At 70.2% G+C, this 57,202-nt stretch carries 52 protein-coding genes (1 of these 52 cut by a window edge); 13 read left to right on the top strand and 39 right to left on the bottom strand.

The genetic code is table 11. The annotated features are described in order from the left end of the window. The 3 genes from ABZ027_RS33095 to ABZ027_RS33085 form a co-directional block, all read right to left on the bottom strand. Positions 1–876: the 5' portion of an NAD(P)/FAD-dependent oxidoreductase gene (locus tag ABZ027_RS33095; protein WP_356774812.1), read on the bottom strand. It extends 837 nt beyond the left edge of the window; 876 of the gene's 1,713 nt are visible here — the first part of the coding sequence; the start codon lies at positions 874–876; its stop codon lies off the left edge, out of view. 48 nt (positions 877–924) lie between these two features. Next, the gene (locus ABZ027_RS33090) at positions 925–1,713 is read right to left on the bottom strand and encodes a carbon-nitrogen hydrolase family protein (RefSeq protein ID WP_356774810.1); all 789 of its coding nucleotides are present in this window, start codon (positions 1,711–1,713) and stop codon (positions 925–927) included. A 180-nt stretch (positions 1,714–1,893) separates the two neighbouring features. Then, the gene (locus ABZ027_RS33085) at positions 1,894–3,105 is read right to left on the bottom strand and encodes an MFS transporter (protein ID WP_356774808.1); all 1,212 of its coding nucleotides are present in this window, start codon (positions 3,103–3,105) and stop codon (positions 1,894–1,896) included. 211 nt (positions 3,106–3,316) lie between these two features. Between ABZ027_RS33085 and ABZ027_RS33080 the strand changes: the two genes are divergently transcribed. Next, positions 3,317–3,766 (top strand): hypothetical protein, encoded by a 450-nt coding sequence (locus tag ABZ027_RS33080; protein ID WP_356774806.1) that lies wholly within the window; start codon positions 3,317–3,319, stop codon positions 3,764–3,766. A gap of 4 nt (positions 3,767–3,770) precedes the next feature. Here the strand turns inward: ABZ027_RS33080 and ABZ027_RS33075 are convergent, their stop codons facing one another. The 5 genes from ABZ027_RS33075 to rpe all read right to left on the bottom strand — a co-directional run bounded on the left by ABZ027_RS33075 (position 3,771) and on the right by rpe (position 9,456). Next, positions 3,771–4,223 carry an Lrp/AsnC family transcriptional regulator gene (locus tag ABZ027_RS33075; protein ID WP_356774804.1) on the bottom strand — a complete coding sequence of 151 codons (453 nt, stop codon included), beginning with the start codon at positions 4,221–4,223 and terminating at the stop codon, positions 3,771–3,773. A 10-nt stretch (positions 4,224–4,233) separates the two neighbouring features. Beyond that, a complete protein-coding gene (locus ABZ027_RS33070; protein ID WP_356774802.1) occupies positions 4,234–5,703 on the bottom strand; it encodes an amino acid permease in 1,470 nt (489 codons plus the stop codon). 236 nt (positions 5,704–5,939) lie between these two features. Then, positions 5,940–7,382 carry a GuaB1 family IMP dehydrogenase-related protein gene (locus tag ABZ027_RS33065; protein WP_356774841.1) on the bottom strand — a complete coding sequence of 481 codons (1,443 nt, stop codon included), beginning with the start codon at positions 7,380–7,382 and terminating at the stop codon, positions 5,940–5,942. A gap of 259 nt (positions 7,383–7,641) precedes the next feature. Beyond that, positions 7,642–8,685 carry a sugar-binding domain-containing protein gene (locus ABZ027_RS33060; protein WP_356774800.1) on the bottom strand — a complete coding sequence of 348 codons (1,044 nt, stop codon included), beginning with the start codon at positions 8,683–8,685 and terminating at the stop codon, positions 7,642–7,644. Between the two features lie 84 nt (positions 8,686–8,769). Further along, complete coding sequence (gene rpe / locus ABZ027_RS33055) at positions 8,770–9,456, bottom strand: ribulose-phosphate 3-epimerase (protein WP_356774798.1); 687 nt, start codon at positions 9,454–9,456, stop codon at positions 8,770–8,772. Positions 9,457–9,641: 185 nt separating this feature from the next. On the opposite strand from rpe, the gene ABZ027_RS33050 reads away from it, so the two are divergent. Continuing rightward, complete coding sequence (locus ABZ027_RS33050; protein WP_356774796.1) at positions 9,642–11,789, top strand: MMPL family transporter; 2,148 nt, start codon at positions 9,642–9,644, stop codon at positions 11,787–11,789. A gap of 106 nt (positions 11,790–11,895) precedes the next feature. Here the strand turns inward: ABZ027_RS33050 and ABZ027_RS33045 are convergent, their stop codons facing one another. The 6 genes from ABZ027_RS33045 to ABZ027_RS33020 all read right to left on the bottom strand — a co-directional run bounded on the left by ABZ027_RS33045 (position 11,896) and on the right by ABZ027_RS33020 (position 16,389). Then, the gene (locus ABZ027_RS33045; protein WP_356774794.1) at positions 11,896–12,156 is read right to left on the bottom strand and encodes an acyl carrier protein; all 261 of its coding nucleotides are present in this window, start codon (positions 12,154–12,156) and stop codon (positions 11,896–11,898) included. A gap of 12 nt (positions 12,157–12,168) precedes the next feature. Then, positions 12,169–13,401: a ketosynthase chain-length factor gene (locus tag ABZ027_RS33040; RefSeq protein WP_356774792.1), complete on the bottom strand. Its 1,233-nt coding sequence runs from the start codon at positions 13,399–13,401 to the stop codon at positions 12,169–12,171. Beyond that, positions 13,398–14,666, bottom strand: a complete 1,269-nt coding sequence (locus ABZ027_RS33035) for a beta-ketoacyl-[acyl-carrier-protein] synthase family protein (protein ID WP_356774790.1) — start codon at positions 14,664–14,666, stop codon at positions 13,398–13,400. The genes ABZ027_RS33040 and ABZ027_RS33035 overlap by 4 nt, the downstream gene beginning before the upstream one ends. Before the next feature lie 46 nt (positions 14,667–14,712). Then, on the bottom strand, positions 14,713–15,048 hold the full coding sequence (locus tag ABZ027_RS33030) for an antibiotic biosynthesis monooxygenase family protein (protein ID WP_356774788.1): 336 nt from the start codon (positions 15,046–15,048) through the stop codon (positions 14,713–14,715). A gap of 91 nt (positions 15,049–15,139) precedes the next feature. Then, on the bottom strand, positions 15,140–15,907 hold the full coding sequence (locus ABZ027_RS33025) for an SDR family oxidoreductase (RefSeq protein WP_356774786.1): 768 nt from the start codon (positions 15,905–15,907) through the stop codon (positions 15,140–15,142). Between the two features lie 41 nt (positions 15,908–15,948). Then, positions 15,949–16,389 carry a nuclear transport factor 2 family protein gene (locus ABZ027_RS33020; protein WP_356774784.1) on the bottom strand — a complete coding sequence of 147 codons (441 nt, stop codon included), beginning with the start codon at positions 16,387–16,389 and terminating at the stop codon, positions 15,949–15,951. A 182-nt stretch (positions 16,390–16,571) separates the two neighbouring features. Here ABZ027_RS33020 and ABZ027_RS33015 point away from each other — a divergent pair, with 182 nt between their 5' ends. The 3 genes from ABZ027_RS33015 (at position 16,572) to ABZ027_RS33005 (ending at position 18,969) form a co-directional block, all read left to right on the top strand. Next, positions 16,572–17,351, top strand: coding sequence for a cyclase family protein (locus ABZ027_RS33015; protein ID WP_356774782.1), 780 nt, complete (start codon positions 16,572–16,574; stop codon positions 17,349–17,351). Between the two features lie 75 nt (positions 17,352–17,426). Beyond that, a complete protein-coding gene (locus tag ABZ027_RS33010) occupies positions 17,427–17,891 on the top strand; it encodes a hypothetical protein (RefSeq protein WP_356774780.1) in 465 nt (154 codons plus the stop codon). 211 nt (positions 17,892–18,102) lie between these two features. Further along, entirely contained in the window at positions 18,103–18,969 is an 867-nt protein-coding gene (locus tag ABZ027_RS33005; RefSeq protein WP_356774778.1) for an AfsR/SARP family transcriptional regulator, read from the top strand. Positions 18,970–19,046: 77 nt separating this feature from the next. Here the strand turns inward: ABZ027_RS33005 and ABZ027_RS33000 are convergent, their stop codons facing one another. Then, a complete protein-coding gene (locus ABZ027_RS33000; protein WP_356774776.1) occupies positions 19,047–19,637 on the bottom strand; it encodes a response regulator transcription factor in 591 nt (196 codons plus the stop codon). A 406-nt stretch (positions 19,638–20,043) separates the two neighbouring features. Between ABZ027_RS33000 and ABZ027_RS32995 the strand changes: the two genes are divergently transcribed. Both ABZ027_RS32995 and ABZ027_RS32990 read left to right on the top strand, forming a co-directional pair. Then, the gene (locus tag ABZ027_RS32995) at positions 20,044–20,976 is read left to right on the top strand and encodes an SRPBCC family protein (protein WP_356774774.1); all 933 of its coding nucleotides are present in this window, start codon (positions 20,044–20,046) and stop codon (positions 20,974–20,976) included. After that, positions 20,969–21,646 carry a class I SAM-dependent methyltransferase gene (locus ABZ027_RS32990; protein WP_356774772.1) on the top strand — a complete coding sequence of 226 codons (678 nt, stop codon included), beginning with the start codon at positions 20,969–20,971 and terminating at the stop codon, positions 21,644–21,646. The genes ABZ027_RS32995 and ABZ027_RS32990 overlap by 8 nt, the downstream gene beginning before the upstream one ends. A 122-nt stretch (positions 21,647–21,768) precedes the next feature. On the opposite strand, the gene ABZ027_RS32985 is transcribed toward ABZ027_RS32990, so the two are convergent. Genes ABZ027_RS32985 through ABZ027_RS32975 form a run of 3 tightly spaced genes read right to left on the bottom strand, consistent with a single transcriptional unit; the run spans position 21,769 to position 25,659 of the window. Further along, positions 21,769–22,329, bottom strand: coding sequence for an SWIM zinc finger family protein (locus ABZ027_RS32985; protein WP_356774770.1), 561 nt, complete (start codon positions 22,327–22,329; stop codon positions 21,769–21,771). Then, complete coding sequence (locus ABZ027_RS32980) at positions 22,329–24,185, bottom strand: DEAD/DEAH box helicase (RefSeq protein ID WP_356774768.1); 1,857 nt, start codon at positions 24,183–24,185, stop codon at positions 22,329–22,331. The genes ABZ027_RS32985 and ABZ027_RS32980 overlap by 1 nt, the downstream gene beginning before the upstream one ends. Next, positions 24,178–25,659: an MFS transporter gene (locus ABZ027_RS32975; RefSeq protein WP_356774766.1), complete on the bottom strand. Its 1,482-nt coding sequence runs from the start codon at positions 25,657–25,659 to the stop codon at positions 24,178–24,180. Before ABZ027_RS32975 ends, ABZ027_RS32980 begins: the two co-directional genes overlap by 8 nt. Before the next feature lie 104 nt (positions 25,660–25,763). On the opposite strand from ABZ027_RS32975, the gene ABZ027_RS32970 reads away from it, so the two are divergent. The 3 genes from ABZ027_RS32970 to ABZ027_RS32960 all read left to right on the top strand — a co-directional run bounded on the left by ABZ027_RS32970 (position 25,764) and on the right by ABZ027_RS32960 (position 29,174). Beyond that, positions 25,764–26,264: a MarR family transcriptional regulator gene (locus tag ABZ027_RS32970; protein WP_356774764.1), complete on the top strand. Its 501-nt coding sequence runs from the start codon at positions 25,764–25,766 to the stop codon at positions 26,262–26,264. A gap of 96 nt (positions 26,265–26,360) precedes the next feature. Next, positions 26,361–27,548 (top strand): cytochrome P450, encoded by a 1,188-nt coding sequence (locus ABZ027_RS32965; RefSeq protein ID WP_356774762.1) that lies wholly within the window; start codon positions 26,361–26,363, stop codon positions 27,546–27,548. Positions 27,549–27,593: 45 nt separating this feature from the next. Then, positions 27,594–29,174: an FAD-binding protein gene (locus ABZ027_RS32960; RefSeq protein ID WP_356774760.1), complete on the top strand. Its 1,581-nt coding sequence runs from the start codon at positions 27,594–27,596 to the stop codon at positions 29,172–29,174. Between the two features lie 70 nt (positions 29,175–29,244). On the opposite strand, the gene ABZ027_RS32955 is transcribed toward ABZ027_RS32960, so the two are convergent. The 5 genes from ABZ027_RS32955 to ABZ027_RS32935 form a co-directional block, all read right to left on the bottom strand. Beyond that, positions 29,245–30,432, bottom strand: a complete 1,188-nt coding sequence (locus ABZ027_RS32955; protein ID WP_356774758.1) for an SRPBCC family protein — start codon at positions 30,430–30,432, stop codon at positions 29,245–29,247. A gap of 13 nt (positions 30,433–30,445) precedes the next feature. Further along, positions 30,446–31,621, bottom strand: a complete 1,176-nt coding sequence (locus ABZ027_RS32950; protein WP_356774756.1) for a class I SAM-dependent methyltransferase — start codon at positions 31,619–31,621, stop codon at positions 30,446–30,448. After that, positions 31,611–31,958, bottom strand: coding sequence for a muconolactone Delta-isomerase family protein (locus tag ABZ027_RS32945; RefSeq protein ID WP_356774754.1), 348 nt, complete (start codon positions 31,956–31,958; stop codon positions 31,611–31,613). The genes ABZ027_RS32950 and ABZ027_RS32945 overlap by 11 nt, the downstream gene beginning before the upstream one ends. A gap of 105 nt (positions 31,959–32,063) precedes the next feature. Next, on the bottom strand, positions 32,064–33,326 hold the full coding sequence (locus tag ABZ027_RS32940; protein WP_356774752.1) for an activator-dependent family glycosyltransferase: 1,263 nt from the start codon (positions 33,324–33,326) through the stop codon (positions 32,064–32,066). A 43-nt stretch (positions 33,327–33,369) separates the two neighbouring features. Next, entirely contained in the window at positions 33,370–34,521 is a 1,152-nt protein-coding gene (locus tag ABZ027_RS32935; protein ID WP_356774750.1) for a P450-derived glycosyltransferase activator, read from the bottom strand. Positions 34,522–34,708: 187 nt separating this feature from the next. On the opposite strand from ABZ027_RS32935, the gene ABZ027_RS32930 reads away from it, so the two are divergent. Beyond that, a complete protein-coding gene (locus ABZ027_RS32930) occupies positions 34,709–35,887 on the top strand; it encodes a hypothetical protein (protein WP_356774748.1) in 1,179 nt (392 codons plus the stop codon). Positions 35,888–36,106: 219 nt separating this feature from the next. Here the strand turns inward: ABZ027_RS32930 and ABZ027_RS32925 are convergent, their stop codons facing one another. Both ABZ027_RS32925 and fmt read right to left on the bottom strand, forming a co-directional pair. Continuing rightward, complete coding sequence (locus ABZ027_RS32925; protein WP_356774746.1) at positions 36,107–37,534, bottom strand: transcription antitermination factor NusB; 1,428 nt, start codon at positions 37,532–37,534, stop codon at positions 36,107–36,109. A gap of 63 nt (positions 37,535–37,597) precedes the next feature. After that, on the bottom strand, positions 37,598–38,530 hold the full coding sequence (fmt, locus tag ABZ027_RS32920; protein WP_356774744.1) for a methionyl-tRNA formyltransferase: 933 nt from the start codon (positions 38,528–38,530) through the stop codon (positions 37,598–37,600). A 336-nt stretch (positions 38,531–38,866) separates the two neighbouring features. Between fmt and ABZ027_RS32915 the strand changes: the two genes are divergently transcribed. Further along, positions 38,867–39,409: a hypothetical protein gene (locus ABZ027_RS32915; RefSeq protein WP_356774742.1), complete on the top strand. Its 543-nt coding sequence runs from the start codon at positions 38,867–38,869 to the stop codon at positions 39,407–39,409. Positions 39,410–39,671: 262 nt separating this feature from the next. Here the strand turns inward: ABZ027_RS32915 and ABZ027_RS32910 are convergent, their stop codons facing one another. The 14 genes from ABZ027_RS32910 to pyrR all read right to left on the bottom strand — a co-directional run bounded on the left by ABZ027_RS32910 (position 39,672) and on the right by pyrR (position 56,378). Then, positions 39,672–41,825, bottom strand: coding sequence for a primosomal protein N' (locus ABZ027_RS32910; RefSeq protein WP_356774740.1), 2,154 nt, complete (start codon positions 41,823–41,825; stop codon positions 39,672–39,674). 159 nt (positions 41,826–41,984) lie between these two features. After that, complete coding sequence (gene metK / locus ABZ027_RS32905; RefSeq protein ID WP_356774738.1) at positions 41,985–43,193, bottom strand: methionine adenosyltransferase; 1,209 nt, start codon at positions 43,191–43,193, stop codon at positions 41,985–41,987. 238 nt (positions 43,194–43,431) lie between these two features. Beyond that, entirely contained in the window at positions 43,432–44,634 is a 1,203-nt protein-coding gene (gene coaBC / locus ABZ027_RS32900; RefSeq protein ID WP_356774839.1) for a bifunctional phosphopantothenoylcysteine decarboxylase/phosphopantothenate--cysteine ligase CoaBC, read from the bottom strand. Between the two features lie 159 nt (positions 44,635–44,793). Continuing rightward, a complete protein-coding gene (gene rpoZ / locus ABZ027_RS32895; protein ID WP_003977348.1) occupies positions 44,794–45,066 on the bottom strand; it encodes a DNA-directed RNA polymerase subunit omega in 273 nt (90 codons plus the stop codon). Positions 45,067–45,119: 53 nt separating this feature from the next. Beyond that, entirely contained in the window at positions 45,120–45,677 is a 558-nt protein-coding gene (gene gmk, locus ABZ027_RS32890; protein WP_356774736.1) for a guanylate kinase, read from the bottom strand. Positions 45,678–45,736: 59 nt separating this feature from the next. Continuing rightward, on the bottom strand, positions 45,737–46,060 hold the full coding sequence (locus ABZ027_RS32885) for an integration host factor (protein ID WP_003977346.1): 324 nt from the start codon (positions 46,058–46,060) through the stop codon (positions 45,737–45,739). Positions 46,061–46,337: 277 nt separating this feature from the next. Next, positions 46,338–47,177 (bottom strand): orotidine-5'-phosphate decarboxylase, encoded by an 840-nt coding sequence (pyrF, locus tag ABZ027_RS32880; protein WP_356774734.1) that lies wholly within the window; start codon positions 47,175–47,177, stop codon positions 46,338–46,340. After that, the gene (locus tag ABZ027_RS32875) at positions 47,174–48,280 is read right to left on the bottom strand and encodes a quinone-dependent dihydroorotate dehydrogenase (protein ID WP_356774732.1); all 1,107 of its coding nucleotides are present in this window, start codon (positions 48,278–48,280) and stop codon (positions 47,174–47,176) included. The genes pyrF and ABZ027_RS32875 overlap by 4 nt, the downstream gene beginning before the upstream one ends. Positions 48,281–48,374: 94 nt before the next feature. After that, positions 48,375–51,683: a carbamoyl-phosphate synthase large subunit gene (gene carB / locus ABZ027_RS32870; protein WP_356774730.1), complete on the bottom strand. Its 3,309-nt coding sequence runs from the start codon at positions 51,681–51,683 to the stop codon at positions 48,375–48,377. Continuing rightward, a complete protein-coding gene (carA, locus tag ABZ027_RS32865; protein ID WP_356774728.1) occupies positions 51,676–52,833 on the bottom strand; it encodes a glutamine-hydrolyzing carbamoyl-phosphate synthase small subunit in 1,158 nt (385 codons plus the stop codon). Before carA ends, carB begins: the two co-directional genes overlap by 8 nt. Beyond that, on the bottom strand, positions 52,830–53,399 hold the full coding sequence (locus ABZ027_RS32860) for a hypothetical protein (protein ID WP_356774726.1): 570 nt from the start codon (positions 53,397–53,399) through the stop codon (positions 52,830–52,832). The genes carA and ABZ027_RS32860 overlap by 4 nt, the downstream gene beginning before the upstream one ends. Continuing rightward, positions 53,396–54,682, bottom strand: a complete 1,287-nt coding sequence (locus ABZ027_RS32855) for a dihydroorotase (RefSeq protein ID WP_356774724.1) — start codon at positions 54,680–54,682, stop codon at positions 53,396–53,398. Before ABZ027_RS32855 ends, ABZ027_RS32860 begins: the two co-directional genes overlap by 4 nt. Positions 54,683–54,687: 5 nt before the next feature. Then, positions 54,688–55,665: an aspartate carbamoyltransferase catalytic subunit gene (locus tag ABZ027_RS32850; protein ID WP_356774722.1), complete on the bottom strand. Its 978-nt coding sequence runs from the start codon at positions 55,663–55,665 to the stop codon at positions 54,688–54,690. Between the two features lie 92 nt (positions 55,666–55,757). Beyond that, a complete protein-coding gene (gene pyrR, locus ABZ027_RS32845) occupies positions 55,758–56,378 on the bottom strand; it encodes a bifunctional pyr operon transcriptional regulator/uracil phosphoribosyltransferase PyrR (protein ID WP_356774720.1) in 621 nt (206 codons plus the stop codon). 254 nt (positions 56,379–56,632) lie between these two features. On the opposite strand from pyrR, the gene ABZ027_RS32840 reads away from it, so the two are divergent. Beyond that, on the top strand, positions 56,633–57,190 hold the full coding sequence (locus ABZ027_RS32840; RefSeq protein ID WP_356774718.1) for a transcriptional regulator: 558 nt from the start codon (positions 56,633–56,635) through the stop codon (positions 57,188–57,190). The last annotated feature ends 12 nt before the right edge of the window (positions 57,191–57,202 follow it).

Below are 57,202 nucleotides of genomic sequence, written 5' to 3'. Positions count from 1 at the left end.
GAGCGAGGTCCCGTACGGCCAGTGGACGATCTTCTCCGGCTCGCGCTCCCACAGGCGCAGCGGCAGTTGCTGGGAGCCGCCGACGATGCCGCGGTGGTGGTCGTCGGCCTCGGTGTAGACGACGCGCAGGATCTCCAGGATGGAGTTGGGGAAGTCGGTGTCCCAGCCGCCGGTGCCGAAGCCGACCTGGCCGAAGATCTCCCGGTGCCGGAAGGACCTGAAGGCCTCGGAGTCGCAGAGGAAGCCGTAGAAGGTCTGGTTGTCGAGCTTCTCGACGAGCTTCGCCCAGATCTCCCGGATGCGAGGCACGTCCCGTTCCCGGATGGCGCGGTTCATGTCGGAGAAGTCGGCCCCCTCTTCGAGGCACGTGTTCCAGGCCGCGGCGACGTCCCGGTAGACCTGGGGCAGGTCGTCGATCGTCTCGGCGTAGTGGGACTCGCCCTTGAGGTCGACGACGGTCGAAGGGGTCACCTCCGCCAGGGGGTTGGGGAAGGGCCGGGTCGTCAGGTCCACGAGGTCGATGTAGTGCTGGAGGGCCGTGGAGGACGGCGGGAAGCGCATCGCGCCCATCTCGGCGGTGAGGGACGGGTCGCACCCGTCGAAGCCAACGGTCCGCAGCCTCCCGCCGATCCGGTCGGCCTCGTAGACGACGGGCTTGAGGCCCATCTTCATCAGTTCGTACGCGGCCACGATGCCGGACAGCCCGCCCCCGATGACCGCGACCTCGGTGCCGTGCTCGGTCGCCGGTATCTGACCGAGGCCCGCCGGGTGGGCGAGGAAGTCGTCGTACGCGTACGGGAAGTCCGGGCCGAACATGGTGATCGGCGGCTGCTGCTCGTCTGCGTGCTCGACGGCGTTGGGCACGGTGGACGTCATGGGGTACGGACTCCTTGCGCGGAAGGTAAGAGGGTGGGGCGGGGCAGGTCAGGTCAGGGACCCGTAGAGGCCGGGGCGCCGGTCCTTCAGATACGGGTTGGCCGCGCGGGAGGCGGCGAGGAAGGCGGGGTCGACGTCCGCGAGCAGCAGCTCGTCGGTGCGGCCGGCCCGGGTGCGGGCGACCCCGTCGGGTCCGGCGAGGGTGGAGAGCCCGACGAACTCGAACTCCCCCTCCTGGCCGACCCGGTTGACGTACGCGACGTACATCTGGTTCTCGAAGGCCCGCACCGGCACCACCGACTCGGCGACGAACTGGAACGGGTGCATCTGCGCGGTCGGCACCACGAGGAGGTCGGTACCGGCGAGGGCGTGGGCCCGGACGTTCTCCGGGAACTCCACGTCGTAGCAGATCATCAGGCCGACGCGGAGGCCGTTCAGTTCGGCCTGTACGACGGGTTGGTCGCCCGGCGTGAAGTGGTCGCGTTCGAAGCAGCCGAAGAGGTGGGTCTTGCGGTAGTTGGCCAGTCGGGTGCCGTCGGCGGCGATCAGCTGGACGGAGTTGAAGACGGCCTCGCCGGCCCGCTCGGGGTAGCCGTAGGCGAGGGCGAGGCCGTGCCGGGTGGCGAGCTCGGCGACCGCGTCCGCCGCGTCACCGTCGGCGGGCTCGGCGAGGCGGCCGATGTCGTCGCCGATCGCGTACCCGGTGAGGAACATCTCCGGCGCGGCCAGCAGTCCGGCGCCCGCGGCGGCGGCACGGCCCGCGGCCTCGTCGAGAACCTTGAGGTTCGCGGCGATCGAGCCGGGGTGGCCGGAGCTCTGGAGCAGGGCGGTGCGCATGCGTGTTCCTCACCGGGCGGCAGGGTGGTTGTGGGGGCCACGTAGACGGTACGGGCGGCGGGCTCGGCCCGACAAGAAGCAGCTGTTGCGCGCTCCTGCGCCGATCGTTGCGCGCTAGGCGCGAACGGCGGCGATTCGTTGCGTGCCCCGGTCGTCCACCGCCCGGCCCTTCACCTCATCTCACCGGCCGGACCGCCGCCCTCGCGTCGTGGCGGTCCGCGTGCCGTTCGTCAGCAGCAGGGCCGTGACCAGGTAGGGCACGGCGAACAGCGCGAACACGGTGCCGTGGGAGGCCTGTTGGGAGAGGGTCGCGTACGCGCCGAACACGGCGATGGTGGCCAGTTCGGTGCCCAGGCTCGCGACCGAGGTCAGGGTGGCCCGCCCGGTGTCCTCGATGCGGTGCTGGAGGCGGACGTCGGCGAGCACCGTCGCCAGCTGGAAACCGCCGAAGGCGAGGGCCACCAGGACCAGGCCGACCGGTGTCCGCGCACCCGCTCCCACGGCCAGGGCGAGCGCGGCGGCCCCGAGCAGGAGTCCCAGCCCGCGGTTGCCGAGGCGCTCGGCGGGACCGGCCAGCAGGCTCCCGGCCGTGGCGCCCGCCCAGACCAGCAGGAGCAGGTACGGGACCACCTGGTCAGGTACGACGGTGTCCCGGACCAGCAGCGGCGTGTACTCGTCGAGCGCGCCCCACACGGCGCCGACGGCCGGGACCAGCAGCAGCGCCCGGCGCAGCGACCGGTCACCGCGGGCCTGGACGAGTCCGTCCCGCAGGGTCGCGGCCCAGCCGTCACCGCCGGTTCCCGGTGTCCGGTGCTCCGGGAACCGGGTCGCGGTCAGCGCGGAGAGCAGGCAGGCCAGGACACTTGCCGCGCCGACCGCCAGGTAGCCGCCGAAGGCGAACACGGGCCCGGCCGCCGCCATCGACGCCATCACGGCCAGCAGTCCCACGGCCCTGGCCCGGCCCATGAGGCGGGCATAGCGGTCGCCCGCGCCCAGCAGGACCAGTTCCTCGTACAGCAGGGCCTCCAGCGCACCGGAGCCCAGCGCTCCGCGCACGCCCCACAGCACGAAGCCGACCGCGAAGGCCCAGTACGACGGGACCAGGACCCACAGGGCGAAGCCGACCGAGGTGACCAGCGGGCCGAGCCACAGCAGCAGCCGGCGGGAGACCGCGTCCGCCCAGGCGCCGGAGGGAACCTCCAGCAGGACGCCGGTGACGGACCACAGGGCGAACAGGGAGGAGATCTGCCAGATCGACAGGCCGGTGTCGGCGAACAGCAGCGCGTACACCGGGTAGAGCAGCACGAAGTCGTCGAGGAACGCGTAGCCGTACAGCGTGGCCGTGAGGCGGCGGACGCCGGTGGCGGACACACGCGTGGGTGAGAGTGTCATGAGGCCTTCCCGAAGGGACGAATCGGACGCCGGATGTGCGGCGTCCGAGGTGGCCCTCGGGAGGCACGGCTGGGGAATCAATGTCGCCAGGTCATGACACCGATGGTAGTCCGGGTGGGGCGTGGGGCCGAGTGGATTGCCGTCGGCGCCCCATCGGCTCGTCGGCCCGCCGCGGTTACGGTGGATGTCATCGGCGAACCTGGGAGGACATATGGAGATCGCCGCGTTACCACATGTGGACGAGCACACGACGGTCGTCGCGGCGGAGCCCGCCGCCGTCTGGCGGGGTATCGGTGACGCCCTGGACCGGTCCTTCGGGAGCGGCCGGTCGGCCCGCTTCGGGCGTCTGCTCGGCTGCGCCGACCGTACGGTGTCCGGGCCTCGGCCGGTGGCCGAGGGCTCGACCTTCACGGGGCTTCGCGTGGCCTTGGCGCGCCCGGGCCGGGAGTTGGTCCTCGTCGGGCGCCACCGCTTCTCGACGTACGCCCTGGTCTTCCGGCTCGACGAGGCCGGGCCGGGGCGGACCCGGCTGCGGGCCGAGACCCGGGCGAGGTTCCCCGGCCCGTTCGGCGTCCCCTACCGGCTGCTGGTCATCGGCACGGGCGGGCACGCGGCCGCGGTACAGCGGCTGCTCTCGGCCGTCCGGCGGGACGCGGAGTAACGTCTCAAGTTGGCGAGCCCGACGAGAAGCGGCGCAGCAGGGGCGACAGGACCAGCACGGACTTGGTCCGTTCCACGAACGGCTCCCCCGCTATCCGCTCCAGGACCCGCTCGAAGTGCCGCATGTCGGAGGCGAAGACCTGGACGATCGCGTCCGCGTCGCCGGTGACGGTCGACGCGGCGACGACCTCCTGGTAGCGCTCCAGGCCTCGTTGGATGGTCTCCGGCGAGGTGTTGCGGCGGCAGTGGATCTCGACGAACCCCTCGGTCTTCCAGCCGAGCGCCGCCGGGTCCACCCGGACGGTGAAACCGGTGATGGCCCCGGTGGCACGCAGCCGGTCGACCCGGCGTTTCACCGCCGGCGCGGACAGGCCGACCAACTGGCCGATGTCCGCGTAGGAGCGGCGGGCGTCCTCGGCGAGGGCGTGGACGATGCGTTCGTCGAGATCGTTCAGCACTGCGGGTGGTTCACTTCGTTCCGGGCGTGGCGAGACGGGAGCGGCGATGGCCGTACCCGAAGTAGACCACGAGCCCGACGGCCATCCAGACCCCGAAGACGACCCAGGTGACGGCGGACAGGCTGCCCATCATCCACACGCACAGGCCGAAGCCCACGATCGGCAGGACGGGCGACAGCGGTACCCGGAAGGTACGGGGCATGTCGGGTCGGGTGCGGCGCAGCACGACCACGGCCACGTTGACCAGCGCGAAGGCGAACAGCGTGCCGATGCTGGTGGCGTCGGCGAGCTGGCCCAGCGGCACGGCGGCGGCCAGGACACCGCAGAACAGGGACACGATCAGCGTGTTGGCGCGGGGCGTGCCGGTTTTGGGGTGGACGCGGGCGAACACCTTGGGCACCAGGCCGTCCCGGGACATCGCGAAGAGGATGCGGGTCTGGCCGTACAGGACGGTCAGGACGACGCTCGCGATGGCGACGACCGCGCAGAACGCGAGGAGCGTGCCCCAGAAGCCCTGCCCGGTGACCTCGCGCATGATCTGGGCGAGCGCGGCCTCGGAGTCGGTGAACTGCCGCCAGGGCTTGGCGCCGACGGCGACGGCGGCGACCAGGACGTACAGGGCGGTCACGATGACCAGCGAGAGCATGATCGCGCGCGGCAGGTCGCGCTGTGCGTTCTTCGCCTCCTCACCGGCGGTGGAGGCGGCGTCGAAGCCGATGTACGAGAAGAAGAGCGTGGCGCCCGCGGCGCTGACGCCGGCCATGCCGAGCGGCATGAAGTTGTCGTAGTTGCCCGAGCGGAAGCCCTGGAGGCCGATGGCGCAGAACAGCACCAGCGCGGCGATCTTCACGGTGACCATGACGGTGTTGGCGCGGGCCGACTCGCGGGCACCGCCCAGCAGGAAGGCCATCGCGAGCAGGACGACGATCAGTGCGGGCAGGTTGAAGACGCCACCGTCGCCGGGCGGGGCGGACAGCGCGTCGGGGATGGTGACGCCGATCGTCCCGTCGAGCAGTTCGTTCAGGTACTCGCCCCAGCCGACCGCCACGGCGGCGACCGAGACGCCGTACTCCAGGACCAGGCACCAGCCGCACACCCAGGCGATCAGTTCGCCCATCGTTGCGTATGCGTACGAGTACGAGGAGCCGGCGACCGGGATGGTGCCCGCCAGTTCGGCGTAGGACAGCGCCGAGAACAACGCGGTGAGACCTGCGATCACGAAGGACAGGGTGACCGCCGGGCCCGCCTTGGGAACGGCCTCGCCGAGGACCACGAAGATGCCGGTGCCCAGGGTGGCACCGATGCTGATCATGGTCAGCTGCCACAGCCCGAGGGAGCGGCGCAGGCTGCCGCCCTCGCCCTGGCCGCCCTCCGCGACCAGGTTCTCCACCGGCTTGCGACGCATGAGACGCGCACCGAGGCCGGGGGACGAGGGGGCGGTACGGCCACGGTTGTGCGGGGGTGCGCCTTGGTCGAGCACGCGCTGGCTCCTTTGTCGCTGCCTGTCGGTGCGGCGGGAACCGGTGGCACCCTGACAGCAGGGACCACCGAGCGGGGTCCCCGCCACGCCATGTACAGGGCATGACCCTATGGGATGGCGTTGCCCGTGTACTGTGGCAACTTTGCGCACCCGCGCAAGATCATTGCGTTCCTCGGGGCTGGGCGGACGTTCGTTGCGCGGCGGCTTTCGACCGTTGCGTCGTAGAAGTGAGCCGCTCAGCCCCAGCTGGCGTGCAGGGGCTTGCCCTCGGCGTAGCCGGCGGCGCTCTGGATGCCGACGACGGCCTTCTCGGCGAACTCCTCCAGGGAGCCGGCGCCGGCATAGGTGCAGGAGGAGCGGACGCCGGCGATGATCGAGTCGATCAGGTCCTCGACGCCCGGCCGGGCCGGGTCGAGGAACATCCGGGAGGTGGAGATGCCTTCCTCGAACAACCCCTTGCGGGCCCGGTCGTACCCCGACTCCTCGGACGTGCGGTGGGCGACGGCACGCGCGGACGCCATGCCGAACGACTCCTTGTAGGGGCGGCCGTCGGCGTCCTGCTGGAGGTCGCCCGGGGACTCGTAGGTGCCCGCGAACCAGGACCCGATCATCACGTTGGAGGCGCCGGCGGCGAGTGCCATGGCGACGTCGCGCGGGTGCCGTACGCCGCCGTCCGCCCACACGTGCTTGCCGTACTTGCGTGCCTCGGCGGCGCACTCCAGGACCGCCGAGAACTGCGGGCGGCCGACGCCGGTCATCATCCGGGTGGTGCACATGGCGCCGGGGCCCACGCCCACCTTGATGATGTCGGCGCCCGCCTCGACCAGGTCCCGGACGCCCTCCGCGGCGACGATGTTGCCCGCGACGATCGGCACCCGCGGGTCGAGGTCGCGCACCAGCTTGATCGCGCTGATCATCGATTCCTGGTGGCCGTGCGCCGTGTCGATGACGAGGGTGTCGACGCCCGCGTCGAGCAGTTCCTCGGCCTTGCCCGCGACATCGCCGTTGATGCCGACGGCGGCGGCGATGCGCAGCCCGCCGCGCGCGTCCACGGCCGGGGTGTAGAGCGTGGCGCGCAGGGCGCCCTTGCGGGTGAGGATGCCCGCGAGGCGGCCGTCCCGGTCGACGGCGGGCGCGTAGCGGCGATTGGCCGCGTCCAGCCGGTTGAAGGCCTCGCGCGGGTCGATGTCCGCGTCGAGCAGCAACAGGTCCTTGGACATGACCACTTCGAGCTGGGTGAAGCGGTCCACACCGGCCAGGTCCCGGTCGGTGACCACACCGATCGGCTGCCGGTCCCCGTCGACGACCACACCGGCGTTGTGCGCACGCTTGGGCAGCAGGGACAGCGCGTCGGCGACGGTCTGGTGCGGGGCCAGCTCGATCGGCGTGTCCAGGACGTGGTGGCGGCTCTTCACCCAGGAGACGACCTCGGTGACGACCTCGATCGGGATGTCCTGCGGGATGACGACCAGACCGCCGCGCCGGGCGACCGTCTCCGCCATACGGCGCCCGGCGATGGCGGTCATGTTGGCGACCACCAGCGGGATCGTGGTGCCCGTACCGTCCGGGGCACTGAGGTCCACGTCCTGCCGGGAGCCGACCGCGCTGCGGCTCGGCACCATGAACACGTCGTCGTACGTCAGGTCGTACGGGGGCTGGATGTCGTTGAGGAAACGCACGTGCTGCACATCCCAGTCGATCAGAGGTGGCCCCCGGACAGGTCAGCCAGGGGGAAGAGCACGTACCTCATTGTCCCATGTCGGCTGGAAAGCGGTCCCCGGTCGAAACATCCAGGCAGGTCAGATGGCCTTTAGGAGGAACCTCCAAGGGGGGCGCCACAGAGGCGGGGAGCCGGTCCGCCGCCTCGGTGGACACCTCCACCATGCGGCAGGCGGCCGCGGCGGTTGTGCCGCCACGGCCGCCTGCGGTGACGGTTCGTCAGATCCCGTCGGGGTCGGTCCGGTTGAAGGCCGACTTCGGCGTCGGCCCCGCCGCCAGAAGGTAGTCCGCCGCCGAGGTGTCCGTCACCAGGCTGGTGACGAGCCCCGACCGCAGTACCGCGTCGATGGCCGCCGCCTTGCGCTGCCCGCCCGCGATCGCGACGACCTCGGGGATACGGCGGAGCTGGTCGGCCTTGACGGTGATGCACCGCTCCCCCAGGTCCCGCCCGACCCGGCGGCCCTCGGCGTCGAAGAGGTGCGCGGACATCTCGGCGGCGACACCGAGCGAGGCGTAGTGCGAGCGCTCCTCGTCGCTGAGCATGTCGTGCACCGTCGAGATGCCCGGCTCCCAGGAACCGATGGAGACACAGGCGACCGTGACCTTGTCGAAGTACTCGAAGGCCCGGGCGATCCCGGTCTGGTGACGCAGCGCCTGGGCGGTGGCCGCGTCCGGCAGCAGCATCGGCGCGTAGATGGGGTGGGCGTCGCCGCCGGACACCTGGGCGGCGCGGCGGACCGCCTCGACCGACCCGCGTTCCGCCGTCCCGGCGTCGTACACACCCGTCAGCTGCACGACCGTGCAGGGCGGCAGCCGGTCCAGCGCCGCCGCCATGTGGATGGTGGACCTGCCCCAGGCCAGGCCCAGCACATCGCCCTCGTTCAGGAGCTCGCCGAGCAGTTCGGCGGCCACTTCTCCCAGGTTCTCCGGGTCGGGTGTCTCCTCGGCCTCGGCCGGGGACTCCACCACGACGGCGTGCCTGAGGCCGTAACGGGCGCGCAGCGCGTCGGAGCGCTCCGCGTCCAGTTCGGCCGGCACCCGGATCTCGATCCGTACGAGATCCCTTTCGAGCGCGGTCTCCAGGACCCGGGCCACCTTGAAGCGGCTGACGCCGAACTCCTCCGCGATCTGGATCTTGGACTTGCCCTCGAGGTAGAAGCGGCGGGCCATGGCCGCCGCCTGCACCAGCTCAGCGGGCCCCATCCGCATGGCTGACCGGCCCGCCGACATACCCGACACGGCGATCTCCTCACTGCTGTTCACTGTTCACATTCTGGATTCGCCTTCATCCTTGCAGATCCGGCGCACTCGATCGGCCCTGATGGGAGCCGTTCACGTTCCCTTGGTTCAGTGGCCGCACGCCCAGCTCGCCGCGGCGGCCGCCCCCTCGGCTTGGGTGCGCAATGCACGTACCGCCTCGGCCGGGTCCGATGCCCCGTAGACCGCCGACCCCGCGACGAACACGTCGGCGCCCGCGTCCGCGCAGCGCTCGATGGTGGAGGCCGAGACTCCGCCGTCCACCTGGAGCCACAGCTCGAGACCGTGCTTGTTGATCAACTCGCGGGTGCGGCGGATCTTGGGGAGCATGATGTCGAGAAACGCCTGTCCCCCGAAGCCCGGCTCGACCGTCATGATCAGCAGCATGTCGAGTTCGGGAAGCAGATCCTCGTACGGCTCGATGGGCGTCGCGGGCTTCAGCGCCATGGAGGCGCGGGCGCCCTTGGCGCGGATCTCCCGGGCGAGCCGGACCGGAGCGGCGGCCGCCTCCACATGGAAGGTGACCGAAGAGGCCCCGGCCTCGACGTACTGGGGCGCCCACCGATCGGGCGCCTCGATCATCAGATGGCAGTCCAGCGGAGTGTCCGTCGCACGGGCCAGCGACTCCACGACCGGCACACCGAGCGTGAGGTTCGGGACGAAATGGTTGTCCATGACGTCGACATGAAGCCAGTCGGCTCCTTCGACCGCCTTCGCCTCGTCCGCGAGGCGGGCGAAGTCGGCGGACAGAATGCTGGGGTTGATCTGCGCGGCCATGACCCAAGCCTCCCATGCCCCGTGGGGGTCGGCGGCATCGGTCCGACGTGGATACCGTCGGATGAACGCCGCGCACCGTGCGTGGCTGGGCGCGCCCGCGTGAGCGGACCGCGCCACGTCGCGTCCCGCACCCCGTCCGATGTCCGGCCTCAGGCACGGTCGGCGGACGGTTTCCGGGGCCGTCCATGAACGCGAAGCGAGGCGTCGCGCACCTGGTGTGCGGGCGGCGTGCCAAGTGGCTGGTGCTGGCGTTGTGGCTGGTGGCCCTGTTCCTGACGGCACCGCTCGCCCAGAAGCTGACCGACGCCCAGGACAACGACGCGGCCTCCTGGCTGCCCGGCTCCGCCGAGTCGACCCAAGTCCTGCAGATCTCCGAGGACTTCAGGCCGGAGCAGATCCCGGCGGCCGTCGTGTACGCCCGCGAGAGCGGCCTGAGCGCCCAGGACCGGACACGGATCACCGCGGACGCGGCCCAGCTCAGGCAGCTGACGGACCACGGCATCCGCGGCGCCGAGACCCGGGGCCCCGTCTACGACCGGCCGACCGATCCGCGCGCCGCCCAGATCCTGGTACCGATCACGATGGACGAGCAGGGCTGGCAGCGGATCGCGCCCGCCGTCGACTCGATCCGGGACGTCGTCGGCGAGGGCGGCGGAGGCCTCGCCGTGCACATCACCGGCCCGGGCGGCACCTCGGCGGACTTCTCCGAGGCCTTCGAGGGCATCGACTCCACGCTGCTGGTCTCGGCGATGGGCGTCGTCATCGTGATGCTGCTGCTCACCTATCGCAGCCCGACCCTCATCCTGGTCCCGCTGCTGTCGGTGATCGTCGCCCTGTTCACCGCGCAGGCGCTGATCTACCTGCTGGCACAGCACGCGGGCCTGACCGTCAACGGCCAGAGCGCCGGCATTCTCACCGTCCTCGTCTTCGGCGCGGGAACGGACTACGCACTGCTGCTCGTGGCCCGCTACCGAGAGGAGCTGCGCCGTCACGAGGACCGGCACGAGGCGATGGCGCTGGCTATGCACCGCGCCGGTCCGGCGGTGCTGGCCTCGGGCGTGACGGTCGTGCTGAGCATGCTGATGCTGCTGGCCGCCGAGATGAACTCGACCAGCGGTCTCGGCCCGGTCGCCGCGATCGGCGTGGCGGTCGCCCTGCTGGCGATGACGACCCTGTTCCCGGCCCTGCTGGTGATCTTCGGCCGCTGGATCTTCTGGCCGGTGATCCCGCACCTGGGCACCCCCGACCCGACCGAGCGCGGCGTGTGGGCCCGGCTGGGCCGCCGGATGGCCCGGCGTCCGCGCCTGGTCTGGGGCGTGACGGCGCTGGTGCTCGCGGTCTGCTCGCTCGGCCTGATCCAACTGCGCGCGGAGGGCATCAGCAACGCGGACGCGTTCACCGGGAAACCGGACTCGATCGTCGGCCAGGAGGTCTCGGCACGCTACTTCCCGGCGGGCAGCGGCGATCCCCTGATCGTCGTCAGCGACCAGGCACAGGCCCGGCAGGTCGCCGACACGGTCGCCGCCACCCGGGGCGTGGTCCCCACCTCGCTCGGCCTGCCACCGGGCACGAAGCCCTTCTTCGAGGGCAAGGTGCTGTTCGAGGCCACCATGAGCGACCCGGCCGACAGTGAGGCGGCGAAACAGACCGTGGAGCGGGTCCGCGACGCCGTGCACGCGGTGCCGGACGCGGACGCGAAGGTGGGCGGCGGCACGGCCGCCCTGCTGGACATGGACAAGGCGACCACCCACGACAACCTGCTGATCATCCCGCTGGTGCTGCTCGTCGTGCTGCTGATCCTGGGCCTGCTGCTGCGCGCCCTGATCGCCGCGCTGCTGCTGATCGGGACGGTGATCCTGTCGTTCGCGGCGGCGCTCGGCCTCAGCGCGCTCGCGTTCCGCCACCTGTTCGACTACGCGGGCGAGTCGACCGACTTCCCGTTGTTCGTGTTCGTCTTCCTGGTCGCCCTGGGCATCGACTACAACATCTTCCTGACCACCCGGATCCGCGAGGAGGCGGCCCGTCAGGGGACCCGCCGGGGTGTGGTGACGGGCCTCGCGACGACGGGCGCGGTCATCACCTCGGCCGGCCTGGTCCTGGCCGGCACCTTCGCCGCCCTCGGCACCCTCCCCATGGTCGCGTTCGCGGAGATCGGCTTCGCGGTGGCCCTCGGCGTGCTGATCGACACGTTCGTGGTGCGGTCGGTACTGGTCCCGTCCCTGTTCCTGGACGTCGGCCCGAAGGTGTGGTGGCCGCACCGGCTGGCCGAGGAGGACGGCGGGGCTCCCCCGGCGGAGCCCGAGCCGGCCAGGGTCGGTCAGGCCGACGGGTGAACGGCGAGCGGGTACCGCGGTGCCCGTGCGGGACCGACGGACCGGAGTGACGATGTGCGGGGCCGCCGTGCCCGCGGCCCCGCACGTCAGGCCGTACCGGCCGTGGTCACGGGCCTTCGACCATCGACTGGTTCACCACGCGCATCAGCTCGCGCGGAGTACTGGCCTCGACCACCACGTCGTCGGCCAGCACCACTCCGTACGTGATCTGGATGCGCGCCGCGGTCTCCAGCATGGCGAGCGAGTCGTATCCCAGGTCCTTGAACTCCGTGTCGAGGACCTCACCGCCCCGCAGGGCCGACGTCTCGTTCTCACCGGCGCACTCCCGCAGGATCGTGGTCAGGTCGGTCAGCGTCAGCTCACTCATGTCGTCCACCTCTCACCGTGTTCCGCTCGTACTCTGTCGCCTGGTCACGACCATGGCCGCGTTGAAACCGCCGTGCCCACGAGCCACCACGAGCACGGCCGACATCCGCTTGCGCCGGGGCTGTGTCACGAGGTCGAGCTCGTACTCGGGCACGGGGCGGGAGACGTTCACCGTGGGCGGGATCTCCCCGTGGCGCAGCGCCAGCAGGGCGGTGGCCAGGTCGAGCGCCGCCCCGCCGGCGCTGAGTCGGCCCGTCATCGTCTTCGGCACGGTCACCGGCACCCCGTACGGCCCGAAGACCGCGCGCAATGCCTCTGCCTCCACCCGGTCGTGCTCCGCGACTCCCGAGCCGTCCGCGAACACCACGTCGATGGCGTCCGGCTCCGTCTCAGCGTCGGCCAGGGCGAGTTCGATCGCCCGGCGCAGCGACGAGGGCCGGCCGGAGCCGGGCGGCGGGTCGAAGGTCGCCGCGTATCCGGCGATCTCGCCGTGCCATGTCGTCAGGCCACGGTCCCGCGCCCCTTCCTCGTCCTCCAGCACGAACAGCGCGCCACCGTCGCCCGGGACGTGTCCGGTGGCGTCGACGTCAAAGGGCAGGTATGCCCGGGCGGGATCGTCGACGGTGCTGATCCGGCCGCCGGCGAGCTTCGCCACCCAGCCCCAGGGACAGGGCGAGCCGTCGACGGATCCACAGACCATGGCTGCCGTGCCGTCGCGTACCCGCCGCCGGGCCTGCGCGACCGCGTCGAGACCGCCCGCCTGCTCGGTGACCAGCACTCCGCTGGGGCCGCGCATCCCGTGGCGGATGGAGATCTGGCCACTGTTCACCGCATAGAACCAGGCGAACGACTGGTAGGCGCTGACGTGTTCCGGCCCCTTGCACCACAGCTTGTCCAGCTCACGGTGGCCGAACTCGAATCCACCGGCCGAGCTCGCGGTCACCACCCCGAGGCCGAACTCGGGCAGTTCGGCTGGGTTCACCGCCGCGTCCTCAATGGCCCAGGCAGCCGCCGCCAACGCCAGCCGTGTCATGTGGTCGGTCTGTGGGAGCAGCCGCGCCGGCAGGTGCTCGGCGGGCTCGAACGCGGTGATCTCCCCCGCCAGCCCGCTGGAGTACTGCCGCGCGTCGAAGGCGGTGACAGGGCCGATGGCGGACTCGCCCCGCATCGTGCGTTGCCAGTGTTCACGGGTGCCGAGACCGGTCGGCGCCACCACACCCATGCCGGTCACCACCGTGGCCGTCATGCCACCCTCCCTTCAGGCTTTCGCAGGATCATCGCGCTCTGGAACCCGCCGAACCCGCTGCCCACACTGAGCGCCGTGTCCACGCGGCGCTCCCTCGCCACCAGCGGCACGTAGTCCAGATCGCACTCCGGGTCCGGCTCGTGCAGGTTGGCGGTGGGAGGGACCACGCCGGACTTCATGGCGAGCACGCATGCGGCGATCTCGAGAGACCCGATGGCTCCCAGCGAGTGCCCGATCATGGACTTGATGGAGCTGATCGGTGTCCGGTACGCGTGGTCCCCGAGGCTGCGCTTGAAGGCCGCCGTCTCGTGCCGGTCGTTCTGCAGGGTGCCCGAGCCGTGGGCGTTGATGTAGTCGATGTCCTCCGGTGCCGTCCCGGAGCGTGCCATGGCGACCCGGATCGCCTCGGCCATCTCCCTCCCGTCCGGTCGCAATCCGGTCATGTGGAAGGCGTTGCAGCGGGACGCGAAGCCGGCGATCTCCGCGTACACATACGCCCCGCGCCGACGCGCGTGTTCGAGTTCCTCCAGGACGAACATCGCCGACCCTTCGCCGAGTACGAACCCGTTCCTGGTCCGGTCGAAGGGGCGTGACGCCGTCGCCGGGTCGTCGTTGCGCGGCGTGGTCGCCTTGATCGCGTCGAAGCAGGCCATGGTGATCGGCGAGATCGGCGCGTCGGCCGCGCCCGCCACCATCACGTCGACCGCCCCCTCGGCGATCAGCTCGACGGCCTGCCCGACGGAGTCCAGGCCCGAGGTGCACCCCGTCGACACCGTCGCCACGGGGCCTTCCGCGCCGAGCTCCCAGGCGACCTCGGCCGCCAGGGAACTCGGGACGAAGTAGTCGAAGAGGTGGGGCACGGCGTAGTTCTCGTCGACCTGCCACTTGCGGCCGCCGTCGCTGACGACCACGTACTCCTCCTCCAGCCCCATCGTGCAGCCGACCGCGCTGCCCACGACGACTCCGGTCCGCGCGGGGTCGAGGACCCCCGGATCCAGGCCGCTGTCGTCGACGCACTCGCGCGCACTCACCACCGCGAGCTGCGCCGACCGGTCCATGCGGCGGATCTGCTGCGGGGAGAGGCCTTCGCCCGCCGGGTCGAAGTCGCACTCGGCTGCGATCTGGGACCGGAACGGGGCCGGGTCGAAGAACGTGATGCGTTTGGTCGCGGTGCGTCCCGCGGACACCAGATCCCAGAACGTCTTGGCACCGGTGCCGCCCGGTGCGACCACACCGATCCCCGTGATCACGACACGTCGATTCATCTCTGGACCACCTCCCAGCGGGCTTGGCATACGGGCTGGGGTGAGGTCACTTCACGGAGAACGACTGGCGCGGGGCGTAGAGCTCCCCGACGTTCGTGGAACGGGCACGGATCTCCTTGGCGTGGTCCTGGAATCCGGGATGGGCGACGGCCTTCTCCCAGGACGCCACGTCCGTCCACAGGGCGATGTTGATGTAGCTGTCCTGCTTGTCCTCGTCGATGCTCCGGGAGAGCGTGTACTGAATGAAGCCGGGCTGCTGCGCCATGAACTCGGAGATTTCGACGAATATCTTCTCGAATTCCTCCGCAGAGCTGTGCACGGTGAACCTGTTGACGAACGTGACCACTCCACTGTCGGTGGCGTCGTATTTCTGTGCCGACATGTCAGTTTCTCCTCCGTGTACGGTTCTCGCTGACTTCAACGCTGCCGGGCTGCTCTCGTAGACAGCTCGACTCTCGCTCGGCCGGAGGTCCTCAGACGATGCTCGCTCCCCCGTCGACCGCCAGTACCGCGCCGGTCGCGAAACCCGCCTCCGGCTCGGCGACCTGGACCACCCACCAGGCGATCTCCTCCGGCTGCCCGACCCGGCCGAGCGGGGTGACCGTTTTCATCCATTCGAGGAATTGCGCGTACTCCTCGGAGCTGGAACCCATTCGTATGCCCATCCCCGTCTCGACGACCCCGGGGGCGATGGACACCACGCGAATACCGCGGGGAGCGAGTTCGACCGCCCAGGTTCGGGTGAGGAAATCCAGGGCGACCTTGCTGGCACCGTAGAGCGAGAAATTCGGCCAGGCGCGGCGCCCGAGTGAGCCGGCGCTGCTGAGGTTCACCACCGTGCCGCGCGATGCGCTCAGCGCGTCGAGCGCACATCGGGTGAGGGAGATCGGCGCGCACAGGTTCACGTCCAACAGCTCCCCGACCGCCGCCGTGTCCGTCTTTTCCAGGGGCGCCGGTACGGCGATCGACGCGTTGTTCACCACCACGTCGATCCGATCGAACTCGCGGAGCGCGGTGGCGACGATCGTCTCGGCGGCTCCCTGTTCGGTGATGTCGACGGGCAGGACCCGGATGTTCGGGTACCCCTGGGCGGTCTCCGTCAGTGTGTCGGCGGACCGGCCCACCACGAGGACCCGGTCCTGGCGGTCGGCGAACGCCCGTGCGGTGGCCCGGCCGATGCCGGTGCCGCCGCCGGTGACGATCACGCCGCGCGACGATGCTTTGCCTTCGAAATTGGTCACGTCGCCGAAGCTAGAGACCGCCGCTACAGCCGCGGTCGACTTCAGAGGCAGTCGTCGCGGGTCACCACCCGCCGGCGGACCCTGAGTTCACCCTTCTCGCGCACCAGCACGTCCTCGCACACGCACATCGCGTGCAGCTTCGCCTCGCCTCCGCGCGGGGTGCGGACCACCTGCACGTACGCCCGGACGAACAACCCGCCGTCCGGCTGCGGCTCCACGGTCATCATCGTGTGGCAGCGTCGATAGCGGATCCCTTCCGCGTCGAGTTCGTCCGCCGCCTTCCGCAGGCCGACCGCGAGTTCGTCGCGGCCGCGGACCGGTTCCGTGATCTTCGGCGGGGAGACCAGGGAGGCGTCCTCAGTGAAGGTCATTGCTGCCTCTTCCGCCCGTCCCTCATCCATCAGGTGGATATGGCGGGCGTAGAACTGCTGCACCTCCGCGTAGATCTTCTCGAACGTGCGGTGTTCGGTCGTCACGGACATGGCCGCTGCCTGCCTTCCGTCTCGTCGTGCCGGGAGAAACCTGCCTGGACGCACGCTGACAGAACGGGTTCGAGCATTGCTCGAGAAACCGATAGAGCGACGCTTTAACGCATCTCGAGCACGGACAAAGATGATGCGGACAACGGTGCATGACGCCGTGACACCGATCTCCGGAGGTAGCCGTGCGCATCATCGATCTGTCTTCGCCGGTGAATGCCGACGCATATGAGCCCGACCCCGTGACGCACGAGATACTCAGTCCTCGGGACGGTGCCCTGCACATGAGCGCGGAGATGCGCGAGCATTTCGGGATGGAGTTCGACCCGGCCGTCCTGCCAGAGGGTGAATTCCTGTCGTTGGACCGGATGACACTCACCACGCACACGGGGACCCACGTCGACGCCCCGTCGCACTACGGGTCCCGAGCGACGTACGGAACCGGGATTCCACGGCACATCGACGAAATGCCGCTGGAGTGGTTCCACCACCGGGGTGTCGTGCTGGACCTGACCGACGAGGACACCGGGGTGATCGGACCCCCCGAACTGGAGAAGGCCTTCTCCCGGATCGAGTACGTGCCCTCCCCGAACGAGATCGTCCTGCTCCACACCGGCGCCGACCGGCGGGCGGGCTCCCCGGAGTACTTCACGGACTTCGTCGGACTCGACGGTGACGCCGTACACATGCTCCTCGATCTGGGCGTGAAGGTGATCGGCACGGACGCGTTCAGCCTGGACGCGCCGTTCGGGAACATCATCAAGCGGTACCAGGAGACCGGCGACCGGTCGGTCCTGTGGCCGGCGCATTTCGTCGGCCGTGACCGGGAGTACTGCCAGATCGAACGCCTGGCGAACCTGGGGGCGTTGCCCGAACCGTACGGCTTCGTGGTGTCCTGCTTCCCCGTGAAGATCACCGGCGCCGGGGCGGGTTGGACCAGGGCCGTCGCCCTCGTCGAAGACTGATCGAAGGGCGGACGGCAGATGCAGAAAGCGACTCGCTCCCCTGAGCGCGCGCCACGGACCAGGACCGCGAGCTGCGTGCCGGCGCTGCTGCTGGCACTCACCTTCGGCGCCGCAGTTCCCACGCCTGCCGCCGGCACCACGGAGTTGCCGGGTACCCGGAGCGGCTCGACGCCGGCCGGTGTCTGGGACGCCACGGTGGACCTGCCGGACAGCAGCCACCGGGCCACGCTGTCCTTCACCGTCGACGGTAAGGCCTGTATCGCCCTCGGCGGTCCCGGAGAGGTCAGCGGAACCGGCTCGGGCACCTGGTGGCCGACTGCGAAGAACCGCTTCTCCTTCAGGATCCCGCACGGGCTGTACGACCCGCAGGGGACCTTCCTGGGATCCGTGGAGGTGAACCAACTGGCGCACCAGGTCGGGGACACCTTCACCAGCTCGGGTATTTCGCGGATCTTCGCCCCGGACGGCACCCCGACGGGTACCGCCACGGCCGAGGTCTCGGCCGACAGGATTGACCAGGCCGACAACTGCGCGACATGAGCGGCGCGGAGGGAAATGAGCCCCTCATTCCCCTCGGATGACGCCCTCATAGGCCGCTGTTCAAACGTCACATGCGGTAGATGAAGGCGCCACTGTTCGTGGCCGCCATTCGCGTGCAAGGATTGGGCGATCAGAGGTCGTACGCGAATACCCGACGGGCGAAATCATTCCCCGAACGGGCGGTATCCGCTGGGAAGAAGGATTCTCTCTCATGCAGATAAGGACTCTCGGACCACTCGTCGCCCAGGAAAACCGGGTCTCCTTGGTGCCCAGTGCCAGCAAACCGAGGCAAGTGCTCTCCCTGCTCGCCCTGAACGCGAACCGGATCATCAGCGTCGGAACGCTCACCGAAGAGATATGGGGAGACAATCCGCCGCGCAGTTCGGCAACGACACTTCAGACGTACGTATTCCAGCTGCGGAGAAACCTCGATGCCGCGCTGGGCCACGGACAGACGGCCAAGGACATCCTGGTCACCCAGCACAACGGATACCTGCTGCGAGCACAGCCAGGCGAGATCGACGTCCACGAGTTCGAACTGCTGTCGGGCAAGGCCCGCTCGGCGGCCGCCGCCGGCGATGACGCGGCCGCCGCGGACCTGTTCACCCAGTCGCTGTCCCTGTGGAACGGCCCGCCTCTGGTCGACGTGCAGGCCGGGCGCATCCTCGAACCGGAGGTCATGAGGCTGGCGGAAGCCAGGATCGCGGCGGTGGAGGGGCGCTTGACCGCCCGGCTCAGGATGGGCCGGCACGCGGAACTGCTGAGCGAGCTGACCGACCTGACCATGAAGTATCCGATGCACGAGAACCTGTGCGCCCAGTTCATGATCGCTCTGCACCGCTCCGGCCGCGCGTGGAACGCTCTGGAGGCCTATCAGAAACTGCGCGACACGATGATCGAGGAGCTGGGTCTCGAACCGTCGGCCAGGCTCCGTCGACTGCACCAGGCCGTGCTCGCCGGGGACCCGCTGCTCGACCCACCCGAGGTCGCGGACGGACTGGACTTTGAGCGCCGTACCATCAGCGACCCGCCACCGACCGCGAGCGTGCGGGCCGGGGTGTCACTACGAGCCTCTTGATCTTCCTGGCACGCCGGACTCCGTCTACGGGGCGGCACCATGGACAGTCAGGCATTTCGGGCCAACGCCCCCCCGGGTCACAGCCAACCGACCCGGCTCGCGATCCTGATGGCGTCCACCCGGTTCCTCGCGGACAGTTTGGTCACTATCGACGTCAGATAATTCCGGACCGTACCGACCTGGAGAGACAGGGACCCGGCGATGTCGGCGGGTTCGAACCCCCTGGCGAAAAGCCGTAACACCTCGAGTTCTCTGGCCGTCAGCGGGGTCTCGTCGGCGTCCAGAGCCTTCAGCGCCAACTTGGGATTGATGATCCGCTCTCCCGCCGCGACCCTGCGGACCGCCTCCGCGAGTTGGGCCGGCGGCTCCTCCTTGAGGATGAACCCCGAGACCTGTGCGGACAATGCCTGGCGAAGCAGCCTGGGCTGGGCTGTCGCGGAGAGCACCAGCAGCTGGATGTCCGGCGTCTTCCTCCTCAACTCCGGTGCTATCTCTATGCCGTCGGTGTTCAGTATGGCCACATGAGGACTGCTGGCCATGGCGGCAGAGGTGACCAGGTCGCGGCGCCCCACCTCCGCCACGATATTCATGTCGGGCTCCAAGCTCAGAAGCGCGGCCAATGCGCCGCGTATCATCGGCATTTCTTCAGCAATCAACACCCGAACCATTCTTCCCCCTTGTGAATTTCACCGCCGCACCCTATGGAACGAGCAGCCGGAGGCAGTTGGCCAGAGTGGTCTTCCCGACGCGCGCTCTCTGCACCCGGTGGGGCGGGCTCCGGTAGGCACGTTCCGACAGTAGACGGCGGTCTCGGCACATGAAAGACCGCAAAAGTAGGGCGTACGACCTGCTTACACTCGTCCGCTGTGAAGAACTCGTGGATGTTGGGTGGGTCGCGGGAATCGCTCGGCCGATCGTCGATTCCTTTGCTCAAAATTCCGCGCCCATCCGTAAATCCATGGCCCCGTAGATGTCGCCGGATCTTCCAGCGATGTTCCACGGGTACTCAAGTCGGAGCCTCGAATCTTGGTGGCGGGTCAATGACCACCGGCAATCATGTGGAGGTATTCGGCCATGCCGACTCTGGGCAAAGACGCACTCCAGCACGCCGTGTCCGTCGCCGCGCCAGCGCAGCTGGTGTTCGATCTGGTGGCGGGGCTCCAGAACTGGGCACAGTTCCACGGTCCGTCCATACACGCGGAACCGCTCGGTCGCCGGGACGACGGGACCGAGGAGTTCCGCCACTGGTGGGTGATCGACGACCGGACGGTACGCACCTGGCGCGCACGCTGGCGGTTCGACCGGACGTCACTTCGCATCAGCTACGAGTTCGACCCGGCCGAACCGGCGGCGGCGGGACAGCGCGGCGAGTGGACGTTCCGCGAGCTGTCCGCCGCCTCGACAGAGGTGCGCGTCGAGCAGGAGACCCTTGGCGACGAGCGCGACGCGGCTCTGGCCGACCGCGAACTACGGGAACTCCTCTCCTGTGTCACGGACGCCGCCGAGCGTCACGAGGAACGTCAGGACCTGGTGGTCGACTTCGAGGACCCACTGTTCGTGGCGGGTGCGATCGACGACGCATACGCCTACCTGTACGAGGCCGACAAGTGGCCGGAACGCATTCCTCACGTGTCCCGGCTGGTGTTGGAGGAGAGCGTTCCGCACATCCAGTTCTTCGACATGGACACCACCACCCCGGACGGATCCGCGCACACCACCCGGTCGGTGCGCGTCTGCCTCCCCGGCGACAAGATCGTGTACAAGCAGATCCATCTGCCGAAGCTCCTGACCGGGCACACCGGCCACTGGAAGTTCACACCGACGCGCGAGGGGTTCGTCCTCGGCGCGCGGCACACCGCGACGATCAAGCCCTCCGCGTTGGCGATCCTCGGCGAGGGAACGTCGGTACTGGACGCGCGCAAGTACCTGCGCAGGGTGCTCAGTGCGAACAGCATGGGCAACCTGCGGCTGTCGAAGGCCTTCGCCGAGGAGCGCGCCGGTGTCTGACCGACCGCAGGCCGGCCCCACCCGCGACGAGATCTACACCGGTACGGCGACCTACACCCGCCGGGTGCTGTCCCTCTACGACGTTCTCGTGCTCGGCATCATCTGCCGACGGGTGTGGCAGTGCGACCGTGCGGAGATGCTGGCCGGCTACGACCGCAACATCGGCGAACGGCACCTCGACCTCGGCCCGGGAACCGGGTTCTTCCTCGACCGGTGCCGACACCGGTCGCCCCGGCCGCACCTCGCGCTGGTGGATCTCAATCCGCTGGTGCTCCAGAAGGCGTCCGCCCGGCTGCGGCGGTTCGGTCCCCGCACCTTCCAGCGGGATGTCCTCTCCCCGTTCGAGCTCGGTGAGGAGCGGTACGAATCCGCCGGGCTGAACTTCCTTCTGCACTGTCTGCCGGGCGGGATGCAGCACAAGGCGAAGGTGTTCGACCACGTCAGGACCCATGTGATGCCGGGCGGCCGGATCTTCGGCAGCACCGTGCTGGCCGAAGGGGTGCCGCACGGCAAGCGGGCGCACAAGCTGCTGGACTCGCTCAACGAGAAGGGGACGTTCGACAACCGCGGTGACTCCCTCAGCGGTCTGGAGGCCGAACTCGACAGCCGGTTCGCCCAGTACCGGCTGACCGTGCGGGGTTCCGTGGCGCTGTTCGAGGCCACTGCCTGAACCGCCCGACGACCGAAGCGCGGGCGGAGACCCTCCGCCCGCGCTTCGGGTTCGTGCTTCCCTCCCGCACTTCCCTCCCGTACGTCCGTCCCGCGCGTTCCTCGGACGCACCCGTCCCGCGCTCAGGATCCGTAGAAACCCTCCGGATCGAGGTCGGCCAGCATCGTCCAGTCGGGATCCGCCGGCGCGGTCGGGCTCCAACCCGGAGAGCGCAACTCGACGGCGAGCATGGGACGTTCGTCGATGCGCTGCGACAGGGAGTAGAGGGTGGCCAGCACATGGACGCACGGCCTGCGCCTCGTGCGGCAGGGGCAGGTGGCCTCCATGGCGTCGAGTGGCACCGCGATGCCGATGTCGTCGCGCCGGAGGTCCGCCTCGAGGCTGTCGGGCAGATCCCCGGCGGCGAGGCCTGGACGGTCGCCCAACGCCTTGCCGATGAGACGTTCCGCCTCCGCCTGCTCCCGCTCGGACCAGTGCGGCAGTTCGATCCGGACCTGGTGGGTCACCCCGGACACGACCACGTCGGCCTCGACCCGCCCGGCCTCGACGCTCAGGGTGGCGGCGTGGTTGCGTGCCAGGCTGCGCGCCTTCGGCAGGGCGGGATTGGGCGCGGACGCGACCGTCGACTCGACCGTGCGTACCCACACGCGTCCCCAGGGGGTTGCTCCGAATTCGGCCGACATCAGGTGAGGGCTCCCAGGTCGAGCTCGAGTACGGCGTGCAGTTCCTCGTCGGACATATTGGCCAGGGCGGCTTCCGTGTTGCCGGACACCACGTCGGCGAACCCGCGTTTGGTCTCGTGCATCTGCGCGATGTAGTCCTCGATGGTGCCGCCGGTGACCAGCGCGTGCACGTTGAGCGTGCGTTGCTGGCCGATGCGGTGGGCGCGGTCGGTGGCCTGTTCCTCCACCGCCGGGTTCCACCAACGGTCGTAGTGCATCACGTGGTTGGCCCGCGTCAGGTTGAGCCCGAACCCCGCGGCACGCAGGCTCAGCAGGAGTACCGGCGGAGCGTCGTCGTCCTCCTGGAAGGCGCGCACGAGCTCGTCGCGCCTGTCCGTGGACAGGCCGCCGTGCAGGAACGGGACCGGCCCGGTCCCCAGGGCGTCCGAGAGGTGCCCGGCCAACAGCTCGCCCATGGCCCGGTACTGGGTGAACACGAGGGCGCGATCACTGTCCTCGACGATTTCCGCCAGCATCTCGGCGGCCCTGTCGAACTTGCCGGAGCGGCCGGTCTCCGCGATGTCCTCACGGAGGTACTGGGCGGGGTGGTTGCAGATCTGTTTGAGAGAGGTGAGCAGGGCCAGGACCCGGCCACGACGCTCGATCCCGCCGCCGAGCCCGTCGTCGAAGGCACGGTCGACGGCTTGTCGGTAGAGCCTGGCCTGCTCGTCGGAGAGCGTGCACACGACCGTCGAGTACTGTTTGGCCGGCAGTTCCGCCACCACCTCGGCCTTGGTGCGCCTGAGCAGATGCGGGGCGACCAGGGTCTTGAGTGCCGCCGCCGCGGTCGCGGAGCGACGCTGTTCGATGGGCGTGGCGAACCGCTGACGGAACCGGGCCCGGCTGCCCAGCAGACCGGGGCTGGTCACATGGAAGATCGACCAGAGCTCCTCGAGCCTGTTCTCCACGGGGGTGCCGGTCATGGCGATCCGCACGTCCGCGGACAGCCGGGCGGCGGCCTTGCTGACCAGCGCGTCCGGATTCTTGATCTGCTGTGCCTCGTCGAAGACCGTCACGTCCCAGCCGGTCTTCCCCAGCGTCTCGTCCATGCGCAGCACCGGATAACTGGTGATGACCACGGTTCCGGGAGCGAAGGAGTCCGGGAGCGTCCGACGCGGACCGTGATAGCTGACCACGGGCGTGGTCGGCGAGAACCGGGCCAGTTCGCGCCGCCAGTTGCCGACCAGGGAGGTCGGGCAGATGACGAGGTGGGGTCCGCCCTCCGCCCGGGTGGCCAGCAGGCAGATCGCCTGGAGCGTCTTGCCCAGGCCCATCTCGTCGGCCAGCACCGCCCCGCCGCCCAGACCGGGCAGGGAACGCAGCCACGCCACACCGTGCACCTGATAGGGCCTCAGTTCGGCCTGGACGGTGGTCGATCGCAGGGCGCCACGGGTGGCCACCACCTGCCGGAACTGGTGCAGCAGGGCGGCCGCCGAGGTGATGGCGGTGCCCTCCGGGTTGAGTACGGCATGAGCGGCCGCCGGCATCCGGGTGCTCAGTGCGGCGTACGGTTCGTCCTTCTCCACCGGCAGGGCCGCGGCCTCGCGCCACGCCCGTACGGAGGCGCTGTACGCCGCCCGATCCGGGTCGAGGGCGCGCAGGGCGGACAGCGCGACGTCGAGGTCGGCGAACCGGACGTCGACGGTCGCCGGGGTCACGCGGTCCGGCTCCGGAAGCGCGAGGCGACAGGTGGCCGCGCGGCCGGCGGGCAGTCCGTGGTCCCGCACCGCCGCGTCCAGGTCGGCCACGCCCCACCAGGCCATGGCGCCCTCCGCGGGGACGAAGGTGGCTTGCAGTCGGCCGGGCAGCTCAGGCACCGACCACCTCGCCGGCGGGCTCCTCGGTCGTGGCGACCGGGCCGCGCGGCAGCAGGAAACTGCTGACGAACGCGATCGCCAGCAGACCCACGCCCAGCCACAGGGACGTCGCCAGTGCGTCACCGTACCCTTCGGCGACCGCGGCGGGCGTGTGCGCGACATCCTCGATGCCGGTGAAGAACACGGTGCCGACCACCGCCACGCCGACCGAGGCGGCCAGCTGCGTGATCGTGTTGTAGAGCGCCGACCCGGATCCGGCGGACTCCACCGGCATGTCGCTCAGCGTCAGTTGCATCAGGGGCGCCACGAGCATGCCCATACCCGCGCCGCCGACCAGCACACCCCAGAACAGGTCGGTCCAGCCGGTGTCCTGGGTGGCTCCGGCAGCCGCGAACGCGATCAGGGCGAAGCCGATTGCCATCACGACCAGACCGATCTGCACGGTGAGCCGGCCGATCCTGGGCAGGAGCACCGCCGCCGAGACGGTGGCGAACACCGGGACCGCGATCGACCAGGGAAGCATCATCAGGCCGGAATCCATCGGGCTCATGCCGATTCCGTGCTGCAGGAAGAGCATGAACACCAGGAAGAAGCCCATCGCCGGCACGAAGAACAGCAGTTGGACCAGCAGACCGCCCTGGACCGAGCGGAACTTGAACAACGACATCTCCAGCAGCGGGGACCCGCCACGCGCACTGACCCGGCGTTCGTAGGCGGCGAACCCGCCGAGCACGACGACCCCCGCCGCGATGGACAGATAGGACCACACGGTCCGCTGGGTCGGGTCCGCGGCCTCGATCAGGGGGTACAGGACCAGCAGAAGGCCCACCGTCGAGATGACGACGCCCGTCACGTCGATGCGCGCGGCGTCGGCCGTGCGGCTCTCCGGGAGCAGTTTGACGGAGGTCAGCGCGACGAGCAGAGAGAGCGGCACGTTCACCCAGAACGCCATGCGCCAGCTCGCACCCGCGAGGTCCCACTCCAGCAGCGCGGGGCCGACGATGGGCCCCAGTGTGGCGGCGAGGCCGGAGAGCGACGCGTACGCCGCCATCGGGCCGCCTCGTTCCTCCGCGGCGTACATGACCTGGATCTGGGAGAGCACCTGCGGGATCACCGCGGCGGCGAAGGCGCCCTGCACCACCCGCGCGCCCACCAGCATCTCCGGTCCCACCGACACGGCGCACAGCGCCGACGCGGCCGCGAACCCCAGCATGCCGACGACGAAGACCCGTTTGTGACCGAGCATGTCTCCCAGCCGGGCCCCGCAGACGATGCCCAGTGCCAGAGCCAGGGTGTAACCGGCCTGCATCCACTGCAGAGCGGCCGGACTCGCGTCGAGCCCCGTCTGGATGGACGGCAGGATGACATTGAGGATGGTGACACCGATGAGGTCGATGAACATCGCGAGCAGGATGACGACTAAGGCCAGGGTGCGGCCCCGCTTCGCCATCGATGCCGTAGGAGTGCTGGACACTACTTGCTCCTCGGACAGGAACGTCATTATAGTGCGTTACACACACAGTGTGCGACGCAACAATTGCGCGACACAATCTAACGAGACGGTCGGGTCGTGTCAACATGACGAAGAAGCAGCAGGAAACCGCCCACAACGGCGTCGATGAGTCGCTGGCGGCCCAGGTGGTGGGCACGCTGCCGGAGTGGATCACCCAGCTCATCCAGATCAACACGCTGATCGCCAACCGCATGGGCGTGGTGGCGACCGACTTCCACTGTCTGCACGCCCTGCACCAGGACGGGCCGGCCACGGCCAGCGTCCTGGCCGGCCGGGTAGGCCTCACCCCAGGCTCCACCTCGCGCATGATCGACCGGCTGGCGGACGCCGGCTGCGTCAAGCGAGTGCCGGACCCCGACGACCGACGGCGGATCGTCATCGAGCCGACGGCCGAGGGACTCGACCGGATCACCACCTACTACGCCGGTCTGACCGCCCGCACCCACGGGGACCTGGCGGACTTCGACGACGACCAACTGCGTACGCTGCTGCGCTTCGTGGAGGCTGCCCGCGACAGCGCGATCGCGGAGGTCGACAGGCTCCGTTCCGCGCAGCCCGACGAGTAACGACCCACTTCAACCGGCATTCCACCGGCGTTCGAGCCCGTTCCGATGGGATGCACCGAAACGCGATCTCCGTCAGCTACGCGAGGAGCGATTTCGATGGGTGGACCGCACGTTTCCGACGAGGTACGCGACATGCTCACCTCGTACCGTCAGATGCGCCGGACCGAGCCGGTCAGCCAGGACGAGGAGACCGGCCGGTGGCAGGTGTTCCGCTATGCCGACGCGATGACCGTCGCGACCGATGCCCACACCTTCTCCAACGATCTCAGTGAGTTCATTCCGGACCACCAGGACCTCAACACGTTCTCGAAGGGCAACTTCCAGAACATGGACCAGCCGCGCCATCGCGAACTGCGCGGCCTGGTCAGCCAGGGCTTCACACCCCGGTTCGTCGCGGGAATGGCACCCCGCATCGAGACGGTGACCAACGAGTTGCTGGACGCGATGCGGGACCGCGAGCACATCGACCTGGTCACCGACCTCGCACAGCCGTTGCCGGTCACCGTCATCGCCGAGGTGATGGGTCTGCCGGTCTCCGACCGCGCCCTGTTCCGGAAGTGGGCCGACGCCCTCTTGGTGGACAACGGTATCGACGCCATCTTCAGTGAGGAGGGCGTGGCCGCGATGGCCCCGGCGATCCGTGAGATGAACGCGTATCTGCTCAACCACGTGCGCCTGTACCGCACGTCACGCCGTGCAGGCCTGATAGCCGACCTCATCGCCGCGGAGACCGACGGCAAGAAGCTGGACGACCAGGAGATCGTGGGCTTTCTCGCCCTGCTGCTGATCGCCGGGCATCTCACCACCAGCACCCTGCTCGGCAACGCGATCCTCTGCCTTGACGAAAACCCGGAGGCGACCCGGGAGTTGCGTGCCGACCCGGGGCTGCTCCCCAACATGATCGAGGAAGTCCTGCGCTACCGTTCGCCGTTGTTCTGGCTCGACCGCCGGGCGAAGGAGACCGTCCGGCTCGGCGGGCGTGAGATACCGGCGGGCTCGCAGGTCAGCGTGGCCCTGGCCTCGGTCTCCCGCGACGAGGAGGAATTCAAGGATCCGGACACGTTCGACATCCATCGCCCCTCGAACCGTCACCTGGCCTTCGGCATGGGCGTGCACTTCTGTCTCGGCGCGCCGCTGGCCAGGCTGGAGGTCAGGATCGCCCTCAAGGCCCTGCTGGACAGGTACCGCGACTTCGCCGTGTCGACCGACGAGCCGATCGTCTACCACGACCCCCGGGGATTCCAGGGCGCCAAACGGCTCCCCCTCGATCTGGCCGCCGCGTGACACGGCGAGGGACTTCACATGGCTGACATCTCACGGAGAAGAGTGATGACCGACGGAGCCATACTGGCCGGACTGGCGACGGGCACGATCCCCGCCACGACGGCCGCCGCCGCGGCCGGGGAGTGCGATCCGGCCGTCGGACCGGTGACCATCACCCCCGACGACCCCCGGTACGCGGAACTGTCCACCGCGGGCAACGCCCGATTCCACTGCCGTCCCCGGCAGATCCGAGTGGTCGGATCGACCGCGCAGGTCGTCCAGGCGGTCCAGGACGCGGTGCGGTCCGGATCCAGGGTGGTGGCGCGCAGCGGCGGCCACTGCCTGGAGGACTTCGTCGACTCTCCCACGACGCAGTTGCTCGTCGACCTGTCCGAGATGACGGCCGTGGGCTACGACGAGCAGCGCGCCGCCTTCGCCATCGAACCCGGCGCCCTCCTCGGCAACGTGTACCGCACCCTGCTCAAGGGCTGGGGCGTGACCCTTCCCGCGGGCCTGACGTCGACCGTGGGCATCGGCGGGCACGTACTGGGCGGAGGTTACGGTCCGCTGACCCGGCTGCACGGCTGCGTCGTGGACCACCTGTACGGCCTCGAGGTCGTGGTGGTGGACGGCTCCGGTACCGCGAAGGCCGTCGTGGCCACGCGGGACGCCGCCGACCCGAACCGGGACCTGTGGTGGGCGCACACCGGCTGCGGGGGCGGCAACTTCGGCATCGTCACGCGGTACTGGTTCCGCACGCCCGGCGCCGAGGGCACCGACCCGGCCGGCTTGCTCCCCGCCCCGCCCGCGGCCGTACTGGACAGCTACGTCCAGTGGTCGTGGGCGGACATGACGGAGAAGTCCTTTCGCCGGCTGCTGCGCAACCACGGACGGTGGCACGAACGGCACAGCGCACCCGACTCGCCCTACGCCGCCCTGTTCAGCATCCTGACTGCCCTGCGCAAACAGTCGGGGGTGTTCTCGCTGAGCACCCAGCTCGATGCCTCGCTCACCGGCGCGGAGGGCATGGTGAACGACTACGTGGCGGCGGTCACGGACGGGGTCGGGGTCCCGTACACCCACGACGTCCGCACGACACCGTGGCTGCGTTCGATGCTGTACCCCCGGGTGGCCGACAACGTCTTCGGGCTCCGCGCGAAGTGCAAGGCTGCCTACCTGCGGAGGGCCTTCGCGGACACCCAGGCGGACACCGTCTACCGCAGGCTGACCGACGAGAAGTACGAGAACCCGGCCGCCGGCATCCTCTTCGCCGCCTACGGAGGAAAAGTATCCGCCGTACCGCCCGACGCCACGGCCACGGCGCAGCGGGACGCGGTGCTCAAGGCCTTCTTCTTCGACACGTGGACCGACCCCTCGGCGGACGACCGGAACATCCTGTGGATGCGCGAGTTCTACCGGGAGGTCTTCGCCGGCACCGGGGGCGTGCCGGTGCCCGGGGAGATCAACGACGGCTCCTACATCAACTACCCCGACACCGATCTGGCGGATCCGCGGTGGAACACCTCGGGCACGCCCTGGCACACGCTGTACTACAAGGACAACTACCCGCGGCTGCAACGGGTGAAGGCCCGCTGGGACCCGCGTGACGTCTTCCACCACAGTCTCTCGATCCGGCTGCCGGACTGAGAGACGGACCGCTCCACGGCGGAGGGGCCGCGCGATCCGCTTCCGGATCGGGCGGCCCCTCCGCCCTCTGTCAGCGGCGCTCGGATCCGGCTGCGTCCTCCGCCAGGGCGAGGGCGAGGTTTCGGTAGAAGGCCAGTACCCCGGGCTCCTTGGGGCTGAGATGACCGCGCTCGATGAACCGGGAGCCGAGCGTGCGCTGGACGGCTTCAAGCCCGAGCCGGTCCTCGGTGTTGATCACGCCGGTGAACTGCTCCGTCTGCTTACGGATCGCCTCCACGTCGGCGCCTTCGAGCGCCGCCGCCGGCATCAGCGTCCCACCGCGTACCTGGGTACGGTCGATGGAGAGCGGGATGAGGGTGATCCAGGCGATGCTCTCCCCGAAGGTGGCCAGGCTGCTGCACGGGAACATCCGGAAGCTGTACAGAACCCTCTTCTCCTCCTCGGTGAGCGGGAGGACGGAAGGCTCCATCGGCTCCCCGGTCCGGGTGAGCAGCCGGGTGACCAGTGCCGAGTCGGTGTGCACCTCCATGTCGATCCCGCCGGTCATCAGCGGTTTCACCGTGTTCGGATGGAACCCGATCGCGTGGTAGTTCTCGTAGCTGTTCTCCACGGCGACCTTCCAGTTGCAGCGCCACTCCTCCGTCCAGGTGGAGATCTGGACCATGTCGTCGAGGCGGTAGTTGGCCAAGTCGCCGTCCACGCCTGCCAGATGGTCCTCGAGCGGAGCTGCGTCGGCCTGGAGGTTGACGAAGACGAACCCTCGCCATTCCTCGACGGCGAAGCGGGGCAGTCGGCAGGCCGACGGGTCGAAGTCGGGGTTGCCACGCATGTGCGTGGCGGCCAGCAGGGTGCCGTCCAGGTGGTAACGCCACAGGTGGTAGGGGCAGGTGAAGTCCTTGGTCTGACCGGCGCCCGGTTCCACCAGCGGCATCATGCGGTGCCGGCAGACCGGAGACATGCCGTGCAGCTGCCCCTCGGTGCCCCGGGTGACCACCACGGGCTCACCGGCGATCTCCAGCGAGACGTAGTCGCCCGGGTTCGCCAACTGGTCCCGGTGCGCCACCATCACCCACGAGCGTCCGAAGATCCGGGCGCGTTCCGCTTCGTAGAGGAGGGGCGAGGTGAACAGCCGAGGTGGCAGGCTGAGCGCGGGGGGATCCGGCCGGAGATAGCCGCTCAGCTCCTCCAGCAGGTCCGCGGTCGACGGTTCCGGAGCGACGCCGCCCGGTACTCCCGTGTCGAGGGAACGGCTCATCATGCTTCTCCCTGCCTCAGTCCGTCGTCGGAGGAATCGCGCCCAGCGCGACCCACGCCTCGTCATCCATCCAGCCGGGAATCCCGTCCTCCCCGTTGACCCCCTTCTCGATGAACGCGATGTTGCGGTACACGCGCACGCCGACCACGCCGTCCTGCGTCACGGTCGGCTGTTCACCGGTCCTCGATTCCTGCTCCTGGTAGTGCAGGTCGTCCAGCAGCTTCTTGACCAGCCCGACCGAGGTGTCGGGTCCGGCCTCGGCGCCCGCGGTCCCACCGAACCTCGGGAAGTAGGACGTCTGCAGATCCTCGATGACGTACAGACCACCCCTGCGCACATACGGGAACAGCGCCTCGAACGAGACGCGGACATGCTCGTTCTCGTGGCTGCCGTCGTCGATGACGATGTCGAAGGGGCCGTACTCCTCCGCGATGGCGGACAACGTGTCGGCATTTCCCTGGTCTCCGACCAGAGCGGTCAGCCTGGGCTGGTTCAGGGCGGACTTGTCGAACAGGTCGAGTCCGAAGATCGCACCGCGAGGGAAGTACGTCTTCCACATCTTGAGCGACGGTCCACCGAGCTCCCCGTCGAACCCGCCGATCCCGATCTCCAGCAACCGCACCGGCTGGTTTCGGTATGCGGCGAACTCCTTCTGGTAATGGGCCGTGTACCAGTGGAAACTGGCCCACTTGTCCGATCCGTGGGTGACGGACAGGGCCCCCAGGTCGACGTCCCGGACGGTGCAACCGGAGAGCAGGGTGCCGGAGGCCTGGTTGGTGGCCGCGAGGATCGCCGGCAGCTCCGACAGCTGGTCGGGGCGGGTCGGCAGGAAGGCGTCGTAGAAGTCCCCGGTACGACGGTGACCCGCCTGCCCGAACAGGCGGCGCACCAGATCCTTCACGTCCATGCGCAGCTCACGCCGGATCACCGACTCCTCGGAGCCGAGGACCTCTATGGGCCGGTCCCGGACGATGCGAAAGACGACCCGTCGCCGCTCGGCCTCGTGCGTCAGGTCCAGCGCGATGTCCACGGGGGTCGTGTTGACCGGCTCGTCGCAGCGGAACAGCACCTCGTCGACGAGGACGCCGACCACCGCGTCGAGACCGGCGTCCTTGAGCAGCCCGGACATCTCCGCGTCCGACGCGGTCCCGGCCTGGATGACACGGTCGAGCAGGTCGCTTTCAGTGGACATGTGCGGCCTCTCCCACGGAATCGTTCTTCGCCTTCGCGTCCCACTTCAGGAGGTAGGCCGCCGGGTCGAAGCTTTCCGGCTCCGCCAGCGGGATCACCTCGAACTTCAGATAGGGACTGACCGGGTTGCTGTACAGCACGGAGAGCAGCTCCTCGTGAGAACCGACGTCGTAGATGTTCAGACCGCCGGACGCGCCGACCCGGATCCAGCTGTGCCGGATCACCCCCTTGTCCACCAACTCCTTGGTGTACGCGAACCCTTCGGGAAGCCGGCGCAGGAACACCTCGCGCTCGCCCGCCGTCGGGGCCTGCGTCGCCAGTACCGCGAACAACGCCATTCGTCCTCCTTGTTGACAGCCGTTCGTGCCACCCGTCCAGCCGAAAATATGGGGGCGCTGTACAGGACTGATCGAACGCGGCTCGAAGTCCGTGGTGGGCGCGGGTCACTCCCGTCCCGTGCGGTGTTGCCGGGTCAGTTCCTCCAGGGCGGGCACCACTCCGGCGGGGCTCGGCTCGGCCACCATCGCCTCCCGGAGCCGCCCGGCGTCGTCGCGGAAGGACGGCTTCGTCAGCAGCTGCTCCAGACCGTCGCGCAGGCCGCCGACCGTGAGCTCGTCCGGCGGCAGGAACAGGCCGGCGCCCAGGTCAGCCAGCCGCCGCGCCCGGTAGACGTTGTCCCACATGTCGGCGATCACCATCTGGGGCACCCCGTACACGGCGGCTGTCGACCAGGTCCCGGCCCCGCCGTGATGAACCGCCGCCGAGCAGCTCGGCAGCAGGGCGTGCAGCGGCACGAAGTCCGTGACCCGGGTGTTGTCCGGCACCCGGGCCACTTCGGCGCGCTGGGCCTCGGTGAGCGTCGCGACGATCTCGACGTCCAACTCGGCGACCGCTTCGAGGAGTTCGTCGAGCGAGAAGAGGTTCGGATACGCCATGTCGCGGGAGGTGATGCCCAGGGTGAGACAGATCCGCGGTCGGTGCGGCGGCTCACGCAGCCAGTCCGGGATGACCGAACGGCCGTTGTACGGCACGTAGCGCATCGGCACCGTCGGCCGCCCCAGAGGCAGCCGGACGCCGGCCGGCATCTGGTCGATGTTCCACTGGCCGACCGCCATCTCCTCGTCGAATCCGCAGCCGAAACGGTCGAGCGTCCAGGTCAGCCATTCTTCGAGGGTGTCGTCGTGCAGCTCCTTCGGCAGGAGTTCCATCTGCCGACGAAAGGCCTGGCGCATGCGCAGGAACAGGTCCGGTCCCCAGAGCAGGCGTGCGTGCGCGGCCCCACTGGCTCGCGCGGCCACGGCGCCCGCGAAGGTGAAGGGTTCCCAGATCACCAGGTCGGGCCGCCAGTACCGGGCGTAGTCGACGAGCTCGTCCACCATCGGGTCGTTGTTGGCCTGCGCGTAGAAGGTCGCGGTGAGCAGGGTGTTGGCGCCCTTGAGCGACAGGTAGTCGTCGCCCCGCTCCCCCGTGAAGTCGATGTCGCGGTAGAAGCCGGTGAGTTCGGCGCCGAGATGGCTTACGAGGTCGTGGTGGACGTGGTCGGTGCCCACCGGCACCGCGGTCAGACCGGCCCGGGTGATGGTCTCGGTCAGCGCCGGCTGGCTGGCCACCCGGACCTCGTGCCCGGCGGCGCGCAGCGCCCACGCCAGCGGCACCGCGCCGTTGAAGTGTGCTTCGACGGCGAGCGACGTCATCAGAACGCGCATGGTGCATGCCCTTTCGAGGGGTGGGTGTGCATGGCCGTGCGGCTCAGACGCCGACGGGGAACCGGACGACGGCGTGCGTCACCGGGGCCCGCAACCGGCGCACCACCGGGCCGGTTCGCCGCAGACCGGGCACGCGTGCGGCGAGGGCCCGGAGGATGGCGGCCGCCGAGGTCCGGGCCGCCGGTGCCACGGCACCGAGTCGCGTTCCGACCAGGGAGAGGTGTCCGCCCGTGGTCTCGCGCCGCAGGTCGAATCGGCCGGGGTCGCGAAGGGGCCCGGCCTCGCGGTTCGCCGCCTCGATGTGGACGACCACCTCGTCGCCCCCGGCGATGGCCCGGCCCGCGAGGTCGAGGTCCTCGCGCGCGACACGGCTGTCGACCCGGACCGGCGGGTCGTACCGCAGCGTCTCCTCCACCGCTGCTTCCGCCGCGCCGGGGTCCACGCACAACAGCCGCCACTGCTCCGGCTGGTCGAGCAGCGCGAGCACGGCGTTGGCGACCAGGTTCGTCGTCACCTCGACGCCCACCACGGACGCCGACAGGCCCGCGGCGACCGTTGCGTCGACAGGTCCGGCCGTCTCCGCGAGCAGAGACCGAAGACCGTCGAGCGCGCTGTGCAGTGCGACGGCTCGGGGAAGTGTCGGTGGACACCACTCGGCGTCCAGCGCCGGCGCCGCCGAGCCACACCACCGTTCGAAGGGTTCGCGCTTCTCGCGCGGCACGGCCAACAGGTCACCGAGCAGGGCCACGAGGACCGGGCGCACGACGTCGCAGACCAGGTCGAAGGCGCTGCCCGCCCGGCCCGACTTGGCGGCGCACAGCCGCTCGACGTCGTCGGCCCGCGGGTGCGGGACCGCGAGCTCGGCGACCCCGTCGAGACCGGCGCGCGGGAGCCCGAGGCCCGACGGGCCCTGGCGCCACACCGAGCCGAGGCCTGCCTCCGGCCCTCGGGGCCCGAGCCGCGGATCGCCGAGGATCTCCGCGCCCAGCGTACGGCTGCCGGTGACCCACGCACCGGTACTGCTGCGGTACAGCGGTCCGAGTTCACGGATCCGTTCGGCCAGGTCACGGCGGTCGTCCTTCTCCTCCGCCCGTAGCAGCCGGGCGTAGGGATCTCCGCCGTGTGCGTACAGCCATTGCATACCTCGCTCGGTCAGCAGGGTGCGGCCGAGCTCACTGTGCGTCCGTATCTCCACGTCCCGACTGTGACCCGGGGGGCTCGAAGGGCCCTCGGAGAACCCTCGAACAGCGGGCGCCGGTCGAGCCCTCCTTGAGTGCCGTCCGAGGGGGCGGTCCTACCGTCCGGGGACGGCCGGCACCGGCGATGAGCACGCCGACCGCCACGCTGCGCGGCCGCTCCGGACGATCTTCGAGGAGTGATTCATGAAACCGGTCATGGACGACCACCGGCTCGCCGAGTTGATCACCCTGGCCGACCGTCCCCCCGGCGAAGCAGACGCCGTGATAGCCGAGTGGGGAGCCTCGACGGTCGCCGAAGCACTGCTGGTCGAGGTCTCGTCACGGGCCCGGCTGCTCTCCGACCCCCCGGAGAAGGTGACGGTGCAGTTCGATCTCGGTTTCGGCGGCGAGCGGCTGCACTACCTGCTCACCCTCGGCCCGGGCACCTGGGAGGTGGAGCCGGGCCACGACCCCCTGGCTCCGGTGACCTTCCGCCAGGACCTGGCGGAACTCCTGCGGGCGGTCTTCTCTCCCGGCCGCAACGACGGCACCCGTGAGCTGGTCGTCAAGGACTCCGACGAGCCGCACGGCCTCTCCGCCGACGACCCGTGGCTGCGGCAGCGGCGCCTGGCCGTGCTGGCCGCCCACCAGGCCACGGAGGCGATCTCCCGGCGCTTCACGGACCTCACGGAACTCGCGGTGCGGTTCGACGCGGACAAGTGGGGCGGCCACTGGTACACCCGGCACTACCAGCAGTACTTCGCACCTCTGCGGGACCGCCGGGTGAAGGTGCTGGAGATCGGGGTCGGCGGTTACGACGCTCCGGATCTCGGCGGCGCGTCGCTGCGCATGTGGAAGCACTACTTCTGGCGCGGCCAGGTCTACGGCCTCGACCTCTACCCCAAGCAGGGCGTCACCGAGCCCCGCCTGCGGACCGTCCAGGGCGACCAGGGGGACGCCGCGTTCCTCACCGCGTTCGCGCGGGAGCACGGTCCGTTCGACGTGGTGATAGACGATGGCAGTCACTTCAGCGACCACGTCCTCACCTCGTTCTCCGTGCTCTTTCCCCAGGTGCGACACGGTGGGCTGTACGTCATCGAGGACATGCAGTCCAGCTACTGGCCGGGCTGGGGCGGAAGCACCGATCTGAACGCGTCCGCCACCTCGATGGGGTTCGTCAAGACACTGCTGGACGGGGTCAACCACCGGGAGCAGATCCGGACGGCGGACCGGTCGCCCTCCGAGACCGAGCTGACGGTGACGGGTGTCCACGTGCACCACAACCTCGCCGTCATCGAGAAGGGCGTCAACACCGAACAGGGCACCCCGGCGTGGGTTCCGCGCACCGAGGACCCGCGCACCTGGTACCCGTCCCAGTCGTGACGTTGTGAACGCCGGCGGCCCCGGGTCCGGCGAAGAAGTCCGGTGCCGCCGCTGGCGACCGCCCCCGTCAGATGCGGCATGGCACCTGGGCGGCGAGCGTCAGGCGGCGTTGCGGCGCGACAGGACCGGATCCCTCGCGCGTCAGGGCAGGACGCCGCAACAGGGCCGGACCCATCACGCGACAGGCGGTGCGCCGGGAGAAGCCGAGTCCACCGCGCGTCAGGCCGTGCGCCGCAGCAGCGCCAGGTACATCGCGTCGGTCCCGTGAACATGCGGCCACAGCTGGACGTCGGGACCCTCGCCGAGATCCGGAACCCCGGGCAACAGCGGGCGGGCGTCGATGAGTTCGGCATCGGTCCGCTGCTTGAGCAGGTCGTCGACGACGGCCCGGGTCTCGGCGAGGTGCGGCGAGCAGGTGGCGTAGCCGACGATCCCGCCGACGCGGACCGACTCCAGGGCGGTCCGCAGCAGGCCGCGCTGCAGCGGCGCGAACCCGTCGAGGTCCTCGGGCCGCCTGCGCCAGCGCGCCTCGGGCCGCCGCCGCAACGCGCCGAGACCGGTGCACGGCACGTCCATCAGCACCCGGTCGAAGGACCCGGGCCGCCACGGCGGGCGGGTCCCGTCGGCGGCGATGACCTGGTACGGCCCGGGGTTCCCGGTGAGCGCCCGGGCCACCAGACCGGCCCGGTGCGGCTGCTTCTCGGAGGCGAGCAGGAAGGCCCCGCGCTCCGCGGCGAGGGCGGCGAGCAGCGCGGCCTTGCCACCCGGCCCCGCGCATCCGTCGAGCCACTTCTCGTCCCGCCCCTCCAGGGGCGCGTTCGCGAGCGCCAGCGCGACGAGTTGACTGCCCTCGTCCTGCACCCCGGCCCTGCCCTCCCGTACGGCCTCCACGGCACCGGGCTCGCCGCCCTCGGCCAGCCGCACGGCGTACGGCGACCAGCGTCCCGGCAGCGCCGCGTCCTGGCGCAGCAGTTCCTCCGTGGTGGACCGCCCCGGCCGGGCGACCAGGGTCACCTCGGGCCGCTCGTTGTCGGCCTCCAGCAGGTCCTCGATCCCGGCCCGCCCGCCACCGAGCGAGTCCCACAACGCGGAGACGACCCAGCGGGGGTGCGAGTGCATGACGGACAGATGGTCCTCGGGGTCGTCCTCGTAGGGCGGGGCGACCTTCTGGAGCCACCCGTCCAGATCGTCCTGCGCGACCTTCCGCAGCACCGCGTTGACGAACTTGGCCCGCCCGTCGCCGAGCACGACCCGGGCGAGCTCGACGGAGGCGGACACGGCGGCATGCGTGGGGATCCGCGTCCCCAGCAGCTGGTGCACGCCGAGACCGAGCACGTCGAGCACCGGGGGGTCGACCTCCCGCAGCGGCCGGTCGACACAGGCCGCGATGACGGCGTCGTACGTCCCCTGCCACCGCAGCGTCCCGTACACCAGCTCCGTCGCGAGGGCCGCGTCCCGCCCGTCGAAGCCGCCCTTCTCCCGTGCCTTGCGCAGCAGGGGCGGCAGGACGAGGTTGGCGTACGCGTCCCGCTCGTCCACGGCCCGCAACGCCTCGAATGCGAGCATGCGGACCGGGTCCTTCTGGGGCCGACGGTAGGGCTTGCCGGTCTTGCCGGACCTGCCGGGCCGACGGGGCTGGTCACTCACGAAAAAGGTGCTCCGGATTTCAGGAAGGGGTACGCGACAAGCCTAAGACCGCGGGCCGCCGCGTCACGCGCCGAGGGTCTCCCCGTCGCCGATGCGTACGCCCCGGGCCCAGTCGGCGGCCTTCATCGGCTTCTTGCCCTGGGCCTGCACCCACAGCAGCTCGACGGCGTAGGAGCCGGTGCCCACGTGCACGTCGTTCTTGCCGACGGCCGGCACCCCGGGTGCGAGGTCGGTGCGCTCGGGAACGGGCCGGACCTGGACGAGCTTGAGCCGCTCACCGCGGAAGGTGGTCCAGGCGCCGGGCGCGGGGGTGCATCCGCGCACCACCCGGTCGACCCGCAGCGCGGGCGCGTGCCAGTCCACCCGGGCGTCCTCGACGGTGATCTTCGGGGCCAGGGTGACGCCCTCGGCGGGCTGCGGAACGGCCTTCAGGGAGCCGTCCTCGATCCCGTCCATGGTGGCGGTCAGCAGGCCGGCGCCGGCGAAGGCCAGCCGGGTCAGCAGGTCCCCGCTGGTGTCGGTGGGCCGGACGGTCTCGGTCAGCGTCCCGTAGACGGGGCCGGAGTCGAGCCCCTCCTCGATGAGGAAGGTGGTGGCTCCCGTGATCTCGTCGCCCGCCATGACGGAGTGCTGCACGGGAGCGGCTCCGCGCCAGGCGGGCAGCAGCGAGAAGTGCAGGTTGACCCAGCCATGGGTGGGGACGTCCAGGGCCACACGAGGCAGCAGGGCTCCGTAGGCGACGACGGGACAGCAGTCCGGGGCGATCTCGCGCAGCCGCTCCAGGAAGTCCGGATCCCGCGGCTTGACGGGCTTCAGCACCTCGATCCCGGCCTCCTCGGCCCGCTCGGCGACGGGCGAGGCGACCAGCCTCCGCCCACGCCCGGCCGGCGCGTCGGGTCGCGTGACGACAGCGGCCACCTCGTGCCGCCCGGAGGCGAGCAGAGCGTCCAGAGCGGGAACGGCGACCTCGGGGGTACCGGCGAAGACGAGCTTCATGGGTGGGGTGGGGCCTCTCGGGCGGGGGCGGACACGGCCAACGCCCCAGTCTATGACCTCGTACGGAACAGCCGCCGACGGTCGGCACCCCACAGCCGGGGCCGGTCCACGGCCAACTGGCGACGACCGGGGCGCGGGTGGAGAACAGGGCGGGAAACGCAGCCGGGCCCCGGGGTCGAGGCGCGATTCCCTGCCTCCAGGGGCGTACGAATATGCGTACACGCCCCCGATGCGTGACCAGCGGAGCGAATCCGCGTTGGTCAAGAAAGAGTTGACCGCAATGGGCCGCACGCGCGCGGCCCGATCCTTTTCAACGCCGGTTCGAGAGGCTTGTTCATGGCCGACCACGCAACCCACGACGCCCAGGCACGGGCCAGCCTGCACTTGCTGGTGCGGGACATCGAGCGGGTCCGCCGGCAGGTGGACGCACTTCGCACCCTCACCGCCCAGTTGGGCAACGTCTACCGCCCGCGCCGCTCCGGCCCCTCCACGGGCTTCGTCGTCTACGGACGCGCCCCCGCCCCGACGGTCCGTCTCGCCCAGGAACTGCGGGACAGTGTCGAGACCCTGGTGACAGCCGCCGTGGACTTCGACCGTTCACTCGGCTTCTCGTGGGACGCCGTGGGCTCCGCCCTCGGAGTCACCAAGCAGGCGGTGCACCGCCGCTACGGAGCCCGCCGTGCCGCCGCCCAGGCGGCCGCCGAGACCGAGCGGGCCACGGAATCCACGGGTTCCCGCACGGTCAACGTGGGCCCCGGCATCTCCGCGGTGCCGACCGTGCCCGCCGCCCGCTCCATGCCGACCCAGCCGACGGCGGGCAGCCCGTCCCTCCGCGAGGAGCCCAGGCCCACCGCCTTCCCGGCCCCCCGCAACGGCTGACCGGGTTCCGCCCCCTTCCCTCCTGCCCTCCCGGCACGCTTCCGGGAGGGCAGACGTATGCCACCGCGATCCACCGACCGGGCCGCGGGGGTGACACCGGGTCACACGGCCCAGCCGGCCGACGACTCCGACGAGCACGCCGCCGGGCCGGGGACCGGCCTCCTGCTACGGCCACGCCCGATCCACGCAGCGACTTCCCGGGCTGCGGCTCGCAGCGCCCGGAGGACGGCCCGCCGGGCCGGGCCTGACCGCGAACTCCCGCTCACCCGATGTCGGGCGGATCGATCCGCACCCGGACCCCCGCCTCCGCACCCCCGCGCGCCATCCGCGCCGCCTGCGCCGCCTTCAGCGCGGACGCCAACGCCGCCCCGCTTCCCGGCGGCACCCGGATCAACGCCCGCTCCCAGTGCTCCCCGGGAGGCGGCCCGCCCGCCCTGCGCGGGCGGCCCGCGGTCACCACGGGCAGCGGCACGGGCCCCAACACCTGGGAGTCCGGCGGCAGTTCCGTCGCCCGCAGAAACTCCGCGACCGCCTCCGCGGTCCCCGACACGGCCGCCATCCGCGACACCGGCGGGAAACCCAGCTCGGCCCGCTCGGCGAGCTCCCGCACCGCGTGCCCCACCGGGTCCCACCGCACCAGCGCCTGCACGGGCCGCAGTGTGGGCTCGGCGACCACCACGACGGTGCCCCCGGCGCCCTGCGGGCGTACCAGAGCGGCCGCCCCGATCCACCTCCGCAGCGCCTCCTCCCCGGCGCGCAGGTCCGGCCGCCCGAGCATGGCCCACCCGTCCAGCAGCAGAGCCGCCGCGTAGCCGCCCTCGGCGACGGGTTCGGCTCCCGGTGTGCTCACCACCAGGGCGGGCGCGGCCGGCACGGTGTCCAGCACATGCTCGCGTCCCGACGTCCGCACCGGCACGGCCGGAAACGCCCGCCCCAACTCCTCGGCGGTACGGCGCGCCCCGACGACCTGCGCCCGCAACCGGAACCCCCCGCACTCCGGACAGTGCCAGGCTCCGTCCTCGCGGCCGCACCACCCGCAGCGCAGCGCGGCCCCGGACTCCTGTGCCTCCAGGGGCCCGGAGCAGTGCCGACACCGCGCGGGCGCCCGGCAGGTGGCGCACGCCATCCTCGGGACGTACCCCCGCCGGGGCACCTGGACCAGTACCGGCCCGTGCCGCAGGCCCTCCCTGACGGCCTGCCAGGCGAGGGTCGGCAGCCGCGCGGCCCGCGCCGCCTCGTCCCGCGCGAGGTCCCCGTCTCCGACGGTCCTGACCAGCGGCGAGGCGGCCCGCACCTGGTCACGTCCGGCGACCAGCGGCCGCGCCCACCCGCTCTCCACGAGCTGCGCGGCCTCCACCGTGCAGCTCCAGCTTCCGAGCAGGAAGCCGCACTTGTCCTGAGCGGCTCGCAGCAGCAGCACCTCCCGCGCATGCGGCTGGGGCGCGTGCTGTTCGCTGTGGCTGTCGTCGCCGTCCTCCCACAGGGCGACCAGGCCGAGGTCCCGCACCGGGGCGAACATGGCGGCCCGGGTCCCCACGACCGCCCGCACGCTCCCGCGTCGCACGGCCAGCCACTCCCGATACCGTTTCTCGGGCCCGGCGTCGGCGGTGAGCACCGCGTGCCGCCCCTCCCCCAGCAGCCCGGTCAGCGCGGCGTCGACGCGTGCGACCGCCCTGCCGTCGGGAAGGACGACCAGCGCACCGCGCCCGGAGGCCAACGTCGCCACCACGGCGCGCGCCAGCTCGTCGGCCCACTCCGGCCCCGGCAGCGCGTTCCACACCGCGCGCGGGGCGCCTTTGGCGGCCAGCGACTGGAGGAACGCGGCCCCGCGCTCGTACCGCTCCCAGGTCCCCACGTCCGGCGCACCGGGGGGCGGCAGCGGAGCGGGCGAGGGCCGCTGCTCGGCTCGCGCGTTGCGCGGCGGCACGGCGAGTTGCAGCACGTCGGCGAGACTGCCCGCGTACCGGTCGGCGACGGCCCGGGCCAGCCCCAGCAGCTCCTCGTCGAGCACCGGCTCGCGCGACACGACCTGGGCCAGTGCGGCCAGCGGCCCGGAGTAGTCGGACACGGCTCGCCGCTCGACGAGGAACCCGTCGATCAGTCCTCCGCCCTCACGGCGCCCGTCCCGCACCCGATGCCGCCCGGCCCCGAACCGCACCCGCACCCGCACACCCGGCTGTGCGTCGGCGTCCAGTTCCTCCGGCACCGCGTAGTCGAAGTACCGGTCGAGGTGCAGCACTCCCTTGTCCACCAGTACCCGGGCGACGGGCAGCTCGGTGGCCAGCGCGGCCCCCCGCCAGGTCCGTGGCTTGGCCCGCGGAGCCTTACCCCTGCGTACGCTCTCCCGGATGAGCGCGAGCTGCTCGGGCGCCGCGTCCTGCGCCGCACGCTCCGGATCCTCGTTCTCGCTGCTCACAGCATCATTGGTACCAGACCCCACTGACATTCCGCCGGGCCCAGGGCTTGGCGGCGGCTCCCCTCCTGCCCGCGGCCGACTCATCCCCTGGAGCCGCGAGAGGAACAGACCGAGGCCCGGCCCCCACCAGGGGACCGGGCCTCGCGGCGAGCGGTGGGTCTACAGACCCACAGCCTTCCGCAGCGCCTCCACACGGTCCGTGTTCTCCCACGTGAAGTCGGGGATCTCACGGCCGAAGTGGCCGTACGCCGCGGTCTGGGCGTAGATCGGGCGGAGCAGGTCGAGGTCGCGGATGATGGCGGCCGGACGCAGGTCGAAGACCTCGTCGATGGCCTTCTCGATCCGGTCGGTGTCGATCTTGGCGGTGCCGAAGGTCTCCACGAACAGGCCGACCGGCTCGGCCTTGCCGATCGCGTACGCCACCTGGACCTCGCAGCGCGAGGCGAGACCCGCGGCCACGACGTTCTTGGCGACCCAGCGCATCGCGTACGCCGCGGAGCGGTCCACCTTGGACGGGTCCTTGCCCGAGAAGGCTCCGCCGCCGTGGCGGGCCATGCCGCCGTACGTGTCGATGATGATCTTGCGTCCGGTCAGGCCGGCGTCGCCCATCGGGCCGCCGATCTCGAAGCGGCCGGTCGGGTTGACCAGGAGACGGTAGTTCTCGGTCTCCAGCTTGATGCCCTCGTCGAGCAGCGCCTTCAGCTCCGGCTCCACCACGAACTCGCGGATGTCGGGGGACAGCAGCGACTCCAGGTCGATGTCGCTGGCGTGCTGCGAGGAGACCACGACCGTGTCGAGACGGACCGCCTTGTCACCGTCGTACTCGATGGTGACCTGCGTCTTGCCGTCCGGGCGCAGGTAGGGGATGGTGCCGTTCTTGCGGACCTCGGACAGGCGCTTGGAGAGCCGGTGCGCCAGGAAGATCGGCAGCGGCATCAGGGTGGGGGTCTCGTCCGTCGCGTAGCCGAACATCAGACCCTGGTCACCCGCGCCCTGGCGGTCCAGCTCGTCCTCGTCGCCCTCGACGCGGTTCTCGTAGGCCGTGTCGACGCCCTGGGCGATGTCCGGGGACTGCGCGCCGATGGACACGGACACGCCGCAGGAGGCGCCGTCGAAGCCCTTCTTCGAGGAGTCGTAGCCGATCTCCAGGATCTTGTCGCGCACGAGCTGCGCGATGGGGGCGTAGGTCTTGGTGGTGACCTCACCGGCGACATGCACCAGGCCGGTCGTGATCAGCGTCTCGACGGCGACCCGGGAGGTCGGGTCCTCACGCAGAAGCGCGTCGAGAATGGTGTCGCTGATCTGGTCAGCGATCTTGTCGGGGTGGCCCTCGGTCACGGACTCCGAGGTGAACAGGCGACGGGACACAACGCTCCCTGGGGTTGCAGCGGCTGCTGGCTGATCATTGGCGGACGGGACGGGGGCTGCGCCCGGTGTCGTCCGAGAACAGTTTATCGGTCGCACTATGCCAGCGGGTCTCCTGTCTCGCCTCTCGGATTGCTGTGACCTGCGGCACGGGCATTCTGCCCAATCCCGGGCGGACTTGGCCAGCGGCGCCACGCCCCAATGTGCGAGGTCTCAGCGATTTCTGAGCAAAAACAAAACCTCAGTTCAGACGCTCGACGACCAGGTCCCACACGATGTCGGCCAAGGCTTCCTTGGGCCCGTGCGGGACCGGCGTCTCGCTGCCGTCCGCCCCCAGGACCAGCGCCTCGTTCTCCTCGGAGCCGAACGTCTTGCGCTCCCCCACCTCGTTCACCACGAGCAGATCGCAGCCCTTGCGCCGCAGCTTCGCGCGACCGTTGGCGAGCACGTCGTCCGTCTCGGCGGCGAAACCGACGACCACCTGGCCGGGGCGGGCACGGTCGGCGGAGATCTCCGCGAGGATGTCGGGATTCCGTACGAGCACGACCGGGTCCGGGTCCTGGCCGTCCTTCTTCTTGATCTTCCCGGCCGCGTAGGTGCCCGGGCGGAAGTCGGCGACCGCAGCGGCCATCACCACCGCGTCGGCGTCCGCGGCGGCCTTCAAAACCGCCTCCCGCAACTGCACCGCCGTGCCGACCGGAACCACGTCCACTCCCGCCGGGTCCGGCAGCCCGGCGTTCGCCGCGACCAGCGTCACCCGGGCGCCCCGCGCGGCGGCGGTGCGGGCGAGGGCGTAGCCCTGCTTGCCGGAGGAGCGGTTGCCGAGGAAGCGGACGGGGTCGAGGGGCTCGCGGGTGCCGCCGGCGCTGACGACGACGTGCCTGCCTCTGAGGTCCGGTTCGGTGGCGCCCCGGGCCAGGACGCGACGGCAGACCTCGAAGATCTCGGCGGGGCCGGGCAGCCGGCCCTTGCCGGTGTCGACGCCGGTGAGGCGGCCGACGGCCGGTTCGATGACGACCGCGCCGCGGCGGCGCAGTGTCTGCACGTTCTCCTGGGTGGCCGGGTGCTCCCACATCTCGGTGTGCATGGCGGGCGCGAAGACGACCGGGCAGCGGGCGGTGAGCAGGGTGTTGGTGAGGAGGTCGTCGGCGAGGCCGTGGGCGGCCTTCGCCAGCGTGTCCGCGGTGGCCGGGGCGACGACGACCAGGTCGGCGTGCTGGCCGATGCGGACGTGCGGGACCTCGTGGACGTCGTCCCACACCTCGGTCGAGACCGGGTTGCCGGAGAGGGCGGACCAGGTGGCGGCGCCGACGAAGTGCAGGGCGGAGGCGGTGGGGACGACGCGCACCTCATGCCCCGACTCGGTCAGTCTGCGCAGCAGCTCACAGGCCTTGTAGGCGGCGATACCGCCGCTGACCCCCAGAACGACCTTGGGCTTGTCCACCGTCTCTCCCCGGACCTCGAAGCAGGTACGCCGTGACTCCCGGCGCTCGGCTCCATGCTGCATCATCGTCGCGGGGCCGATCCCCGCACCCCGAGCACACCACAGGCCCGGCAGTCGCGCTGCCGGGCCTGTGGAAAAGTCAACTGCAAGCCGAAAATATTACTGCGCCGGGCCCTCGATGGCCTCGGACGTCAGCAGACCCGCGTTGATCTCGCGCAGGGCGATCGAGAGCGGCTTCTCGTGGACGTGGGTGTCGACGAGCGGACCGACGTACTCGAGGAGGCCCTCGCCGAGCTGCGAGTAGTACGCGTTGATCTGGCGGGCCCGCTTGGCCGCGTAGATCACGAGGCTGTACTTCGAGTCGGTGGCCTCGAGGAGCTCGTCGATCGGCGGGTTGATGATGCCCTCGGGCGCGGAGATGGAAGAGGACACGCTCTACCTTCCGATGGATGGGAAAAGATCGGCAGTGATCACATCAAGAGCAATCACACAACATCCATCAAGGCTAGCAGCTCACGCGCCACGTCCTCGACGGAGGTGTTGACCAGGGTCACGTCGAACTCCGGCTCGGCCGCCAATTCGACCTTCGCCGCGTCCAGGCGCCGCTCGATCACCTCGGGCGGCTCGGTGCCCCGGCCGGTCAGTCTGCGCACGAGCTCCTCCCAGGAGGGCGGAGCCAGGAACACCAGCTGGGCTTCCTTCATGGACTCCCGGACCTGCCGGGCGCCCTGGAGGTCGATCTCCAGCAGGACGGGTTCCCCCGCCTCCAGGCGCTCCAGCACGGCCGCACGCGGCGTGCCGTACCGGTTGCCGGCGAACTCGGCCCACTCCAGCAGCTCGCCGTTGGCGATCAGCTTGTCCATCTCCTCGTCTGTGACGAAGAAGTACTGGACTCCGTGCTTCTCGCCGGGGCGGGGCCTGCGGGTCGTCGCCGACACCGAGAGCCAGACCTCGGGGTGTTCCTTGCGCATATGGGCGACGACCGTGCTCTTGCCGACCCCGGAGGGGCCGGAGAGCACGGTCAGCCGAGGACGTTCACTCATGCAGCGATTATTCCAGCTGTCCCGGGGTGCCCGGGACGCCCTGTCCCGAGTACCCGGGTTCAGGAACCGGTGCTGCCGAACTCACGCTCCAGGGAGGCGATCTGGTTGGAACCGAGACCACGCACGCGGCGGCTCTCGGAGATGCCGAGTCGCTCCATGATCTGCTTGGCGCGGACCTTGCCCACGCCTGGCAGGGACTCAAGCAGGGCGGAGACCTTCATCTTGCCGATGACGTCGTTCTCCTGGCCCTGCTTGATGACCTCATGCAGGGAGGCGCCGGAGTGCTTGAGTCGATTCTTGACCTCGGCCCGCTCCCGGCGAGCCGCGGCGGCCTTTTCGAGCGCGGCTGCGCGCTGTTCAGGGGTAAGGGGCGGAAGAGCCACGCCTACGTCACCTCGGATGTCGAACTGTCGGATACGGACCGGTGAGGAACCTATTCGCCCCACACCTGGGGAGCTACGAGCAACACGCTTGCCCGTTGACTCTCGTCGGAGACTAGCGGGCAAGTCCGCCAGAGTCAGCGAGAACAGCGGAAAAGTCCTGGTCAGCCTTTGCCAGGTCGGACATTTCGAACATACTGCCCCGGATTTGAGTATGTATTCAGACTCAAGTGGTCCTCGAAGCACTCATCGGAGGACTAGACCGAAGGGCAGGAAACCCTCAGGTGGCGTCCACAGCCGCCCGGATCTCCTCCGCGAACCGGTCCGCGGCCGCTCGCAGCGCCGCGACGTCGGGACCGTGACGTAGAACACCCCGGCTGACGTTGGGGACGACATTGCGCACCGCGGCCCCGAAGACGTCGGGCAGGTCCGCCGGAGTCGCCCCCTGAGCTCCGATGCCCGGAGCAAGGAGCGGGCCGTTGACGTCCAGGTCGTACGACGACAGGTCGCCCAGCGTGGCGCCGACCACCGCCCCGAAGGAGCCCAGGGGCCGCTCCCCCGCGTTCTCGGCCGCCAGATGGGCCAGCATCGTCGCACCGACGGTCCGGCCGTCCGCGCGGACCGCGTGCTGCACCTCGCCGCCCTCCGGGTTGGAGGTCAGCGCCAGCACGAACAGGCCCGCGCCGTTCTCCCGCGCCAGCGCCACCGCGGGCGACAGCGACCCGTAGCCGAGGTACGGCGAGACGGTCAGGGCGTCCGAGAACAGCGGGGCGTCCCGGTGGAGGAAGGACTCGGCGTAGGCGGCCATGGTGGAGCCGATGTCTCCGCGCTTGGCGTCCATCACGACCAGCGCGCCGGCCGCCCGCGCCTGCTCGACCGACGTCTCCAGGACGGCGACCCCGCGTGATCCGAAACGCTCGAAGAACGCGCTCTGCGGCTTGAGCACGGCGACCCGGTCGGCCATCGCCTCCACGACGGTGCGGCTGAACCGCTCCAGGCCCCTCACGTCGTCGTCCAGGCCCCACTCGGCGAGCAGGGAGGCGTGCGGGTCGATGCCCACGCACAGGGGGCCGCGTTCGTCCATGGCGCGGCGCAGACGCGCGCCGAAGGCCTCGGTCATGCCGTCCTCCTCACGTCCGCGCCGACCGCGTCGGCGAGGGTGGCGTAGGGACTCGCGCTCAGGCGGGCGGCGAGGCCCTTGTGGATGGCGCGGCTCCAGAAGGGTCCCTGGTAGATGAAGGCGCTGTACCCCTGGACCAGCGTGGCGCCCGCCAGGATGCGCTGCCAGGCGTCCTCGGCGTCCTCGACGCCCCCGACGCCCACCAGGGTGATCCGGTCGCCCACGCGCGCGTAGAGGCGGCGCAGGACCTCCAGGGAGCGTGCCTTCAGGGGTGCTCCGGACAGGCCGCCGGTCTCCTTCACCAGCGAGGGCTCGGATGTCAGGCCGAGGCCCTCACGGGCGATGGTGGTGTTGGTGGCGATGATCCCGTCCAGACCGAGTTCGACGGCCAGGTCCGCGACCGCGTCGACGTCCTCGTCGGCGAGGTCGGGTGCGATCTTCACCAGCAGCGGCACCCGGCGCGAGGTGACCGTACGGTCGGCGGCCTCGCGCACGGCGCTCAGCAGCGGGCGCAGTGCCTCGGTGGCCTGCAGATCGCGCAGCCCGGGTGTGTTCGGCGACGACACGTTCACGACCAGGTAGTCCGCGTACGCCGCCAGCCGCTCGGTGGACTTCACGTAGTCGCCGACGGCCTCGGCCTCCGGGACGGCCTTGGTCTTGCCGATGTTCACGCCCACGACGGTCCGGAAGACGGGCGTACGGGACGCCAGGCGCGCGGCGACGGCCAGCGAGCCCTCGTTGTTGAAGCCCATGCGGTTGACCAGCGCACGGTCCGGCACGAGGCGGAACAGCCGCTTCTTGGGGTTGCCCGGCTGCGGCTCGCCCGTGACCGTGCCGATCTCGACGTGGTCGAAGCCGAGCATCGCCATGCCGTCGACGGCGAGGGCGTTCTTGTCGAAGCCCGCGGCGAGCCCGAAGGGGCCGTGCATCCGCAGCCCGAACGCCTCCGTACGCAGCTCCCTGTACCGGGGTGCGAGGGCGGCGGCCAGGAAGGTGCGCAGCACGGGGACGCGGACGGCTCGCCGGATCCAGCGGAAGGCCAGGTGGTGGGCCTGTTCCGGGTCCATCCGGGTGAAAACCAGGCGGAAGAATTGTTTGTACATCTCGGGAGTCCTCAGAAGTCCTCGGGAGTCCTCATGAGGGCAGGGGTCCTCATGAAGAGGGGGACACCGTTTCCGGTGTCCCCCCTCAGGGCTGCTAGTCGCGAGCCGCGATCAGATGTTCCGCGTGTTCCTGGAGCGAACGGACGCCCACGTCGCCGTGGTTGAGGGCGTCGATGCCCTGGACGGCCGCGGCGAGCGCCTGGACCGTCGTGAGGCACGGCACGGACCGCGCCACGGCCGCCGTACGGATGTCGTAGCCGTCGAGACGGCCGCCGGTGCCGTAGGGGGTGTTGACGATGAGGTCGACGTCACCGTCGTGGATGAGCTGGACGATGGTCTTCTCGCCGTTGGGGCCGGTGCCCTCGCTCTGCTTGCGCACGACGGTGGCGTTGATCCCGTTGCGCTTGAGGACCTCGGCCGTGCCGGAGGTGGCGAGCAGCTCGAAGCCGTGCGCGACCAGCTCGCGGGCCGGGAAGATCATGGAGCGCTTGTCGCGGTTGGCGACCGAGATGAACGCGCGGCCCTTCGTCGGCAGCGGTCCGTAGGCGCCCGCCTGCGACTTGGCGTACGCCGTGCCGAAGACGGAGTCGATGCCCATGACCTCGCCGGTGGAGCGCATCTCCGGGCCGAGGATCGTGTCGACGCCGCGGCCGTGGACGTCACGGAAGCGGGACCACGGCATGACGGCCTCCTTGACGGAGATCGGCGCGTCGAGCGGGAGTTCGCCGCCGTCGCCGGCCGCCGGGAGCAGCCCCTCGGCGCGCAGTTCGGCGATGGTCGCGCCCAGGGAGATCCGGGCGGCGGCCTTCGCCAGCGGAACCGCGGTCGCCTTCGAGGTGAAGGGGACGGTGCGGGAGGCACGCGGGTTGGCTTCGAGGACGTACAGGATGTCGCCCGCCATCGCGAACTGGATGTTGATCAGTCCGCGCACCCCGACGCCCTTGGCGATGGCCTCCGTGGAGGCACGCAGGCGCTTGATGTCGAAGCCGCCGAGGGTGATCGGCGGGAGCGCGCAGGCGGAGTCGCCGGAGTGGATCCCGGCTTCCTCGATGTGCTCCATGACGCCACCGAGGTAGAGCTCCGTGCCGTCGTAGAGCGCGTCGACGTCGATCTCTATCGCGTCGTCGAGGAAGCGGTCGACCAGGACCGGACGGGACGGGCTGATCTCGGTCGACTCGGCGATGTAGGCCTCCAGCCGGGTCTCGTCGTACACGATCTCCATGCCGCGCCCGCCGAGGACGTACGACGGCCTGACGAGCACCGGGTAGCCGATCTCGTCGGCGATGGACTTGGCCCCCGCGAAGGTGGTGGCGGTGCCGTGCTTGGGGGCCGGCAGGCCGGCCTCGGCGAGGACACGGCCGAAGGCGCCGCGGTCCTCGGCGGCGTGGATCGCCTCGGGAGGTGTGCCGACGACCGGCACGCCGTTGTCCTTCAGCGCCTGCGACAGGCCAAGCGGGGTCTGGCCGCCGAGTTGCACCACCACACCCGCGATCGGACCGGCCAGCGTCTCCGCGTGGACGATCTCCAGCACGTCCTCCAGCGTCAGCGGCTCGAAGTACAGCCGGTCGGAGGTGTCGTAGTCGGTGGAGACGGTCTCCGGGTTGCAGTTGACCATCACCGTCTCGTACCCGGCGTCGGACAGCGCGAAGGAGGCGTGGACGCAGGAGTAGTCGAACTCGATGCCCTGGCCGATGCGGTTGGGTCCCGAGCCCAGGATGATGACGGCCGGCTTCTCGCGCGGGGCGACCTCGCTCTCCTCGTCGTAGGAGGAGTAGAAGTACGGCGTCTTCGCGGCGAACTCGGCGGCGCAGGTGTCGACCGTCTTGTACACCGGGCGTACGCCCAGCGCGTGCCGCACCTCGCGCACCACGTCCTCGCGCAGGCCCCGGATCTCGCCGATCTGCTGGTCGGAGAAGCCGTGCCGCTTGGCCTCGGCGAGCAGTTCCGCGTCCAGGCGCTCGGCGGCGGCGAGTTCGTCCGCCACCTCCTTGATCAGGAAGAGCTGGTCCACGAACCAGGGGTCGATCTTCGTGTAGTCGAAGATCTCCTGAGGCGTGGCACCGGCGCGGATCGCCTGCATGACCGTGTTGATCCGGCCGTCGGTGGGACGGACCGAAGCCTCCAGGAGCTTTGTCTTGTCGCCCGTCTCACCGGCGAAGGTGAACTGCGAGCCCTTCTTCTCCAGGGAGCGCAGCGCCTTCTGGAAGGCCTCGGTGAAGTTCCGGCCGATGGCCATGGCCTCGCCGACCGACTTCATGGTCGTGGTCAGCGTGGAGTCGGCCGAGGGGAACTTCTCGAAGGCGAACCGCGGAGCCTTGACGACCACGTAGTCGAGGGTCGGCTCGAAGGACGCCGGGGTCTTCTCCGTGATGTCGTTCGGGATCTCGTCGAGGGTGTAGCCGACGGCGAGCTTCGCGGCGATCTTGGCGATCGGGAAGCCGGTCGCCTTGGAGGCGAGGGCCGAGGAACGCGAGACGCGCGGGTTCATCTCGATGACGATGATGCGGCCGTCGTCCGGGTTCACCGCGAACTGGATGTTGCAGCCGCCGGTGTCGACGCCGACCTCGCGGATGATCGCGATGCCGATGTCACGCAGGCGCTGGTACTCGCGGTCGGTCAGCGTCATCGCGGGCGCGACGGTGATCGAGTCGCCGGTGTGGACGCCCATCGGGTCGAAGTTCTCGATGGAGCAGACGACCACGACGTTGTCGTTCTTGTCGCGCATCAGCTCCAGCTCGTACTCCTTCCAGCCGAGGATGGACTCCTCCAGGAGCACCTCGGTGGTCGGCGAGAGGGTCAGGCCCTGGCCGGCGATGCGGCGCAGTTCCTCCTCGTCGTGGGCGAAGCCGGAGCCGGCGCCGCCCATGGTGAAGGACGGGCGCACGACGACGGGGTAGCCGCCGAGCTGCTCGACCCCCTTGAGCACGTCGTCCATCGAGTGGCAGATGTAGGACCGGGCGGATTCGCCGTGCCCGATCTTCTCGCGGACGGCCTCGACGACGTCCTTGAAGAGGTCGCGGTCCTCGCCCTTGTTGATCGCCTCGACGTTGGCGCCGATCAGCTCGACGCCGTACTTCTCCAGCACCCCCTGCTCGTGCATGGAGATCGCGGTGTTGAGGGCGGTCTGGCCACCGAGCGTGGGCAGCAGCGCGTCGGGCCGCTCCTTGGCGATGATCTTCTCGACGAACTCCGGGGTGATCGGCTCGACGTAGGTGGCGTCGGCGATCTCCGGGTCGGTCATGATCGTCGCCGGGTTGGAGTTGACCAGGATGACCCTGAGGCCCTCGGACTTCAGGACGCGGCACGCCTGGGTGCCGGAGTAGTCGAACTCGGCGGCCTGGCCGATGACGATCGGGCCGGAGCCGATGACCAGGACGGACTGGATATCGGTGCGCTTAGGCACGCTGGCCCTCCATCAGGACGGTGCTCATCAAAGACGTGAAGCGGTCGAACAGGTAGGCGGCGTCGTGCGGGCCGGCCGCCGCTTCGGGGTGGTACTGGACGCTGAAGGCCGGCCGGTCGAGGAGTTGGAGTCCCTCCACCACGTTGTCGTTGAGGCAGACGTGGGAGACCTCGGCGCGGCCGTAGGGGGTGTCGGAGACCTGGTCGAGCGGGGCGTCGACGGCGAAGCCGTGGTTGTGCGCGGTGACCTCGACCTTGCCGGTCGTGCGGTCCTGCACCGGCTGGTTGATGCCGCGGTGGCCGTACTTCAGCTTGTAGGTGCCAAAGCCGAGCGCGCGGCCCAGGATCTGGTTGCCGAAGCAGATGCCGAAGAGCGGGGTGCCGCGCTCCAGGACCGCCCGCATCACGGAGACCGGGTGGTCGGCGGTGGCCGGGTCCCCGGGGCCGTTGGAGAAGAACACGCCGTCGGGCTGGACGGCGTACACGTCCTCGACACTCGCCGTGGCGGGCAGCACGTGCACCTCGATGCCGCGTTCGGCCATCCGGTGCGGCGTCATGCCCTTGATGCCGAGGTCGATCGCGGCGACGGTGAACCTCTTCTCACCGATCGCCGGGACGACGTACGCCTCCTTGGTGGCGACCTCCGCCGACAGGTCGGCGCCCGTCATCTCGGGGGCCTGGCGCACCTCGGCGAGCATGGTGGCCTCGTCGGGCAGCGCGTCGCCGGAGAAGATGCCGACGCGCATGGCGCCGCGCTCTCGCAGGTGGCGCGTCAGCGCGCGGGTGTCGACGCCGGAGATGCCGACGACGCCCTGCTCGCGCAGTTCCTCCTCGAGGGAGCGGCGGGAGCGCCAGTTGGACGGCACGCGCGCGGGGTCGCGCACCACGTATCCGGCGACCCAGATCCGCTTCGACTCGGGGTCCTCGTCGTTGACGCCGGTGTTGCCCACGTGCGGGGCGGTCATGACGACGACCTGGCGGTGGTACGAGGGATCGGTGAGGGTCTCCTGGTAGCCGGTCATGCCGGTGGAGAACACGGCTTCGCCGAAGGTCGACCCCACGGCCCCGTAGGCCCGGCCGCGGAAGACCCGGCCGTCCTCCAGGACGAGTGCGGCGGGAACCTTCATGGATCCCCTGGTGGAGGTCGTCATCGTTCGGCGCCTTCCGTGGTGGTTGTTTTGATCATGGAGTTGATGAGGTCGACCCACGCGTTGTGCTCGGCCGCGCGGTCGGAGCGGAACCCGGAGTCGATCAGCCGGTCGCCGTGCGCCCAGGTGACCACGAGCAGGCCGCCCTCGGTGAGGACCTTGCCGGCGATGCCCTTGTCGAGCCGGGCCTCGCGCAGGGACTCGAGCGGGACGAAGAAGTCCGTCGCTCCGGGGCGTACGACGTCCAGTCCGGTGTCCGTCAGGGTGAGCTCGACCCGGCTGCGGGTGCCGAGGCCGTGCGCCACGATGCGGTCGAGCCAGTGTCCGGCGGTGGTGGAGCCGTGGTACCGGCCGCTCATCGTCAGCCTGGCCTCGCCGGGCTCGTCCGGCGCCGCGGGCAGTTCGGGCAGGTCGCCCTGGAGCGTGCCGCGCCATTTCCAGCCCTCGCGCATCAGCCAGTAGACGAGGGCGACGAAGAGCGCGAGCCCGACGAGCCAGCCGACCCGGGCGGCCCAGTCGGTGACCTCGGCCGATTCCTTCTCGGCGGCCAGCAGGATTACAGGTGTCACGTGAGCTTCCCGTCGACGAGCGTGGCCTTGCCCCGCAGCCACGTGTGCGTGACACGACCCGGCAGCTCACGCCCCTGGTACGGGGTGTTGCGGCTGCGCGAGGCGAAGCCCGCGGGGTCCACGGACCCACGGTATGCCGTGTCGACGAGCGTGAGGTTGGCGGGCTCACCTGCCGAGACGGGACGCCCGTGGCTCCTGGCCTGACCGATCCGCGCGGGTGTGACGGACATCCGGTCGGCGACCTGGGCCCAGTCGAGCAGCCCGGTGTCCACCATCGTCTCCTGGACCACCGACAACGCGGTCTCCAGGCCGACCATGCCCATGGCGGCCGCGGCCCACTCGCAGTCCTTGTCCTCGTGCGGGTGCGGGGCGTGGTCGGTGGCGACGATGTCGATGGTGCCGTCGGCGAGCGCCTCGCGCAGGGCGTGCACGTCCCGTTCGGTGCGCAGCGGCGGGTTGACCTTGTAGACCGGGTTGTACGTCCGCACCAGCTCCTCGGTGAGTAGCAGGTGGTGCGGGGTGACCTCGGCGGTGACGTCGATGCCGCGGGACTTGGCCCAACGGACGATCTCCACCGAGCCCGCGGTCGACAGGTGGCAGATGTGGACGCGGGAGCCGACGTGCTCGGCGAGCAGGACATCCCGGGCGATGATCGATTCCTCGGCCACAGCCGGCCAGCCGCCGAGGCCCAGCTGGGCGGAGACGACGCCCTCGTTCATCTGGGCGCCCTCGGTCAGCCGCGGCTCCTGGGCGTGCTGCGCGACGACCCCGTCGAAGGCCTTCACGTACTCCAGGGCCCGGCGCATGATCACCGCGTCGTCGACGCACTTGCCGTCGTCGGAGAAGACGGTGACACCGGCCGCCGACTCGTGCATGGCGCCCAACTCGGCGAGCTTGCGGCCCTCCAGACCGACCGTGACGGCGCCGATCGGCTGCACGTCGCAGTAGCCGCTCTCCCGGCCCAGCCGGTAGACCTGCTCGACCACACCGGCGGTGTCCGCGACCGGGAAGGTGTTGGCCATGGCGAACACGGCGGTGTACCCCCCGGAGGCGGCCGCGCGGGTACCGGTCAGCACCGTCTCGGAGTCCTCGCGGCCCGGCTCCCGCAGGTGGGTGTGCAGGTCGACCAGACCGGGCAGCAGCACCTTGCCGTCCGCCTCGACGACCTCAGCACCCTCGGCCGACAGCCCCGTCCCGACGGCCTCGATGACCTCGCCGTCGATCAGGACGTCCTGCGCCTCGCCGCCGAGCACCTTGGCACCACGGATCAGGATCTTGCTCATGTGACTTACTTCTCCTCGATGCGGGTTTGGCTCACGGCGGGCTCGTTGCCGCCCAGAAGCAGGTACAGGACGGCCATCCGGATGGAGACTCCGTTTGCGACCTGCTCCACGACGGTGCAGCGCTCGGAGTCGGCGACCTCGGCGGTGATCTCCATGCCCCGGACCATCGGACCGGGGTGCATCACGATGGCGTGCTCGGGCATCCGCGCCATGCGCTCGCCGTCGAGGCCGTAACGCCGCGCGTACTCGCGCTCGGTCGGGAAGAACGCCGCGTTCATGCGCTCCCGCTGCACGCGCAGCATCATCACCGCGTCCGACTTCGGCAGCGTGCTGTCGAGGTCGTAGGAGATCTCGCAGGGCCAGGTCTCGACGCCGACCGGCACCAGGGTGGGCGGGGCGACGAGGGTGACCTCGGCGCCGAGGGTGTGCAGCAGGTCGACGTTGGAGCGGGCGACCCGGCTGTGCAGGACGTCGCCGACGATCGTGATGCGCCTGCCGTCGAGGTCCTGTCCGATGCCGGCGTCCCTCCCGACCAGCCGGCGGCGCATGGTGAAGGCGTCGAGCAGGGCCTGGGTGGGGTGCTGGTGGGTGCCGTCGCCGGCGTTGATGACGGCCGCGTCGATCCAGCCGGAGTTGGCCAGGCGGTAGGGCGCTCCGGAGGCGCCGTGCCGGATGACGACGGCGTCGACGCCCATGGCCTCCAGGGTCTGGGCGGTGTCCTTCAGGGACTCGCCCTTGGAGACGCTGGATCCCTTGGCGGAGAAGTTGATGACGTCCGCGGACAGCCTCTTCTCGGCGGCCTCGAAGGAGATCCGGGTCCGGGTGGAGTCCTCGAAGAAGAGGTTGACGACGGTCCGGCCGCGCAGGGTCGGCAGTTTCTTGATCGGCCGGTCGGCGACCCGGGCCATCTCCTCGGCGGTGTCGAGGATCAGGACGGCGTCGTCGCGGGTGAGGTCGGCGGCCGAGATGAGATGACGCTGCATCTTTCAGGCTCCGTAAGGCAGTTCAGTTCGGGAGAATCCGGGCAGGCGGGGGCGCTGGAGCGGGGCGTACGCCAGTGACGTACGCCGGGGAGCTAGTGCGACGCGCCCGGAGCGGTCCGCTTGGCACCGAGCAGCACGGTGTCGCGACCGTCCTCCTCGGCGAGCTGGACCTTGACCGTCTCCCGCAACGACGTGGGGAGGTTCTTGCCGACGTAGTCGGCGCGGATGGGCAGTTCACGGTGGCCTCTGTCGACCAGCACCGCGAGCTGCACGGCACGCGGGCGCCCGATGTCGTTCAGGGCGTCGAGGGCGGCGCGGATGGTGCGGCCGGAGAAGAGCACGTCGTCGACGAGGACGACCAGCTTGCCGTCGATTCCGTCGCCGGGGATGTCGGTGCGGGCCAGCGCGCGCGGCGGGTGCATGCGCAGGTCGTCGCGGTACATGGTGATGTCGAGCGAACCGACGGGAGTCTTGCGCTCGGTGATCTGCTCCAGCTTGGACGCGAGCCGCTGGGCGAGGAAGACGCCCCGGGTCGGGATGCCGAGGAGCACCACGTCGTCGGCGCCCTTGGCGCGTTCGACGATCTCGTGGGCGATGCGGGTCAACACCCGCGCGATGTCGGGGCCTTCGAGAACGGGCCGCGCGTCGGAGGGGTGGGTGGTGTGCGGTGCGTCGTGCTGACCGCCGGGCTGGGAGCCGTGCTCGGTGTCCATATGAAACGGACCTCCTTCTCCGCCTCACGGGACGGATCTTAAAGGACGTCGGAATTGCGCCATCCACGGTAGCAGGCCCGTACGGCGCCTCTCATTCACCCCTATGGCTCAATCGGCGACCGTTACCACGGAAGCATCGGTGCGGACCATTCGGCTTGACGCGGCAGAGTAACGCTGCGTAACCTCACAGTGAGTTACCAGCCGCGCGGCACGGAACAGACCCAGCCGCGTCGACACAGTGTCCGGGGAGCTATATGTCCAGCGAATACGCCAAACAGCTCGGGGCCAAGCTCCGGGCCATCCGCACCCAGCAGGGCCTTTCCCTCCACGGTGTCGAGGAGAAGTCCCAGGGGCGCTGGAAGGCCGTCGTGGTCGGTTCCTACGAGCGCGGCGACCGCGCCGTGACCGTGCAGCGTCTTGCCGAGCTGGCCGATTTCTATGGCGTTCCCGTGCAGGAGCTGCTGCCGGGCACCACGCCGGGCGGCGCCGCCGAGCCGCCGCCGAAGCTGGTCCTGGACCTGGAGCGGCTGGCCCACGTACCGGCCGAGAAGGCGGGCCCGCTGCAGCGGTACGCCGCGACGATCCAGTCCCAGCGCGGTGACTACAACGGCAAGGTGCTCTCGATCCGCCAGGACGACCTGCGCACACTCGCCGTCATCTACGACCAGTCGCCCTCGGTGCTCACCGAGCAGCTGATCAGCTGGGGCGTGCTGGACGCGGGAGGGCGACCTCAAACTCCGGCACGGACTCAGCGGCCGGCTCACCGTACTCCTCGACGACGGCAGCCCGGCCCGCACCCACGACCTGGGTGACGGCGTCATCTC

Source organism: Streptomyces sp. NPDC006332, assembly GCF_040612855.1.
Classification (GTDB): Bacteria; Actinomycetota; Actinomycetes; order Streptomycetales; family Streptomycetaceae; genus Streptomyces.
Note: the sequence above shows the minus strand (reverse complement) of the source record. Positions and strands in the feature narration are given on the sequence as shown.

What these genes read in the sequence shown, in the direction of transcription:
- ABZ027_RS33090 (WP_356774810.1), bottom strand. Translation starts at nt 1,713, where the DNA reads ATGCGCACCGCCCTGCTCCAGAGCTCCGGCCACCCCGGCTCGATCGCC.
- ABZ027_RS33085 (WP_356774808.1), bottom strand. Translation starts at nt 3,105, where the DNA reads ATGACACTCTCACCCACGCGTGTGTCCGCCACCGGCGTCCGCCGCCTC.
- ABZ027_RS33080 (WP_356774806.1), top strand. Translation starts at nt 3,317, where the DNA reads ATGGAGATCGCCGCGTTACCACATGTGGACGAGCACACGACGGTCGTC.
- rpe (WP_356774798.1), bottom strand. Translation starts at nt 9,456, where the DNA reads ATGGCCGCGCAGATCAACCCCAGCATTCTGTCCGCCGACTTCGCCCGC.
- ABZ027_RS33050 (WP_356774796.1), top strand. Translation starts at nt 9,642, where the DNA reads ATGAACGCGAAGCGAGGCGTCGCGCACCTGGTGTGCGGGCGGCGTGCC.
- ABZ027_RS33045 (WP_356774794.1), bottom strand. Translation starts at nt 12,156, where the DNA reads ATGAGTGAGCTGACGCTGACCGACCTGACCACGATCCTGCGGGAGTGC.
- ABZ027_RS33040 (WP_356774792.1), bottom strand. Translation starts at nt 13,401, where the DNA reads ATGACGGCCACGGTGGTGACCGGCATGGGTGTGGTGGCGCCGACCGGT.
- ABZ027_RS33035 (WP_356774790.1), bottom strand. Translation starts at nt 14,666, where the DNA reads ATGAATCGACGTGTCGTGATCACGGGGATCGGTGTGGTCGCACCGGGC.
- ABZ027_RS33030 (WP_356774788.1), bottom strand. Translation starts at nt 15,048, where the DNA reads ATGTCGGCACAGAAATACGACGCCACCGACAGTGGAGTGGTCACGTTC.
- ABZ027_RS33020 (WP_356774784.1), bottom strand. Translation starts at nt 16,389, where the DNA reads ATGTCCGTGACGACCGAACACCGCACGTTCGAGAAGATCTACGCGGAG.
- ABZ027_RS33005 (WP_356774778.1), top strand. Translation starts at nt 18,103, where the DNA reads ATGCAGATAAGGACTCTCGGACCACTCGTCGCCCAGGAAAACCGGGTC.
- ABZ027_RS33000 (WP_356774776.1), bottom strand. Translation starts at nt 19,637, where the DNA reads ATGGTTCGGGTGTTGATTGCTGAAGAAATGCCGATGATACGCGGCGCA.
- ABZ027_RS32995 (WP_356774774.1), top strand. Translation starts at nt 20,044, where the DNA reads ATGCCGACTCTGGGCAAAGACGCACTCCAGCACGCCGTGTCCGTCGCC.
- ABZ027_RS32985 (WP_356774770.1), bottom strand. Translation starts at nt 22,329, where the DNA reads ATGTCGGCCGAATTCGGAGCAACCCCCTGGGGACGCGTGTGGGTACGC.
- ABZ027_RS32970 (WP_356774764.1), top strand. Translation starts at nt 25,764, where the DNA reads ATGACGAAGAAGCAGCAGGAAACCGCCCACAACGGCGTCGATGAGTCG.
- ABZ027_RS32965 (WP_356774762.1), top strand. Translation starts at nt 26,361, where the DNA reads ATGGGTGGACCGCACGTTTCCGACGAGGTACGCGACATGCTCACCTCG.
- ABZ027_RS32960 (WP_356774760.1), top strand. Translation starts at nt 27,594, where the DNA reads ATGACCGACGGAGCCATACTGGCCGGACTGGCGACGGGCACGATCCCC.
- ABZ027_RS32955 (WP_356774758.1), bottom strand. Translation starts at nt 30,432, where the DNA reads ATGATGAGCCGTTCCCTCGACACGGGAGTACCGGGCGGCGTCGCTCCG.
- ABZ027_RS32950 (WP_356774756.1), bottom strand. Translation starts at nt 31,621, where the DNA reads ATGTCCACTGAAAGCGACCTGCTCGACCGTGTCATCCAGGCCGGGACC.
- ABZ027_RS32945 (WP_356774754.1), bottom strand. Translation starts at nt 31,958, where the DNA reads ATGGCGTTGTTCGCGGTACTGGCGACGCAGGCCCCGACGGCGGGCGAG.
- ABZ027_RS32940 (WP_356774752.1), bottom strand. Translation starts at nt 33,326, where the DNA reads ATGCGCGTTCTGATGACGTCGCTCGCCGTCGAAGCACACTTCAACGGC.
- ABZ027_RS32930 (WP_356774748.1), top strand. Translation starts at nt 34,709, where the DNA reads ATGAAACCGGTCATGGACGACCACCGGCTCGCCGAGTTGATCACCCTG.
- fmt (WP_356774744.1), bottom strand. Translation starts at nt 38,530, where the DNA reads ATGAAGCTCGTCTTCGCCGGTACCCCCGAGGTCGCCGTTCCCGCTCTG.
- ABZ027_RS32915 (WP_356774742.1), top strand. Translation starts at nt 38,867, where the DNA reads ATGGCCGACCACGCAACCCACGACGCCCAGGCACGGGCCAGCCTGCAC.
- gmk (WP_356774736.1), bottom strand. Translation starts at nt 45,677, where the DNA reads ATGAGTGAACGTCCTCGGCTGACCGTGCTCTCCGGCCCCTCCGGGGTC.
- pyrF (WP_356774734.1), bottom strand. Translation starts at nt 47,177, where the DNA reads ATGACCGAGGCCTTCGGCGCGCGTCTGCGCCGCGCCATGGACGAACGC.
- ABZ027_RS32875 (WP_356774732.1), bottom strand. Translation starts at nt 48,280, where the DNA reads ATGTACAAACAATTCTTCCGCCTGGTTTTCACCCGGATGGACCCGGAA.
- carA (WP_356774728.1), bottom strand. Translation starts at nt 52,833, where the DNA reads ATGACGACCTCCACCAGGGGATCCATGAAGGTTCCCGCCGCACTCGTC.
- ABZ027_RS32855 (WP_356774724.1), bottom strand. Translation starts at nt 54,682, where the DNA reads ATGAGCAAGATCCTGATCCGTGGTGCCAAGGTGCTCGGCGGCGAGGCG.
- ABZ027_RS32850 (WP_356774722.1), bottom strand. Translation starts at nt 55,665, where the DNA reads ATGCAGCGTCATCTCATCTCGGCCGCCGACCTCACCCGCGACGACGCC.
- pyrR (WP_356774720.1), bottom strand. Translation starts at nt 56,378, where the DNA reads ATGGACACCGAGCACGGCTCCCAGCCCGGCGGTCAGCACGACGCACCG.
- ABZ027_RS32840 (WP_356774718.1), top strand. Translation starts at nt 56,633, where the DNA reads ATGTCCAGCGAATACGCCAAACAGCTCGGGGCCAAGCTCCGGGCCATC.